Here is a 48,685-nt window from a genome sequence, read left to right as displayed (position 1 = left end):
CCGAAACCCACGCCCCCTCGACCCGCGGCGCGACCAGCCAGTCGCCGCACGCCCCCAGCCCCTCGGCCCAATAGCACCCGACGCCCGCGCCGTCCGACCGCGCATAGCGCCAGCGATGCGCCGCCCCGACCACCGGCGCCGGCAACCCCGCCACCCGCTCGCCCAGCGCCGCAGTCAGCTGCGCCACCACCCAGTCCCGCTCCGCCTCGACATGACGCTCCGACCAGTCGGCATCGGCATGGATCGTCCACGCCTCGCCCCCGCCATGGCCGGGCTTGGCCGGGTTGCGCGCCGCCCGGTCGATGACCCCGTGCCCGTCGAGCAAATCCGGCGCATCGATCGCCGCATCGAACCCCAGCATCACCGTCCAGCACGGCGCCGAACGATGCCCGCGCGCCAGCTCCGCCAGCGCATCGTCCACGCCCTCGGCCAACGGCACGACCTGTTCGGCCGGCAGCGCCAGCACCACCGCATCGAACGGCCCGACCGCTTCGCCCTCCAGCTCGACCCGCCAACGCCCGCCGTCACGCCGCACCCCATGGACATGGCTCGACCAGCGCACGTCGAGCGCATCGGCCATCGCTTTCAGCGGCGCATCCATGACCGGCGTGCCGACCCACGCATCCTCGCCCGCCGCCGGCCAGCGCGCGGCGATCCCCGCCGCTTCCCATGCCTGCAACTGCGCGACGAAGCCCGCGTCCCGCCCGGTCATGTACAGCGCCCCGAAATCGAACGCAAAATCCTGGCCGTCGGCCGACACCGCCCGGCTCGCCATCCGCCCGCTCGGCCGCCGCCCCTTGTCGAACAGCGTGACCGTCCGTCCCGCTTCGTGGAGCGCAGTGGCACAGGACAGCCCGGCCATCCCCGCGCCGATGATCGCAATCTCGCCCACCATGCCATCTCCCGTTTTCGCTGCGACGCAACGCACGGGCCGGACACGATGTTGCCGCGCTGCGTTTCCCGGTGCAAAGGCAACCATCTGGAGCGGCCAATCGGGGCCGCCGGTCGGTTCGGTCAGCAGCCCATGTCCCCGCGCGAAATGATTACCGGAAGCGCCATCGCCGCCGTCATCAGCGACCCCAATCTGCCCGACACGCCGATCATCGCCTGCAACCAGGCGTTCATCGACCTGACCGGCTATGCCGAGGACGAGATTCTCGGCCGCAACTGCCGCTTCCTGCGCGGCGCGGATACCGAGGAGACCGCGACCGAGGAACTGCGCGCCGCCGTCCGCGAACGTCGCGCGACGCTGGTCGAGATCCTCAATTACAAGAAGGACGGCACCCCGTTCCGCAACGCCGTCATGCTCGCGCCGATCTTCGGCGACGACGGGCGCCTGCGCTACATGCTCGGCTCGCAGATCGAGGTCGGCACGCCCCCCGACCATGACGCCGCCGCCCGCTTCGCCAACCTGACCCCGCGCCAGCGCGACGTGCTGAACGGGGTGATGCGCGGGCTGCTCAACAAACAGATCGCCTATGAACTGGGCATCAGCGAACGCACGGTAAAGCTGCACCGCGCGGAAATGCTGCAGGCGCTCGGCTGCCGCACGGTCGCCGAAGCGATCCGCCTCGCCGTCGAACAGGGGCTGTAGCGCCCGCCGCCCCGTTCGGTTCTCGGCAGGCTCGAAGCAAACGGGGGGCAGGGGGGACCTCGCCCAACCCCCACGTCACCCCGGACTGGATCCGGGGTCCCGCTTCTTCGCCGAAGTTGCCCCCCCCCGCGTCCCCGACCGCAACCCGTACCCCCGCGCAGGCGGGGGTCCAGGGTCACGGGCGCAACCGTTGCTCTGCTGAACGCCGCCCCCCTCCTGCGCGGGCGCACAACCGCAGCCGGCGCCTTTCCCGGTCGGTCCGCCCGCCGCCGACCCGCAAGTGTCAACTTCCGCCGCCATCGTACCGGCCTTGCCCCTTGGTACAGCTGTCACGCGCGCGCCGCTCCCCATCTTGGCCCCGACACATGAAAGGGTGGCGCTGCCGCCCGGAAAGGTTGCGTCCCATGCCTCGCCCCGCCAAGATATTGATGACCTATCTGGGCGTCGTGCTGATGATGGCGATCCTCGCGCTGGTGTTGTTCTATCAGATGACCCATGGCTGACCGGCCGTCCGCGCCGGCGCGGCTGACCGTGTGGTATGACGGCGGCTGTCCGCTGTGCCGGCGGGAAATCGCGCTGATGCAGCGGCTCGACCGGGGGCGGCGGATCGACTTCATCGATGCCGGCACCCCCGACACCTTCACCCCGATCGATCGCGGCCTGTTGCTGCAACGCTTTCACGCGCGCGAAAACGGGCGGATGGTGTCGGGCGCCGCCGCCTTCGCCGCGATGTGGCGCGCGATCCCGCTGTTGCGCCCGTTCGGCCTCGCCGCGCGCAACCGCATCGTGCTGCGCATGCTCGAACGCCTCTACCTCCGCTTCCTGCGCGTCCGCCCCGCGCTGCGACGGTGGGTGCGGTGACGCCGCGCCGCGAGTCCGTAGCGCCGGGGCAGGTCAGCGTGTGGGACTTTCCCCGCCCGGCCATCGCCGAGCCGTGCGACCGCCGCATCCGCATCGAACATCTGGGCAGGGTGATCGCCGACACGACCCGCGCCGTGCGCACGCTGGAGACCAGCCACCCGCCCGGCTATTACCTGCCCCAGGACGATATTGCGATGGAGCTGCTGCGCCCCGCGCCCGGCCGGTCGCTGTGCGAATGGAAGGGGCAGGCGCGCTATTGGGACGTGGTCGTCGGCGATACCGTGCTGCCGCGGGTTGGGTGGAGCTATGCCGACCCGACGCCCGCCTTCCGCATCCTCGCCGGCCACATCGCCTTCTATGCCGGCCCGTTCGACCGCTGCACCGTCGACGGCGTAACCGTCACCCCGCAGCCGGGCGGCTTCTATGGCGGATGGATCACCCCCGACCTTGCCGGCCCGTTCAAGGGGCCACCGGGCACGATGGGCTGGTGACGTGACACCGCCCCCGCTTCATGACGAAGCAGGGGCGGCGCAGGCGTGGGGGCGGGGAAGGATCAGCGCCCGGCGAGCGCGCGGTCCAGGTCGACGCCGCGGGCTTCCCACTCGCCGCGGGTCTTGCACACCTTGGTCAGGATGCGGCTGCCGGTGGTTTCGGTGCGGAAGCAGTAGCGGGCGTTGGGCGATGCCTTGAACGCGACCGCGGCGGGACCGGCGGCCAGCGTGACGCTGGTGGCGACCGAACCACCGGCAGCGACCGCGACCGGCGACGGGGCAGGGGCGGGGGCGGCTTCCGGCTCGGCGGCAAAGGCAGAGGTGGTCGCGGCCAGGCCGAGGACGATCGAAGCGATGGTGCGGATGACGGTCATGCTATGGCTCCCTTGAATTTCCGGTTGGTTCCGGTGATGCCGACAACATTGCACCCGCCGTGCCAGTTTTACGAAGGCAGCAATATCAATAGCTTACGCTACGACTACAATTGTAGCTGTGGGATTCGCCGCCATTGTCAGGCGCCATTTCCCAACTCTTGGGATGCGCCCGCCGCAACCCCGCCCGCCGCCCGGCGTTGAAACCGCCAATCGCGTAACCTTCGCCACCTTTTCGCCCCCGGAGGCCCATGTTCCACAGCACCAACCCCGCCACCGGGGAACGCTTCGCCACCCACCCCGAACTGACCGCCGACGAACTGGAGCAGAAGCTTGCCAAGGCCGCGACGGCGTTCGACCAATGGCGCCGGACCCCGATCGCCCACCGCGTCACGCTGCTGCGCGCCGTCGCCGATCGCTATGACGCGAACCGCGAGTCGCTAGCCCGCATGGCGACCGACGAGATGGGCAAGACGCTGAAATCGGCGCTGGCCGAGGTCGACAAATGCGCCGCCGCCTTCCGCCATTATGCCGATCACGGCCCGGCGATGCTGGAGCCCCAGCGCACCGAACTGACCGGCGGCGGCACGGCGGAGGTCACCTGGCTCCCGCAGGGTCCGGTGCTGGCGATCATGCCGTGGAACTTCCCCTATTGGCAGGCGGTCCGCTTCCTCGCCCCAACCATCCTCGCCGGCAATGTCGCGCTCCTCAAGCACGCCAGCATCGTGCAGGGCGTGGCGGCCCTGATGGAGGAAATGGCGCTGGAGGCCGGCGCACCGGAGGGGCTGTTCCAGAACCTCGCCATCAAATCCTCCGCCATCGCCGACCTGATCGCCGACGACCGTATCGTCGCGGTGACGCTGACCGGCAGCGAGGGGGCAGGGGTCGCCGTCGCGGAACAAGCCGGGCGGAACCTCAAGAAGGTCGTGCTGGAACTGGGCGGCTCGGACCCGTTCATCGTCATGCCCTCGGCCGACCTCGACGCGGCGGTCAAGGCGGCGGTGACCGGTCGCATCCAGAATAGCGGCCAGTCATGCATCTGCGCCAAGCGGATGATCGTCCACGCCGATATCTACGACGCGTTCCTCGACCGCTATGCGGCGGCGATGCGCGCGGTAAAGGCCGGCGACCCGACCGATCCGGCCAGCGACATGGGGCCGCTCAGCAGCTTCGAACAGCGTGACACCGTCCTCGAACAGCTGGCCGAGGCCAAGCGGCAGGGCGCGACACTGTTGTTCGGCGGGGAGAAGCCCGACCTGCCCGGCGCGTATCTCACCGCCGGCATCCTGACCGACGTGCCGCTCGACAGCCCGCTGATGGCGGAGGAGATTTTCGGCCCCATCGCCATGGTCTTCCGCGCGGCCGATATCGACGACGCGATCCGCATCGCCAACGCGATCCCGTTCGGCCTCGGCTCGGCGGTGTGGACGCAGGACGAAGCCGAACAGGACCGCTTCGTCCGCGACATCGCCGCGGGCATGACCGCGATCAACCAGATGCTCGCCTCCTCGCCCGAAGCCCCGTTCGGCGGCATCAAGCGCTCCGGCCATGGCCGCGAGCTGGGCCCGTTCGGCCTGCACGAGTTCATGAACCTGAAGACGGTCTTCCGGCCGTAGGAGGCGGCCTATTCTCTGGCCGTACCCCCGCGCAGGCGGGGGTCCAGGGTCACACCCACAGGCCGCAGTTTTCCTGGCTCTGGACCCCCGCCTGCGCGGGGGCACGGGTAGGGGAAGTATCGCCGAGGTCCTGCCTTCGCGGAAACAGCGACCGTTTAGCCCCCCCCAAACAGCAAACGGCGCGGGATCCCTCCCGCGCCGCTCACCTTCAACCGAAACGCCCGAAAATCAGGCCGGTTCGGCAACCCCGATCGGCTGCACGCTGTCGTGGTTCTGTTCCACGTCGAACCGGTCGGCGTTCATCACCTTGGTCCATGCCGTGACGAAATCGCGCACGAACTTTTCCTCATGCCCGTTCTCGGCATAGACCTCGGCCACCGCGCGCAGCTGGCTGTTCGACCCGAAGATCAGGTCGGTGCGCGTCGCGCGCCAGCGCTCGTGCTGCCCGGCGCGGTCATAGCCGATGAACTCCTCGTCGGCGCTGGTGTCGACCACCTTCCAGAAGGTGTCGTTGTTCAGCAGGTTGACGAAGAAGTCGTTGGTCAGCTGCCCCTTGCGGTCGGTGAACACGCCTTCCGGTGCGTCCTTGTAGTTGGCGCCGAGCACGCGCAGGCCACCGACCAGCACGGTCATTTCCGGCACCGACAGGCCCAGCAGCGACGCCCGGTCGAGCAGCAGCTCCTCGGTCTTCACGCTATGCTTGGTCTTGAGGTAATTGCGGAAGCCATCGGCGACCGGTTCCATCACCGCGAAGCTGTCGGCATCGGTCCATTCCTGCGTCGCGTCGCCGCGACCGCCGGTGAAGGGCACGTCGATCGCAAAGCCGGCATCCTTCGCCGCCTTCTCGATCGCCGCATTGCCGGCCAGCACGATCGCATCGGCCAGCGACAGGCTGCCCTTCAGCTCGCCGATCTTGGCGAGGACGGCCGACAGTTCCTCCGGCTCGTTCACCTTCCACCCGCGCTGCGGTTCCAGCGCGATGCGCGCGCCATTGGCGCCGCCGCGATGGTCCGACCGGCGATAGGTCGAGGCCGAGGCCCAGGCGGTCTTGACCAGCTGTCCGACCGAGAAGCCGGCGTCGAGGATCTTCGCCTTGAACGCCGCGACATCGGCGTCCGACGGCATGGTGCCGGCGGGCACCGGGTCCTGCCAGATCAGCGTCTCTTCCGGCACTTCCGGCCCGAGGTAGCGGACCTTCGGCCCCATGTCGCGGTGGGTCAGCTTGAACCAGGCGCGGGCAAAGGCGTCCTTGAACGCTTCATGGTCGTGGCGGAACTTCTCCGAAATGGCGCGCATCTCGGGATCGACCTTCAGCGCCATGTCGGCAGTGGTCATCATCGTCGGCACCCGCAGGTTCGGATCATGCGCCGCGGGGGCCATGTCCTCTTCCTTCTGATTGATCGGCTGCCACTGCTTGGCACCCGCCGGGCTGCGCACGAGTTCATACTCGTAATCGAGCAGCAGGCGGAAATAATTGCCCGACCATTCGGTGGGGGTGTTCACCCACGCGCCCTCGATGCCGCTGGTGGTGGTGTGCTCGCCAAAGCCGCTTTCGAAGCTGTTGGTCCAGCCCAGCCCCATCAGCGAGATATCGGCACCCTCGGGCGATTCCCCGACCAAGGTCGGATCGCCGGCACCATGCGCCTTGCCAAAGGTATGCCCGCCGGCAGTCAGCGCGACGGTTTCCTCGACGTTCATCGCCATCCGGGCAAAGGTTTCCTTGATGTCGCGCGCCGACTGCATCGCGTCGGGCACGCCACCGGGACCTTCCGGATTGACGTAGATCAGGCCCATCTGGATCGCGGCCAGCGGCTGTTCCAGCTCCAGCTCTTCCTCGGGCAGGATGCGGGTCTTGTTGTCGGGATGGCCGACGAACTGCTCTTCCGACCCCCAGTAAATGTCCTTTTCCGGCTCGAACACATCGGCACGACCGCCGCCGAAGCCGAACACCGGCCCGCCCATATTCTCGATCGCGACATTGCCGGCCAGGATGAACAGGTCGGCCCAGCTGATATGCTTGCCGTATTTCTGCTTGATCGGCCACAACAGGCGGCGCGCCTTGTCGAGATTGCCGTTGTCCGGCCAGCTGTTGAGCGGGGCGAAGCGCTGCTGCCCGCTGTTCGCGCCACCGCGTCCGTCTGCGGTGCGGTAGGTGCCGGCGGCGTGCCACGCCATGCGGATGAACAGACCGCCATAATTGCCGTAATCGGCCGGCCACCAGGGCTGGCTGTCGGTCATCAGCGCCTTCAGATCGGCCTTCAGCGCATGATAGTCGAGCTGCTTGAAGGCTTCGGCATAATCGAATTCATGCCCCATCGGGTCGGGCGAGGTGCCGCCCTGGTTGAGCACTTCCAGCGGCAGCGCATCAGGCCACCAGTCGCGGTTGGTGCGACCCACCAGCGATCGAACCGTGTTCGGTTGGTGGATCGGGCAGCCGCTCATCTCTCCGGTCTTTGCGTCCATAGCTCAGGCTCTCCATCAGAATGGCGGTGAGACTAACCGCTAACGCCGCATCAGGGTAAGCAATTGTCTCGTTCACACTTGGCGGAAAACTCGATTGGAGACGGTGGGGTCCGGCGGCGATGACGGCGATGCGCCGAAGCGCTATGGCCGGGCGATGGCCCGCAAGAAGCGCATCCTGAGAGCGACCATGGCCGATGGCTGGGTCAAGACCATCGGCCCGACCAACGCGCCCTTCACCCATTTCTGGCGGATCGTCGCCACGCTCGAAAATGGCAAGACCGAGGTCTTCTGGGGCCATGCCGCGTCGCTGAAGGAAGCGACCGGCAAGCGCGCCGCGACGCAGGACGCCGCCCGGCAACGGGGCTGGCGCGACTATGCGTTCGAGGTGGTGGAGCTCGAGGAAGGGTGAACTTACCCCAAACCGTCGCCCCAGCGAAGGCTAGGGGCCTCCAGCGGCTCCTGTGACGTGCTACCAACGAGAGATCCCAGCCTTCGCTGGGATGACGTCTGGTCAAGCTCGGACGATCCGGACCCCTTTGTCACGCCCGGCTGCACGGAAATGACGAACGAAGCCTTACCCACAGCGTCACCCCGGGCTTGACCCGGGGTCCCGCTTCTTCTTCCCTCCGACCGTCGAGAGAAAGCGGGACCCCGGATCAAGTCCGGGGTGACGAAGGGGCAAACGATCACCCAAACCCATCCCGTCTTTACATAATCATTCTTATCGGAACCGGGTAATGTAGGTGCTAAGTAGAAATGACACTCCTCCGCTAGATAGAAAAGGCACAACGAGTGCCAGCGGGTCGCCGGTGTCATGGCCATCCTCGGCAGCGAGGATGTGCAAGCGATGACGGTGCTGACAATGAGTGCTGCCGAGGTGAGCCGGTACGACACGCTGATGCGGCTCGACCGCGGTGAGATCAGGGTGGCGGACGCGATGGCGCTGCTGAGGCTTGAGCGTCGACAGATCTACCGGTTGCTGGAGCGACTTCGGCAGGACGGCGCAGCCGGGCTCATATCCCGCAAGCGTGGGCGTCCGAGCAACCGGCGTTACGGCGATGCCGTTCGTGATCAGGTCGTCAGCCTCGTGCGCGAGCAGTATAGCGGCTTCGGGCCGACGCTCGCGCGCGAGTATCTGGCCGAGCGGCACGGCATCCGAATCTCGTGCGAGACGCTGCGGCAGATGATGATGGCAGCGGGGCTGTGGAAGGACCGCGCAGCGCGCCGCCCTCGCCCGTACCAGCCGCGTTATCGGCGGGACTGCCGCGGCGAGCTGATCCAGGTCGACGGGTCCAAACACTGGTGGTTCGAGGACCGGGGCCCGCAATGCACGCTGCTGGTCTATATCGACGATGCGACCAGCGAGCTGATGCACCTGGAGATGGTGGAGAGCGAGAGCACCTTCTCGTATATGCGGGCGACGCGCAGCTATATCGAGCGCCATGGCAAACCCGTGGCCCTTTACTCCGACAAGCACAGCGCGTTTCGCAACAACACGGCCTCGGCGAACGGCGACGGCATGACCCATCTCGGGCGGGCGTTGCACGCGCTCAACATCGAGATCATCTGCGCCAACTCGCCGCAAGCCAAGGGGCGCGTCGAGCGCGCGAACGGCACGTTGCAGGACCGGCTGGTCAAGGCGATGAGACTGGAGGGCATCTCCACCATCGACGAAGCCAATGCCTTCCTCCCCTCCTACATGGCCCGGCACAACCGGCAGTTCGCCAGGACCCCGTTCGACCCGCGCGATCTGCACCGCCCGCTGGCGCCGCACGAGAACATCGAGGCAGAGATGGTGTGGCGCGAGCAGCGCACGGTGACCGCGGCGCTGACGCTGCACTACAACAAGGCGCTGTTCATCCTGGAGCCGAACCGGACCAGCCAGGCGCTGGCGCGCAAGCGGGTGGAGGTTTGCGAGTATCCTGACGGACGGATCGAGATCCGGCACGACGGGCAGGCCTTGCCCTATCGCGTGTTCGACAAGATGCGGCGGGTGAACCAGGCAGCAGTGGTCGACAACAAGCATCTCGACGCGGCGCTGGCGATGGCGCGGCTCCTGCAGGAAACGGCGCCACACCACCGCAAGCGGAACAACAACGAGCCGGCGCGGACGGCGCAGACTGGCGGCATGTTCGCCGCGTCGGCTGTTGCGACCGCATCGAAGGTGGATCGCCGCACGCTCTGCACGCCGAAACTGAAGCGCGGGCCGCGCCTTTCCGAGACGGAACTCGTCGCGCGCGGACTGGCCGAATACGCTGGCTGAGTCCGGGTCACGCCACCCCACCCCAGGAACCTGCCTGACTGTCTGCATTCTGGTGTGACCGAGCCCGCTGCTGGCGCAGCGGGTCCGTCGCCCTTCCCTCGAAACTCACCGCATCAGCGGGGTCAGCGCTGCGCTTGTGGATGGCTCCACGCTGCCCCCGCTGCTACCAGCCGTGTGTCATTTCTATTTGGGGCAGAATGTGTCTTTTCTAATCAGCGGGAACAGGTAACGCTTGCCGTTCGCTGCCCGAACCGCCACAAAACCGGCGGGCCGCGCCGCTGCCCGTGTCGTCAGGAGTCCCTCATGTCCCCCCTTCTCGACCGCCGCCAGCTGCTGCGCGGTGCCACGCTCGGCGGCGCGCTGACGATGGCCTGTCCGGCATGGGCACAGAGCGGATCGCCGGGGACCGCCACGCCGTTGCCGAGCGTGTCGGGCGACGACATCACGCTGACCATCGGCCATGCGATGCGCCGGATCGACGGCCGCGCCGCCCATGCGATCGGCATCAACGGCACCAGCCCCGCCCCGCTGGTCCGCCTGCGCGAGGGGCAGAAGGCGCGCATCAACGTCGTCAACACGCTCGACGAGCCAAGCTCGATCCACTGGCACGGACTGCTGCTGCCGTTCCAGATGGACGGGGTGCCCGGCATCTCCTTCCCCGGCATCGCGCCGCGTTCGTCCTTCACCTATGAATTCCCGGTGATCCAGAGCGGCACCTATTGGTATCACAGCCATTCGGGACTGCAGGAGCAGGAGGGGCTGTACGGCCCGATCGTGATCGACCCGCGCGAGGCGGACCCGGCGGCGTTCGACCGCGAGCATGTCATCGTTCTGTCCGACCACAGCTTCCGCCACCCGCACGTCCTGTTCGACCGGCTGAAGAAGGAGCCGGGCTATTTCAACCGCCAGCGTCAGACGCTCGCCGGTCTCCTCGCCGGCCGCGACCAGTCGGAGAAGGAGCGCGCGATGTGGGGCGCGATGCGGATGGACCCGGCCGATATCGCCGACGTGACGGGGTCGACCTACACCTATCTCGTCAACGGCCATGGCCCTGAGGACAATTGGACCGCGCTGTTCACGCCGGGCGAGCGGGTGCGGCTGCGCTTCATCAATGCCTCGGCCATGACCACCTTCAACGTGCGGATACCCGGCCTGCGCATGCGGATCGTCGCCGCCGACGGGCTGAACGTGCAGCCGGTCGAGATCGACGAATTCCAGTTCGGCCCGGCCGAGACCTATGACGCGATCGTCGTGCCGGGCGACGGCAACGCCTATACGCTGGTGGGCGAGAGCATCGACCGCTCGGGAATGGCCCGCGCCACCCTCGCGCCTCGTATCGGCATGACCGCCGCCGTCCCGCCGCTGCGTCTCCGTCCGCTCGCCACGATGCAGGACATGGGGATGGACCATGGGAGCATGGCGGGCATGGATCACGGCGCGATGGACCATGCGGCGATGGGCCACGCCGCCCCCACCCCTGCTGCCGGCCACGACATGGCCGACATGAAGATGCGCGATTTTTCGGGTGCACCGCAGGTGCGCAAGGGACCGGGGGTGCAGACCATCTCCCCCATGCCGGTCGACCGCACCGGCGATCCGGGACAGGGCCTCGAAGACGTCGACCACCGCGTGCTGACCTATCGCGATCTCGTCGCGCTGGAGCGCAACCCCGACACCCGCGCGCCCGACCGCGAGGTCCGGCTGCACCTGACCGGCAATATGGAGCGCTATATGTGGGGCTTCGACGGCGAAAAGCTGTCGGAAAACCCCGATCCGATCGCGCTGCGCCATGGCGAGCGGGTGCGCGTGACGCTTATCAACGACACGATGATGGGCCATCCGATCCATCTCCACGGCCATTTCTTCGAACTGGTCACCGGCAAGGGCGACCATGCCCCGCGCAAGCATACCGTGCTGGTCCAGCCCGGCGGCACGGTCAGTTGGGACGTTACGGCTGAGGAAGGCGACTGGGCGTTCCACTGTCACATGCTCTACCACATGCATGCCGGCATGATGCGCGTGGTGCAGGTTCGTCGCGATGCGGAGGCGTCGGCATGATCCGCGCGCTGTTGCTGGCCGGCGCCGTGCTCGCCCCCGCCCCGGCGATCGCGCAGGCGATGGATCATTCGATGCACATGCCCGGCGTGGTGATGCCTGCGCGTCCCGCCGCCAAACCGGCGCGCAAGCCCGCCGCGAAGCGCAAGCCCACGCGCCCCGCCCCGGCCAGACGGAAGCCCCCCGCGACCCCGACGGCACCCGATCCCCATGCGGGCCACGACATGTCCGCGATGCAGCCGGGCACGGCGGCGGACCCGCATGCCGGTCACGCCATGCCGGGCATGACGATGCGGCCGCCCGCCACCGATCCGCACGCCGGACACGACATGTCGGGCATGACCATGCCGGACCCGCAAGCCGATGACATGGCAACGGGCGCGACCGGCACCGACCTGCCGCCGGGAAACAGGCCCGCTCCCGCACCGGCGCGCGATCATCTTGCCGACCGCTTCTGGGGCGCGCAAGCGATGGCCGCCGCCCGCGACAATGCCCTGCGCCGCGAACATGGCGGCATGACCTTCGCCATGGGCCTTGCCGACCTCGCCGAGGTGCAGTTGCGCAAGGGCCGCGACGGCTATCGCTGGGAAGGTCAGGGCTGGATCGGCGGCGACATCCACCGGCTGTGGCTCAAGTCTGAGGGCGAAGGCGAATTCGGCAGCGCGGTCGGCCACGCCGAAGTGCAGGCGCTCTACTCACGCGCGCTCGATCCCTACTGGAATCTGCAGGCCGGCATCCGCCACGACATTCGCCCGCACCCGTCGCGCACCTATGCGACCGTCGGTATCGAGGGGCTGGCCCCAGGCTGGTTCGAGGTCGGCGGCGCGCTGTTCCTGTCGACCAAGGGCGAACTGCTTGGCCGGATCGAGGGCTATTACGACCAGCGCATCACCAATTACGTCACGCTGCAACCCCGGATCGAGGCGAACCTGTCGGCCCAGGACGTCGCGGCGACCGGCACCGGCGCCGGGCTGTCGACGATGGAGGCGGCCGTGCGCCTGCGCTACGAAGGGGTACGCGAGTTCGCGCCCTACATCGGCGTCGCGTGGGAACGCCGGTTCGGCCGGACCGCGCGGTTCGGTCGCGCAAGGGGTGACGATACCGGGGGCGTTAGTTTTGTCTTCGGCGTGAGAGCGTGGTTCTAACCTTCGGCCCGTCCGCCTGAAACGTCACCCCAGCGAAGGCTGGGGTCTCCAGCGGCTCCTGCGACGTGCTGTCAACGAGAGATCCCAGCCTTCGCTGGGATGACGTCTGGTTCAGCTCGGCCGTCCGGACCCGCCCGTCGTCACTCCCGCGCAGGCGGGAGTCCATAGACGCCAGCGTCGCGGATCAAGCTGGACCGGCAGCGACAATGGATTCCCGCCTGCGCGGGAATGACGAAGGCAGCCCCACCCACAACGTCACCCCGGACTTGATCCGGGGTCCCGCTTCTTCTTCTACGGCAGGAATAAGCGGGACCCCGGGTCAAGCTCGGGGTGACGACAAGGAAAAACGGCGCGATGGTCACCCACCGCGCCGTCCTGCCGTCACTTCTTGTCCTGGCCCGATGCGCCGGACACGGCCGATCCGGCCGAACGCAGGTCCTTGCCCGCGCCGTTGACGGTATTGCACGCGCCCAGCGTTACCGACGCGGCGAGGACGAGGCCGAGGGCGATCTTCTTGGTCATGTCGTTTCTCCCATGCAGGAAAGGATGCGGCGGACCGAGATACGCCGGCCCGCCGCGCACACTCAGTGCAGCCGGCGGCGGGTCGCCGCGGTTGCACCGAAACCGGCCGCCGCCGCGCCGATCAGCAGCGCGAGGACGAGGACGAACGAGGTGCCGGCGGCGGCGCCCGCGGCCTTGTCGGTCGCCGACTTGGCGGTGGCGACGGCCTCGTTCTTGGTCTGGACGAACTGCTGCTTGGCGCGGGTCACCTGCGCCTGCGCCTCTTCGCGGCTGATCTTGCGCTGCGCGGCGACCACGTCGACGATGCGGCTCTCGGCCTGCTGGCCCTCGGCACCGCCGCGGGCGAGCGCGGGCAGCTGGCGGGCGATTTCGGCCTGCGCCTGTTCCTGGGTCATCTGCGCCGGATCGTTGGGCGCATCCGACAGGTACGCGGCGGCTTCGCTGCGCACGTCGCGCGCGGCTTCCTGCACGTCCTGCCCGTCGACGCCGGCGGCCGATGCGGCGACCGGAGCGGCCGACGCCACGGCACCCACCGCATTGCCCGCCGTGCCCGCGACCGCGCCGACCGTGCGGAACGCGCCGCCGATGATGCCGCCGACCGCCGAGGTCAGCAGGTACAGCGTCAGGATCAGCGTGACGCCCCACACGACCAGGCCATGGACCAGCGCGTCGAAGCGTTCATGCACGCCCGCTACCCGCGCCGCGGCATAGCCGCCCGCGCCCAGTGCGACGACGGTCGTGATCAGCCAGTAGATGCCGGCGCCGATGCCGAATCCGGCCGCCCCCGGCGTGGTGCCTTCGACCGGATCGACCATGCTCAGGCCGATCCCGGCGCCGAGAATGCCGAGCACCAGCTGCACCGCCACCGCGATGACGACGCCGGCGAACACCGCACCCCAGGACAGCCGCGTCGCGGTCTTGCCCAGGCGCGTCTCGTCGACCGGCGCGAAGCCGTTGGAAATATTGGTAGCCATGTTGTCTCCTGTTGAAACTCTTGCGGGCGCGTCAGCGCGCGTCCGGCAAATCCTTCCCGGCGTCCGGGTCGGCGTCGGGGTCCTGCTTGCGCTTCGCCCCGTCGCGCCGGGCGCCGTCATCGCCCATCAGCGTGCCCATCGCCTCCAGCACCGAAGCCCGGGTTCGGTCGGCCGCCTTCTTGTCGGGCGACCGGTCGTCATGGTCGGTCATGATGTCGCCTCCTGTTCGATGTTCCGGTCGAGCGCGTCGCCGTCGAAGCCGCGCGCGCGGGCCCAGGCGACGGCGGCGATGCGGCGGTTGACGCCGATCTTGGCATAGATGCGCGCGACATGGTTGCGCACGGTATTGCCCGACACATCCAGCGTCCGCGCGATCGTCTTGTCGTCGCACCCGCGACAGATCAGCGCCAGCACCTCGCGTTCGCGCGGCGTCAGGTCGTCGAGGCCGGGGCCGTCATTGGCCGCCTGCGGCGTGCGCAGCCGGGCCAGCTTCTCCATGATCGATCGGCTGAACCAGCTGGTGTCCTTCATCACCGCCTCGATCGCCTCGACCAGTTCCAGCTCGGTCGCCTTGCGCTGGGTGATGTCCTGGAACGCCCACAGCACGCACGCATCGTCGCCCAGGCGGATCGCCTCGGTCGAAATCAGGCAGTCGATGATCGCGTTGTCCTTGGCATGGATGCGCGCCTCATGCCCGCGCAGGTCGCGGCCGGCGTCGATCGCCTGCTCGATGCCCTTGCGCACCTCGCCGCTTTCCCACAATTCGACCTCGCCCAGCGGCCGGCCGATGATCTCGTCCGCGTCATAGCCGGTCATCGCGGTGAAGCTGGCATTGACCCCGCACAGCAGATGCCCGTCGCGCGCACCGATCGCCATCGGCACCGGCGCCAGCTGGAACATCCGGGTGAAGCGCTCCTCGCTATGGCGCAGCGCCGCTTCCGCCGTGCGCCGCGGTTCGAGGTCGGCGAAGGTGAACAACATGCACGGCTGATCGCCCATATCGATCGGCTGTCCCGCGACGATGACCAGCTTGGTCCCGCCGCCGGGCAGTTCCAGCTCGGCCTCCATCTGCGGGATGGTGCGCCCTTCGCTCAGCCGTTCCTTGGCAAGGTCGCGCCGCTCGGCCGCGCGCAGCACGTCGATATCGTACACCGTCTTCGCCAGCACCTGTTCGCGTTCGAACCCGGTCATGTCGAGGAACCCCTGATTGACCTTCACGAAGCGCAGGTCGCGCAGGCGACAGATGACGGCGGGGGCGGGATTGGCGTTGAACGACTGTTCGAACCGGTCCTCCGCTTCATATTGCGCCGACACGTCCTGCAGGATCAGCACCAGGCACGCCGGTTCACCGTCGTCGCTGTCGTTCAGCACGAGGCTGCGCACCTGATGGACCCAGCGCGGCTCCTCCTCGCCCGCGACGGTCACCTCGACCACCACTTCGGAGAATCGGTCGCCCGCCACCACCCGCTCGAGCGGATAATCGTCCGCTTCGAGCCGGTGGTTGTTGCGATAGCGCAGCTGGAAGCGCGAGCGATATTCCTCGACCGTCGCGCCGAGGTCGGCAATGTCGCCGACCCCGTGCATCGCCAGCGCGGCATCGTTCGCCCACAGCAGGCTCTGGTCGGGATCGATCAGGATCACCCCCTCGTCGAGGCCCGCGACGATCTGGCGCAGATGGCGCAGATCGGCGGTCTCGCGCAGGGACTTGAACGCAGCCTCGCTCATGGGTCCGCTCAGCCGCGACGCCCGTGCAGCAGCCACGCCAGGCCATAGCCGAGCAGCGCGGCACCCGCCGCCCACAACAGCGGCTGATCCTCTACGGTGCGCTGCGCGACCTTGCCGCCCTGCTGCGCACGATCGGCGACCTGACGGCCGGCGGTCTTGAGCTTCGCCTGTGCCTCTTCGGCCAGCGCCGGGGCGCTTTCGATCGCATCCTCGATGATCGCGCGGACGCGGCCATAGCTGTGCTGCGCGCCGCCCGCGACCTGGTCGACCACGCCGTCGACCTGCAATCCGCGATGGTCGACCACGTCGCCGACCGCCTTCTCGACCTTGCCGGTCGCGTAGCGCACGCCGCCTTGGAACTCGTCCTTGTTCATGATGCTTGTCCTTTGTCGGATGGTTCGCGGGAAATCAGGGCAGGACGTTGCAGCCCGCCGCCGCCTTGCCGACCGCCAGCGCGATCGCCGGGTCCTTGATCTCGCCCGCCACGCGCACGAGGTCGCCGACCGTCAGCGCGGCCGGATTGGGATCGTCCTTCTTGTACGCGGCGGCGGCGCGGCCGAGCTGTTGCAGCTGGCCGAGCGACAGGTCGCCCTGCAGCCGCGTACCGACGCAATCGGCGCGCGCCTCGTCCAGCCCGTAACGCTGGAGCCCGGTCGAGATACGGGTCGCGGGCGCGGCACAGGCGCCCAGTGCCAAGGTGCCGAGCAGGGTAATCGCAACTGCCTTCATCGCCGGTCTCCCACGACACGGTCGCAGGGGTGCGACCGGTCAGGGCGCATCAACCTATCGGCAGGAACAGTGTTCCTGGTATCTTTGCGGGGTCGGCTAGTCCGAAACTACCATGACGATCAGCGCCGCCTGCTCCGCGTATAGCCGCGCCATCCGCAAATGGATCGCGCGTATTTCTATTTCGGCGGTATTCTCAGCAAGTTGCCGATGTACTTCCGCCCTGCCGAGCAGATAGGCGCGTTCCTCCAACGGGGACAGCGGAGCGAGCGGAGGACTGTCGGGGATGGCCATGCACCGATCCTATCGGTACGCTAGCGTTCCGGCTATCCTGCAGAAATACCCGTGGGGATGGTTGTTCGATACCCCCTGCCCGCTGGTGCCGGTAGAGCGTGCCCGTACCCCCGCGCAGGCGGGGGTCCAGAGCCACGCAACGCAACCGCTGCGTTCGGAACCCTGGACCCCCGCCTGCGCGGGGGTACTCTGGATGGATCAAGCCCGGGGTGGCGGTCGGACCAGGGGGCGAACCCCTGCCCATCAATTCCGGAGCGGCTTCCCCGTCTGCAGCACATGGGTCACCCGGTCCTGCGTCCGCGTGTCGCGCATCGCGTCGAGGAACACACGGCGCTCCAGCGTCAGCAGCGCCTCTTCGGTCACGACATCGATGATGTCGGTATCGCCGCCGGTCAGCACCTCGGCGACGCGGCCCGACACGACCTCGTCATAGGGCGTCGCCAGCCCCTTCGCCCGGAACCCGCGCACGACATCGGCAATCGCGATCCGGCCGCTTTCGCCGGGCAGGCGATACACCGGCGGCTCGGGCGGCGTGTACCCATCGACCAGCGCCAGCGCCCTGGCCTTCGCATCGGCCAGCAACCGGTCGCGGTTCATCGTAATGCCGTCCGACGCCCGCAGGAAGTGCAGCTCGCGCGCCTCGGCCGCCGACTTGGACACCTTGGCGGTCGAGATCGTCTCGAACGCGACGCCCACCGCCGGCATCGGCCCGCGCGGGGTGCCCTTGGCCTTCGCGATCCGGTCGAGCAACTCGCCATGTCCGCCCCATCCGGGGACGAGGCCGGCGCCCGCCTCGACCAGGCCCATATAGGTTTCGGCATGCGCCTGGATCGCATCGGCATGCAGCGAAATCTCGCACCCGCCGCCCAGCGCCATGCCGGCCGGCGCCGCGACCACCGGGAAGGGCGCGTATTTCAGCGCCTTGAACGTGGCCTGCCCGCCGCCGATCATCTGTTCGATCTGCTCCCACGCGCCGGACTTCACCGCCCACAGCGCAAGGAACAGATTGGCCCCGACCGAGAAATTCGCCGCATCGGTGTAGAGTACCAGCGCCTTGAACCGCTCGCGCACGACCGCGATCGTCTCGTTCAGCAGCGCGACCACCTTGTCGTCGAGCGCGTTGCTCTTGCCCGTGAACTCGAAGCAGACGACCCCGTCGCCGACGTCCCACAAGGCCGCCGATTCGTTGCGCAGCACCGGCTCCGACCGCAGCTTGACGTCTTCGAGCAGCAGCACGCCCTCGCCGCGCACCACATCGGCGTAAGCGCCGTCGCGCGTCAGATATTGCCGCTGGCCGCCCTCGACCCGGTAGAATGTCCGGTCGCCCACGGTGTCGAGGATCGCCGGCACCGCACGCCCTTCGGCCCGTAGCCGCGCCGCCAGCTTGCCCGCGCCGATCCGGTCGATCAGCTCGAACGGGCCATATTTCCAGTTATAGCCGAGCTTCATCGCATCATCGATCGCGACGATATCGTCGGCCGCCTCGCCCACCAGCATCGCGGCATAGGGCAGCACGCGCCCAAGGATCGCCCAGGCATAGTCGCCCGACGGCCCCTCCAGTTCGATCAGCTTGCCCAGATCCTTCGCGGCATCGGCGGGCAGGTCGGCGGGGGTCTGCAGTTCGCGATATTCGCCGGTGGCGAGGTCGATGGCATATTTGGTCCGCGTCGCCTTGTCGAAGCGGTAGAAACCGCCCTTGCCCTTGCGGCCGGTGAACCCCTCCGCGATCATCTTGTCGACCAGCGGCATCGGCCGCACCGTGTCGAAATAGGGATCGCCCTGCGGCAAGGTCGCGGTCAGGCTCTTGGACAAGAGCGGCATCAGGTCGATGCCGACCAGATCGACCAGCCCGAAGATGCCGGTCTTGGGCACGCCCATCGGCCGGCCCCCGATCTGGTCGGCCTGTTCGACGGTCAGCCCCAGATCCATCGCCGCGTTGATCGCGACCGCCAGCCAATAGGTGCCGATGCGGTTGGCGATGAAGCCCGGCGTATCCTTCGCCCGCACGATCCGCTTGCCGAGGTTGCGGTCGACGAAATCCTCGACCCTGCCCGCGACCGCCGGGTCGGTATCCTTGCCCCGCACGATCTCGATCAGCCGCATATAGCGCGGCGGATTGAAGAAATGGGTGATGAGGAAATCGGCGCGGAACCCCTCGCTGCGTCCCGCGACCAGATGGTCGAGCGGGATGGTCGAGGTGTTGGACGACACCGCCGTGCCGGGGCGCTTCAGCGCCTCGATCCGGGCATAGAGCGACTGCTTGATATCCAGTCGCTCGACGATCGCCTCGACGATCCAGTCGCATTCGGCGATGCGGTCGAGATGGTCGTCGATATTGCCGGTTTCGACCAGCTTCGCCGCCGATTTCGACATGAACGGCGCGGGATCGGTCTTGAGCATGCGCGCGACGGCACCCTTCGCCACCGCATCCCGGTCGGGACCGTCCTTGGCGATATCGAGCAGCAGCACCGGCACCCCGGCATTGGCGACATGCGCAGCGATGCCCGCCCCCATCACCCCTGCGCCGATGACGCAGACCTTGCGGATCGCCGTGTCCATCATGCGCGCTCCAGCACGGTGGCGATGCCCTGCCCGCCGCCGATGCACTGGGTCGCCAGCGCATAGCGCTTGCCCTCGCGCGCCAGCAGCGCCGCCGCCTTGCCGACGATCCGCGCGCCGGTCGCGCCCAGCGGATGCCCGATCGCGATCGCCCCGCCGTCGAGGTTGATCGCCTCGTCCTTGATGCCGAGATCGCGGATGCAGGCGATCGCCTGCGCCGCGAACGCCTCGTTGATCTCGACCACATCGATATCGCTGACGCTCAGCCCCGCGCGCTCCAGCGCCTTTTTCGACGCGCCGATCGGGCCGAGGCCCATCGTCTCGGGCGCGCAGCCCGAAATGCCGATCGACTTGATCCGGGCGAGGATGGTCAGCCCATGCTTCGTCGCGAACTCCTCCGACGTCACCAGCACCGCACTCGCCCCATCGGTCAGCGGCGACGAGGTGCCGGCGGTGACCGACCCGTCCTGCCGGAAGGCGGGCTTCAGGCCCGACAATGCCTCGGTGGTGGTGTCGGGGCGGATGGTGCCGTCCTCGCTGACCACCCCGCCCTTGGTCTGGATCGGGATGATTTCTTGCGCGAGCCGGCCTTCGCTGCGCGCGGCGGCGGCCTTGCGCTGGCTGGCGACGGCGAAGACGTCCTGTTCGTCACGGGTGATCTGATACTGGGTCGCGACATTCTCGGCGGTGTCGCCCATGCCCATATAGGCGCCGGCGCTCTTGGCGGCGAGCGCCGGATTGGGCAGCGGGTTGTAGCCGCCCATCGGCACCCGGCTCATCGATTCGAGGCCGGCGCAGATGAACGCCTCGCCTGCCCCCACCTCGATCTGCCCGGCGGCAATATGGATCGCGCTCATCGACGATCCGCAGAAGCGGTTCACCGTCATGCCGCCGACCGACAGCGGCAGGTCGCCCAGCAGCGCCACCATCCGCGCGACGTTGAAGCCCTGTTCCCCTTCGGGAAAGGCGCAACCCATTACCACGTCCTCGATTTCCGCCGCATCGACGCCGGTGCGCTCGATCAGCCCGCGCACGACCTGCGCCGCCAGATCCTCGGGCCGCACCCGCGCCAGCGCGCCCTTGCCCGCCAGATGAAAGGGAGAACGAACATAGCCTGCGATTACGGCCTTCATCGACGCGATCCTTCCCGAATGTCGGTCCATGTCTGCCATGGACATATGCCCCATAGGATAGCTATGTTACCTATAGGGTAGATGGACGCGATGCAATGGCCGACGGGGACGCAGCGATGGATGGTGAACTGAGCGGCATCCACGCCGTCGCCGACACGCTGGGCATCACCCCGCGCACGCTTCGCCTGTATGAAGACAAGGGGCTGATCCACCCGGTCCGCGTCGGCAACAACCGCGCCTACAGCCACCGCGACATCGTGCGGATGCGCCTGATCCTGCGCGGCAAACGGTTGGGCTTCACCCTGCGCGAAATCCAGGAGTTTCTCGATCTCTACAGCAGCGACGCGGGCAACGACGAACAGATGCACGCGCTTGCCGACCGCTGCCGCACCCGCATCGACGCGCTGAACCTGCAACGCCAGGCGCTCGAACAGACGGTGGCGGAACTGGAGGAACTCGAACAGACCGCCCGCGCCAATCTGTGCCGGTCGGCGCGGTAGGGCGGAACCCCACCACCAACCGTATCCCCGCGCAGGCGGGGATCCAGGGCAACGCACGATACCGCCGGTGGCTCTGGACCCCCGCCTGCGCGGGGGTACGGTCGGGGCAGCGGACGACATACGCCAAACCTACCGACGTCACCCCGGGCCTGACCCGGGGTCCCGCTTCTTCGACAGCGCCCCCTTCGGCCAACCCCTCAAAAATTCAACCGAACCCCCAGCGCGTAGCGCGGGCCATAGGTTTCGAACGAGATCACCCGCTCCTTGTACACCGAATACAGAAACGTCTTTTCGTTGAACAGGTTGAGCCCCTGCGCGAACAGCGTCAGCTTGTCGTTGACCGCATAGTTGATGCTCGCGTCCCAGATGCCGTACGCATCGACATTCACCGGCTGCCCGCGATTGCCCTGTTCGGTCTGCTGATACGCGTTGCGCCAGTTATACGCGATCCGCGCCTGCAGCGGCCCCTTCTCATAAAAGGCCACCGCATTGTACGTCGTCGCGTCAGGATCGACGAGGCTGATATTCGCCTGCACGCCCAGCCCGTCGAGCGGTTCGGGCAGCCCGGTAAAGGTGTACTGGCCTGAAAACTCGATGCCCTTGTAGCTGCGGCTGCCGACATTTTCCGGCCGCGTCCGCCGGAAATCGAGGCCCTGCACCTGGATCGTCGTCGTCACCGATTCGGAGATGTTGCTCAGGTCCTTGGCGAACAGCGCGACGCTCAGGAAGCTGGAGCGGTCGAGATACCAGGTCAGCGCCGCATCGTAATTCCACCCGATCATCGGTTCGAGGCCGGGATTGCCGTCGGTGATCGCCCGTTCGCGCGGCCGCGGGTTGATGTTGCGGATTAGCAGCAGGTCGCTGAGCGTCGCGCGGGTCAGCGTCTTGGCGACCGCCGCCTGGAACACGACATCCTCGAACACGTCCAGCTTGAAGTTCGCGCTCGGCAGCAGCTGGCTGTACGACCCCTGCTCGCTGATCGGCTGCGGGTTGGACAGGTTGACGATCGGATCGCCCCCGCCCGCCGGCGTGGTGAAGCCCAATATCTCCTGCCCGAACCCGCGCGACGTCACCTCGGTGCGGGTATAGCGCAGCCCGATATTGCCGCTCCACGGCCGCGAGCCGAAATCGCCGCCGAACGATGCCTCGACATAGCCGCCGATGGTCCGCTCCTGCGCCGATCCGCTGTTACCCGGCACCGGGATCACGCCGAAGCCGCCGCCATTGGCCGCCAGCGCCGCGCGCGCCGCCGCCGGGTTCGCCAGCTGGTTGATCGCCGCATCGCTCAGCAGATATTTCGCGAGGTCGGCGGCGGCATAGGTCGGGTACGCGCTCTCGAACATGCCGGTGCCGAGGAAGTTGGTCGCATCCGCCGTGCCGGTGAACACACTCGACGGGATCGACACCCCGGCCCCGCAATACAGGCATTGCAGCGCATCGGGGGTCTTGAACGAAAAGCGCGATTTCTTGCGGTCCGAAAAGTTGAAGCCCCCCGAAATCCGCCGGAGGATGCCGCTGTCGACATTCCATTTCAGGTTCGTATTGCCCTGATAAATCTCGTCCTCGACGCTGACGCCCTCATAGGTCAGGAACCCGGCGCGCGCGTTCGACGTGTCGAGAATGTTGCCGAGGCCCGTATAGACCGGCATCCCCGTCGGCCCGATCGCGAACTTGACGCCGGCGGGCGAATAGCTGGGCGTCGCCAGGTTGCTTTCGAACCACGCCTGGTTGCCGCCGGTATCGTCGGTCGCCTTCGACCACGAAAAGTCGACCGTGCCGGTCAACCGGTCGGACGGAGTCCACGCCAGGTTCGCGCCCGCCTGATACGTCGTCGCAAGGCGCGGGCGAATCTGGTTGGTGAACATCGGCCCCGACGCGATGCCGGTATAGCTGGTGACGGTATTGTTCTGGTCGACCGTCGCCGCGGTCACGTCGCCGGGGCCGCCATAGACGAAGAACACCTTGTTATCGTCGTTCACGTCCAGCTTCGAATAGAGGCCGTCCAGCGTAAACAGCAGCGCGTCGCTCGCCCGCCACTGCGCGGTGAGCAGGCCCGACATCCGCTTGCGACTGGTGCGGTTGGTGCCCCATTCGACATAGGTCGGGATCGACACCCCGCGAAATTCGGGCGTGCCGTCCCTGTTCAGGTCGAGCGACTGGTTCGCCTCCCACCCGTCGGTGAAGATGCGCTTCCCCTCGATCTTGCGGTCGATGTACGAAAAGGCGCCGAGGATGCCGAAATCGCCGTCGCCGAACGTCTTGCTGAGCAGGCCTGAAAATTGCGGCGAGAACTGCCCGCGCAATTTGTCGTAATTGGCCTGCGCCGACAGCGCGATCTTGCCCTCTTTGAAATCGAACGGGCGCGCGGTGTACATGTCGACCGTCGCGGCGATTCCGCCCTCGATCTGCGACGCGGTCGGCGTCTTCGACACATCGACCCGGTTGATCAGCTCGGCGGGCAATATGTCGAAACTGAACTCGCGCCCCTGATTCTCAGTCGCGAGGATGCGGCCATTGTACAGCGCGCTGCTGAACGCCGGACCCAGGCCCCGCACGGTGATGAACTGGCCTTCGCCGTTGTCGCGTGAAATGGTGACGCCGGGAATACGCTGGATCGCCTCGGCGATATTCTGGTCGGGCAGCTTGCCGATATCGTCGGCGACGATCGAATCGACGATATTGTCGGCGTTACGTTTGATATCCGTCGCCCGCCGCAAGCTCTCGCGCAGGCCGGTGACGACGATGTCACCCTCCTCGCTCGCCACCGACGCATCCTGCACCGCGCCATCGGGCGCGGTCGGCGGTGGCGGCGCGGTCTGGGCGGGTACCTGCGCCAGCGCGGGCGTGGTGGCGAGCAAAATGGCCGACCCGGCCAGGCTGAGCAAGCGGAACCGCTTCACGGATGACATGCCGTATCCTCTCCCTATCGCTTCCGCGTCGCAGCCGTTCGTGCGGCCATCATCCGGAAGATTGAGGAGGTTTAACGATCAACCAACCGCGCGGCAAGCGGTCTTGTGCGGTGGCGTACCGTGGGGGTCGGGGCACCGGATGGATGCCTTCGCCGGCGTCCCTGTCCCGGGTCATGTCGTGGAGACTGCGGCATCGCCGTCATCCCGGACGCGACCCGGGTCGCGCTGCATGCCGGAGCGTCGCGAACGGGCGCGTGTCGCTCGCCTTCAAACGGTCGGGCGTGGGAAGGGATGCGCGGGCGGCCCCAACGATGCGAGCCGTGCGGCGGTCGCCGGCGCGATCCGTTCCTTCAATCCCGAACCCCCGGCGCCCGTCGGACCGAATCGGGCAAAATACGGCCGGATGAGATCATAGCCGCGCGAATCGCCCGATTGAAAATGGCGGAATATCCAATAGGCGATCAGATCGGCCATCTGGATCAGGCGCGACGCCTTGGAGTCGAGGAAGAGCGGCACCTCGGCGAAGTTCCGCAACTGGCCGCTGGCATGACCGACATGCTTGAAGACATGCGACAGCGACTGGATCTTCTCTTCGTAATTGCTCTTGTCGAGGATCACGATCCCCCGTTGCGGATTTCCCTGCTGGTACAGCGATCGCAGATAGCCGTCGAAACAGGTCGCGACGTCCTCGAACGCCGTCGCCAGAATGTCCTCCGGGTTCATCAGCGCCTTTTCGATGACGCAGGCGTAAACGCGCAGCTTGAGTTGCCGGTCGGATAGCAGGTTCAGAATGTCGACGACTGCCTGCACCCGGTCCTGCGGCGGAACGCCTTTCCAGTCGCCCTGCCCGCCGCGCATCGGGCTTCCGTGAAATTCGATGCTGCGCGGATCGGTCGCACTGAAGCGCGCCGCGACCGGATCGATCTGCCCTTCCAGCCAATGGGTCTGGCGCTCGAAGACGCTGAACCCGGCGAGTACGAAAAACTGCGTGCTCGGGTCATGGGCGTGCCCGGATTCATCGAGGTAGAGCAGGTGCACGGCCACATCCCGAAAAAAAAGCGGGCCCCGAAAGACCCGCCCTGCAACTGCCGAAATCGGTAAGCCAGGTGAAACAATCGTTCAGCGCACCAACGAATCAGCACTCCCAGCTTGCGGTGCAATATAGGCACCATTGCCAGAATGGCAAGATTCGCCCCAAATCGAACGACGTCGACCGCTACAGCCTCAGATCAGCTCCCACAGCGCATAACCGGTCAGCAGCACCGCCGCCGCCACCGACATGCCGAACAGGACATAGCCGATATAGTTCATGATCGCCGGGTTCGGGCGCTGGGCGCGCTTGTTGTGCGAGGCGGCCGACAGCACGAAGCTGGCCAGCAACCCGTAAGTGAACACCGCCGTCTCGACCATCGCGCGCCAGATCCTTGTGCCTGCATCGTGCGGCTGCCCCCCGGCCCGCCGCCTGCGTGGCTAAATCATAGCCTGGCCCGACTATCAATTGGTTAAGATGGAACCGATCGTCCGACAAAGGCGTTTCAGCCTGTTTTTCCATGTGCCAGGCCTTCCGCCGCGGTTCTTGGCGGTCGATGTCTCGCCTTATCATGCCGCGCGCTTGGCCGAAGCTGCCGGGTGCGTTCACGTGCTGGCGGGTGTAACCAGCGGGTCGAATAGCGGCTTCGGTTGCAGGGTTCACGCGGAGGCGCGGAGGCGCGGAGGCGCGAAGAAGAAGCAGAAGGTTAGATTTCGCGCAGAGGCGCAGAGGCGCGGAGAGGGTGCGTCCGGGGCCACCTTACCCGCGCCAGCGGCCTCGCCCTTGCCGACAGCGGGTGCAGTCGTCTGCCGATCGTGCGCGGTGGCAACAAACGCAACCCCTCCGCGCCTCTGCGCCTCTGCCCGAAATCTAACCTTCTTCTACCCCGACGCCGACGAAGACGCGAAAGGCCGCGCCCTCCGCGCCTCCGCGTGAATCAAACCCGGCCCGACACCGCCTCAATCGACCGCGTTGCCGTCCCCATCGAACACCAGCATCCGCGCCGGATCGGCATGGAGCGTGATCGCGTCCGCTACCGCATGATGCCCGTCCAGCTTCGCGCGGAACGCATCGCCCGACGGCAGCGCGCCATAGAGATAGGTCGAATGGCCCAGTGCCTCGACCGCCTCGATCGCCATCGGCAGCGCCAGGGCGTCGCCACCGCCCGTCAGCGTCACATGTTCGGGCCGCAGCCCCAGCGTCGCCCGCGCGCCCACCGCCAGCGCCGCCCCCCGGGCCGATCCGACGCGCAAACCCCCGGCCATGTCGAACAGGGTCACGCCCCCCTCGCGCCCGACCACCACCGCGTCGAACAGGTTGATCCGCGGGCTGCCGATGAAGCCGGCGGTGAAGACATTGGCCGGCCGGTCATACACTTCCAGCGGGGTGCCGACCTGCGCGATCCGCCCTTTGTCGAGGATCACGAGGCGGTCGGCCAGCGTCATCGCCTCGACCTGATCGTGCGTCACATAGATCATCGTCGCGCCCAGACGCCGGTGGAGCGCGGCCAGTTCGTGCCGCATCCGTACCCTGAGATCGGCGTCGAGGTTCGACAGCGGCTCGTCGAACAGGAAGAGGTCGGGATTGCGCACGATCGCGCGGCCGATCGCCACCCGTTGCCGCTGCCCGCCCGACAGCTGGTTGGGCATCCGGTCGAGCAGCGCGTCCAGTTCGAGCACCTGCGCGGCATGGGCGACCTGTTCGGCGATGGTCGCCTTGGCCACCCGCATATTCTTGAGACCGAAGCTCAAATTCTCACCGACTGTCATGTGCGGGTACAGCGCATAGGACTGGAACACCATCGCCACGCCGCGGTCCGACGCCGGCACCCGCGTCACGTCGCGCCCGCCGATGCGAATCTGCCCGCCGCTGACCGTCTCAAGCCCCGCGATCATCCTGAGCACGGTCGACTTGCCGCAGCCCGACGACCCGACCAGCACGACGAACTCGCCCGCCGCGACGTCCAGGTCGATGCCACGGATCGTGTCGACCCCGTCATAGGATTTGGTCAGCCCCTGAAGCTGCAATGCGCTCATTCGGTTTCCAGCTCCCATGCGGCGGCGCTGCTGTCGCCGCCCACGAATTCGGCGGCGATGCGGATCGGCGATCCGGCCTTGCCCGGTTCGCGCAGCAGGGCTTCGGCGGCGCGGCGGCCTTTCTCGAAGGCGTTCTGCCGGACGGTGGTCAACCGCAACCCCTCGCGCGGGCGGCCGGGCGGGTCGATCCCGTCATAGCCGGTCACCGACATGCGCCGCGGCACCGACAGCCCCAGCGCATCGCACCGCGCCATGACGCCATAGGCCAATCGGTCGGAGAAGCAGACCATCGCGGTCAGGTCGTGCTGCCGCCGGAGCAGCCGGTCGACTGCCCGCGCGCCGCCCTCCTCGTCGTTCGGCGTCTCGCACACGAGGATGCCCTTGGCCGGCACGCCCGCCGCATCGAACGCGTCGCGGCAGCCGAGCACGCGTTCGTGTACCACATGATTCTCGTCCGACACGTCGCGGTCGAGCGCGAACAGCTCGCCATGGTCCTGCGACCACGGAAAGGTGACGATGGCGATGTTGCGATGGCCAAGGTCGATCAGGTGCGAAACGACGCTGCGCATCATCTCGCGGTCGTTGGTCAGCACGCTCGGCAATTGCGGCGCGTCGAAGTCCACGACCACCGTCGGCAGCCCGCGCGCCAGCGCCTTGCGGATCGTCGGATGGCTCTTGTACGGCGCGTTCAGTATGTATCCGTCGACGATCGCGGTCAGATTGTCCAACCGTTCGGGATGCTTGTCCTTGAGCGGAATCAGGACGATGTTGGCGCCCTCCTCCTCGCACACCGACGATATGCCGCGCAGGAACGCGATGTCGTGCGCGTCGGTGAAAGCATAGCTCAGCTGGTCGTTGAACAGCACCCCGATCGCGCCGCACCGCCCGGTCCTGAGCGAGCGCGCCGCCGGGTTCGGCCCCTCATAGTGAACTTCCGCCGCATGGGCGAGGATCCGGTCGCGCAGCGCCGCCGACACCTTGGCCGGGTTGTTGTACGCATTCGACACCGACGTATGGGTGACGCCCAGATCGGACGCGATCGATTTCAACGTGGCACGTTTCGCGCGGGCCATGGTTCCTCTCCGGGTGGTGGTTCCACCGTCTTTCCCGACCACTAACCCGCCACCTTGACAGCCGCAACCACCAATGTTTAACGATAAACACGCCACCCGGCAAACGGGGACGATGGAGAGGAGCGACCGGCACATGGCCGCCAAGCCGAACACCCCCCGCGCCGCGTTCCTATTGGCGCTGGCCCTGCTCGCCCCATCGCCGGCCCTCGCCCGCCCGCAAACGATTGCAGCGGCCGAACAATCGTCGTTACGCGTAACCTTCGCACACTTCGACCATCTCTACGCCGAACGCGATCTGGACGGCGAACGGGTCGGCATCCTGCATATCTACAGCGAGGCGCCCGACTATCGCTTCGCCATCGAACCGCGCGAGGGCTATACCTGCGTCGACGATGTGGCGCGCGGGATCGTCCTGCTCGCCGCCGGCGCTCCCGACGCGAAGCGCCGCCACCAGATCGAGATGCTGACCCGCTTCGTCCTGAAGATGCAGGCGGAGAACGGCTATTTCCACAATTTCCTGTGGGGCGACGGCCGGATCAACCGCGAATACCGCACCTCGCTGGCCGAGCTGAACTGGTGGTCGCTCCGCGCGCTCTGGGGGCTGGAGGCCGCCCTGCCCCACCTCTCCCCCGACACCGCGAAGCGCGCCCGCGCGGCCGCCGACCGACTGGTCGCGAACCTCGAGCGCGACCTGCCCGTTGCCGCCAACGGGACCGTCCGCGTCGCCAACCTGATCGTGCCCATCTGGCTGCCGCTGGAGTCCGGCGCCGATGCCGGATCGACCGCGCTGCTCGGCCTGCTCCCCCACTACACTCGTACCAAGGACCCGGCGACCCGCGCGCTGATCGGCCGGATCGGTGACGGTCTGGTCCAGATGCAGGCGGGCGACGCCAAGCGCTTCCCCCATGGCGTGCATCTCAGCTGGCGCAATCAGTGGCATGCCTGGGGCAATGTGCAGGCCTATGCGCTGCTGCGCGCCGGCAAGGCGCTGAACCGACCCGACTTCACCGAAAGCGCGCTTCGGGAGGTCGATCATTTCTACCCGTACCTGCTGCGTACCGGCATGCGGTCGTCCTTCACCGTGGCGCGGACGGACAAGGGATATGTAGCGCGCGACCAACAGCGTTTCCCGCAGATCGCCTATGGCCTCGCCCCGATGATCCTCGCCGCGACCGAAGCCCATCGCCAGACCGGCAAGGCGCGCTATCGCACCACCGCGACCGCGCTCGGCCGCTGGTTCACCGGCGTCAACGATGCCAACCGCCCGGTCTACGACCCCGCGACCGGGCGGACCTATGACGGCATCGTCGCCGCGGGGCAGATCAACCCCAATTCCGGCGCGGAATCGACCATCGAGGGGCTGTTTGCGCTCACCGTCCTGTCGGGCACGCCGCTGCCATGACCACCCGGCGCGATGCCCTGCTGATGACGCTCGGCGGTGCGGCGCTGCTCACCGGCTGCGGAGGACGCAAGGCGGAGAAGCGCACCGACCGCATCCTGTTATGGATCGCGCCCAATGCGGCGGAGGAGAGCTTCTGGAAGATCGCCGTCGCGCGCTGGAATGCTGAGCGCCTCGGCCTGCCGGTCGACTTCACCACCATTCCCACCGCCGGCAATTCGGAGGATACCGTGCTGTCGGCACTGGTCGCCGGCACCGAACCCGATCTGTGCACCAACGTCTTTTCGGGCTTTGCGGTGCAGCTCGCCGCGCTCGGGCAGGTCGTCGATCTCGCGACGATGCCGGGCTATGATGCGCTGGTCGAGCGGCGGCACATGGCCACGATCATGGCCGGGTGGACGCAGGGGCGACAGGTGCCCGCGCTGCCGATCTATTCCAGCCCGACGCTGTTGTGGTGGCGCGCCGACCTGCTCGACCAGCATGGGCTGGGCGAACCGCCGAAAACCTATGCCGACGTCTATCGCTTCTGCGAAGCCTATGCCGTGCGCCAGTCGCGCTACGGGATGCAGGTGATCGCCGGGCGCGCGTGGCAGGATCGCTGGTTCGATTATATCTCCTATTATTACGCCGCCAGCGGGGGGCAGCCCTATCTGGCGGGCAACCATGCGCTCTATGACAATGCGTCCGGTCTTCAGGCGGCGGGCTTCATTGACCGCATGTACCGGCAGGGCTGGACCGCGCTCGACTTCGATGCCGAGGAGCCGCTGGTGTCCGGCCTCGCCGCCGGCGCGGTGCGGGGCCCGTGGGATGTCGAGCGGTTCGCCAACATCTATCCCGAGACGCTGGAGCGGATCGCGGTCGGGCCGATGATCGCCCCGGCGGTCGGCCCCCTGCCAGCCTCGACCTTTTCCGACAGCAAGGGTGCGGTGATCTTTCGCAGCAGCCGGGTGCAGCGCGAGGCCTTCGCCTTCCTGTCCTGGGCGCTGGGCGAGGAGGCGCTGAACCTGTTGTGGTTGCAGCGCACCGGCCTGTCCCCGGCACGCGACGACCTGCTGACCAACCCCGCCTTTGCCGGTTATTATCGCGGCAACGCCATCGCCCGCGCCTATGCCGCCAATGTCGCGACCGCGCGGCCGCCGGCGCTGTCCGAACATACCATCGATATCCAGAAGATCATGAGCGCGCGCCTGGTCGAACCGCTGATGCTGGGCAGCGCCCGCCCCGCCGCTGCCCTTGCCGATGCCGTCGCGCGGACCGACCGAATGCTGGAGGTGCAGGCATGAGGACAGGCGAACCCGTGTCGCGCGCGGCGGGAGCTTTGCGGAAGTCCCGACCACAGCCGCGTACCGTACCCCCGCGCAGGCGGGGGTCCAGGGCACCGGTCGTAAGCCTTTATTTTGCTTGGCTCTGGACCCCCGCCTGCGCGGGGGTACGGCAAGTGCGCGGCGAAGCGGCCGACCTTCATCAAGGTTTCCCAACGGTCGGGACAGGAGGTGCCTCTTGTTGAGAAAGCTCCCGTCAACGAAGCAACGCGCGCCATGGTCGCGCGAGGCCGTCATCGGGCTGTCGCTGGCCGGTGCCTATCTGCTCTTCACCGCTGTCTTCTGGGCCTATCCGTTCTTCTGGCTGGCCAAGCTGTCGGTGACGCAGTGGCGCTTCTTCGACGAACCCGTGTTCACGGGGGCACGCAACCTGCTGATGACGCTGCAGGACCCGCAATTCCTGCAATCGCTGTGGAATGTGGTGCGGTTCCTCGGCTTCTATCTGCCAATCGCGTTCGGCGGCGCGCTGGTCGTCGCGTTCGGGTTGCGGCATGTCGGGCGCGGCAAGGGGTTCGTGGCGCTCTGCTTCCTGCTGTCGAACGTGTCGTCGGGCGTCGCGCTGTCTTTGGTGTTCGCCAAGGTGTTCAGCTCGACCGGACCGTTCAACACGATGCTGTTCGACAATTTCGGCGTGCGGGTGCCGTGGACCAACGATCCGACGCTGGCGATGCTGGCGATCGCGCTGGTCGTCGCGTGGAAGTTCGTCGGCTATTATGGGCTGATCCTCTATTCGGGGCTGCTGGCGATCCCGAAGGAAATCTACGACGCCGCCCGGCTCGACCATGCCGGGCCGTGGACGCGGCTGACGCGGATCACGCTGCCGATGATGAATCCGCAGCTGATGATGGTGCTGACCTTTGCGATCCTCGTATCGTTTGGCCTGTTCACCGAACCGTTCATCATCACCGGCGGCGGCCCCAGCGACAGCACGTCGACGCCGCAGATGATGATCTACGAAACCGCGTTCCGGCGGTTGCAGCCGAGCCATGCGGCGATGATGAGCATCGTCGTCGCCCTCGTTACCTATGGTCTGGTCCAGCTCGCCCGGCGGCTGTTCGAACGAAAGGTCGTGCTGGCATGAAGGCGTTCCTTGCCAAACGCAGCGTGGGCGGATGGATCGCGACCATCGCCATCTATGCGCTGGCGCTGACCTGGCTCTATCCCTTCGCCTGGATGGTCGCCGCGTCGCTCAAACCCGACGCGCAGATCTATAACACCGCCCTGTTCGAAGGGGACTTCACCCTCGACAATTTCGCCTTCCTGCTGGCGACCGCCGACAAGCTCGACCGGCCGTTCCTGGGGGCGCTCGGCATCTCGGCGCTGGTGACGCTGACCGTGACCGCATCGGTGCTGCTGACCTCGGGCTTCATCGCGTTTGCGCTCGCGCGGATGCGGTTTCCGGGGCGTAAGATGTTCGGCGATTTCCTGCTGCTGCAGATGGTCATCCCGACCAGCATGTTCATCCTGCCGCTGTTCGTGCTCGTCAAGGAAATGGGCCTGCTCAACAGCCTGTGGGCGCTGATCCTGCCGTCGATGATGTCGGGATGGGGCATCTGGATGATGGCGCAGTCGTTCAGGACGATGCCCGAGGAATATTTCGACGCCGCCCGGCTCGACCGCGCGAGCCTGTGGCAGACGGTGACGAAGATCGTCGTGCCGCTCAACAAATCGATCATCGCGATCGTCGCGCTGTTCACCTTTACCGGCACGTGGGACAATTTCCTGTGGCCGCTGATCGCGATTTCGGACACCGACCGCATGCCGCTGTCGGTGCTGCTGGCGACGTTCAGCAAGCAATATGGCGGCTATGCCGGGCCGGTGATGGCCGGCGCGGTGTTGCAGACGCTGCCGCTGGTCCTGCTCTTCCTCCTTTTCCGGCGGCATTTCCTGCAAGGCATGTCGCTCTCGCTCAAATAGGACGCCCCCATGCTACAGCGTAGTCCGCGCAACCCCATCGTCGCGCCCGAAACCGTGCGCCCGAGCCGTCCGGGCTGGCGGATCGACGGCACGTTCAACGCCGGCGTCACCCGCTATGGCGAGGAGACGATCCTGCTCGTCCGCGTCGCCGAAAGCGTGATCGCCGACGATCCCGACACGGTGATCGTGCCGCTGCTGGAGGAGGCAGGCGGCGCATGGGGCTGCACCACCCGCAGCTTCCGCCGCGACGATCCGGCCTATGATTTCAGCGATCCGCGCATGGTGCGCTCCCGCGCCGACCCGCGCGAGGTGTTCCTGACCTCGCTGTCGCACCTTCGCCTCGCGCGCAGCAGCGACGGCGCGACCTTCGTAGTCGACGACGCGCCCTTCCTGTTTCCCGCCAACCGCAGCGAGCGTTTCGGGTGCGAGGATGCGCGGATCACGGTGATCGAGGGGCGGTGGTACATCAACTATACCGCGGTGTCCGACCTCGGCATCGCGACCGCGCTGGCGGTCACCGACGATTTCGTGTCGGTCGAGCGTCTGGGCATCATCCATGCCCCCGACAATCGCGACGTGTGCCTGTTCCCCCGGCGGATCGGCGGCCATTACTGGTGCCTGCACCGCCCCGCGCCGCTGCACCTCGGCACGCCCGAAATCTGGATCGCCAAGTCGCCCGACCTGCTCCACTGGGGTGACCATCGCCACCTGTGCGGACGCAGCGGCGATGGGTGGGAGGCGATGAAGATCGGCGGTGGTGCGCAGATGATCGAGACCGACAAGGGCTGGCTGCAAATCTATCACGGCGTCGATGCGAAGCAGCGCTACAGCCTCGGGGCGCTGCTACTCAACCGCGACGACCCGCGCGTGATCGTCGCGCGGCTTGCACAGCCGCTGGCCGAGCCGGTCGAACCCTATGAAGTCTCCGGCTTTTTCGACCAGGTCGTGTTCAGTTGCGGCGCGCTGGTCGAGGGCGACGAACTGCGCGTCTATTATGGGGGGGCCGACCGGGTGATGGCGCTCGGCACGGTTTCCCTGGGGAAACTCTGGCAGGCGATGGGGCTGTGATGCACGGAGGATCGATGCACGAAACCGACATTCCGCGCGTCCGCACCCGCTACGAAGCCTTTGCGCAGGGGGCGACGCCGGCACGGACCGAGCGGCTGATCTTCGCCGAGTTCGACGGGCTGGACGTCTACAACATCTCCGCGCCGTTCGTATCGGCCGGACGGCGGGTGATCGCCGGGCGGGTCGAACCGCGCGACAGCGAACATTCGCTGGCCGTCTTCTTCGAGGAAGTGGACGGCGTGTGGCATCCCATCCCCGACGCGCCGCGCTTTCCGCTACAGGACCCGTTCGTCACCTTCATCGGCGGCGAGCTGGTGTTCGGCGGCGTCGCGGTCCGCTTCGGCGAAGGGCTGCCCGAATGGTGGACGGAATTTTATCGCGGGGCCGACATCTTCTCGCTGACGCCGTTCTTCGCCGGGCCGCTGGGTATGAAGGACATCCGGTTGTGCGAACTCGCCGGCGGGCGCGTCGCGGTATTCACCCGCCCGCGTGGGGCCAAGGGCGGGCGCGGCACGATCGGATATACCGAGGTCCCCTCGCTCGATGCGCTGTCGGTCGAGGCGATCGACGCCGCACCGATGCTTGGGGGCATGTTTCACCCGCTCGACTGGGGCGGGGTCAACGAAGTGCATCTGCTGGCGAACGGCGAAATCGGCCTGATCGCGCACGCGGCCTATTTCGAGGACGATACGATCCATAGCGCGCGGCATTATTATGCCGTCGCCTTCGTGTTCGATCCGGCGACCCGGCGCTGGCGCGACCTGAGCCTGATCGCCGGGCGCGGGCAGTTCGGGCCGGGTGCGGCGAAGCGGCCCGATCTGATCGATGTGGTGTTTTCGTCGGGGATCGAGCAGATCGGGGGCGTCACCCGGCTCTATGCCGGGACGTCGGATGCCGAGGCGCATTGGGTCGAGATTGCGTATCCGTTCGATGTGCCGTTGGCGGCGGCCACCCCCTGATCGTCACCCCCGCGTAGGCGGGGGTCCATATCCGCTGACGTCACGGATCGAGCTGCAACGTCGGCGTCTATGGATTCCCGCCTTCGCGGGAATGACGAAATGGAGACTTCACTCCAACCCCAACGCCACCCGGTCCGCCGTCGCCGCCGCCAGTTCGGCGCGCGCCGCCGCGATCCTTGCCTGTGCGTCGATCAGCCGGACGCGGGCGTCGTTCGCGGTTTCCTCGCGCTGGTTGACGAGGAAGAAGTCGCTCGACCCCAGTTCGAACCGCCGCCGCTCGGCATCGGCCAGGCGTTCGGCCAGCGCGCGTTCCTGTTCGGCGACGGCCGCCAGTCGTTCCGCCGCGCCGACGCCGATCAGGATCCCCTCGACCTCCACGGCGATCTGGTCGCGCACGAAGCGCCCGCGTGCGTTGAGCGCATCGATCTCCGCCTCCGCCTCGCTCACCTTGCCGCGCGCGGCGCGGTTCTGCAGCGGGATCGAGAAGCGGAAACCCACTGCCGCCTCCAGCGGGGTGCGCGAACTGCCGCCCAGTCCCGGCGGACCGATATCCTTGCCCACCTCGCCGCGCAGGTCGAGCCGGGGGCGCAAGTCGTTTTCCGCGAGCGCCAGCTTCGCCAGCCCCTGATCGACCCGGGTCAGCAGCACCTGCAGATCGGGGCGGCGCTGCGCCACGTCGCCGACCGGCGCGACCACCCGCGGCCCGACCAGCGCGTTGCTGTCGCCCGGCAACCGCTCCGCGCCGACCAGCAGCGGATTGCCCGCCGCGTCGCGATAATAGAGTGACAGCGCATTGGCCGCCGCCTGAAAATCCCCCTCCGCCTTCACCACCAGGCCACGGCGGCGGACGAGGTTCTGGTCGTTCTCGGTCAACAGGATGTCGGGCCGCGCGCCCAGTTCGATCTGCCGCGCGATGCCGCCGCGGCGCCGTTCGGACAGGTCGAGCAGGTCGCGATAGGCGCGCAGCCGCTGCCCGGCGGCGACCCAGTTCTGGTACGCGTCGACCGCGCGACGCTGCACCCCGATCGCCGTCGCCTCGCGTTCGAACCGGGCGATGTCGATGTCCCCGCCGGCTAGGGTGCGGCGGGTGCGGCGTTCGTCGACCAAACGGTCACGCATCAGGGAATAAAGTGCCCCCACCTTCACCTCGCCCAGGCGGTTGGTGTAGAATTCGTCCTCGTACACCGGAAAGTCGCCGCGGGTGACGCGGTAATTGCCGTAGAGGTAGCCGCCATTGTCGCCCATCGGCCGCGTCGCCCGCCCGCTGACGACGGTGCCGTCATAATAGCCGAGCGCGCGGGATTTGCCCTCCGCCTCGAACACGGTGTCGAACGCGCCCTCGGCGGTGAGCGCGCGGCCCTCCGCCGAGCGGATCTTCGCCAGCGCCTCGATAATCTGCGGCGCGGCGCGGGCGGAGGAGCGCAGCACCTCGTCCAGCGTCAGCGGCGCGGCGGCGGGCTGCGCCAGCGCGGGGACCGGTGCCAGCAGGGCAAGGGCAAGCGCGGCGCGAATCATTTGGGCTTTCCCGCCTTCGCCGCGATCTTGGCGGTATCCTCCTCCTTCGCGCCGTCCTTGGGGGTCGTGACATTGCCGAATTCCAGCGGGAAGTCGTTCAGCTGGCGCCACAGTTCATAGCCGACCGTGACCGTCTCGCCCTGTACCCAGCCCTGTACCTTGCCGCCCAGGCGGACATAGCGGCCATCGGGCCAGGCGGGCTTGCCGGGCGCCGGTTCGACGATGATGCGGAACAGCCCCTGCAGATTGGCATTGGGGTCGATCGTCCGCACCCGCCCGTCGAAATAGCCGTATGCGACCGAGGGCCATCCGCTGAACTGGATCGCGGGCCAGCCTTCGAATTCCAGTCGCACCGGACGGCCGGGCTTGAGCAGCGGCACGTCGCGCCCGTCGATCAGCAGCTCGACCGCGCGTTCGACCCGTTCGGGGGCGATGGTGGCGAGCGCGGTGCCCGCCGTGACCAGCGCGCCGGAGGCGGCGGCGTTCAGATTCTGGATGCGGCCGTCACGCGGTGCGCGGACCAGCTGCGCCGACTGGCGATTGAGCTGCACGTTGATGCGGTTCAGTTTGGCGCGGGAGTCCGCCAGCTTCGCCGCGGCTTCGGCGACCTTGATCTGCGCCAGTTCGAAATCGCGCCGCGATCCCAGCCCCTCGGCCAGCAGCTGCCGGGTGCGCGCGACATCGATGTTGGCGACCGAGCGCGCCTGTTCGATCGCCTGGATTTCGGCCTCGACCTGCGCGCGTTCGGCCGACAGGCGGCTGAGCAGATCGGGGTCGAGGTCGACGACGCGGGCGATCGGGGCGCCCTTGTCGACATGCTGCCCGTCCTGGACATACCATTGCACGACCCGGCCGGGGACCAGTGCGGTCACGTCCTGCGCGCGGTCCTGCGGGTCGAGCGCGACGACGGTGCCGCGCCCGCGCGCGGTCTGCAACCACGGCACGAGGAACATGATCGCGACCGCGACCGCGATGCCGATGGCGATCAGCCACGCGACCACGACGCCGACGCGCGGCGGGCGCAGCCTGGCCAGCGTGCGGAAATGGGCGAGATGTTCAGGCCGACGCATTATCGCCCCCCTCCTGTGCCAGCGTGGCGCGCAGCTCGTCGAGCGACGCGAAGCGCCGCTGTTCGTCGGTCCCCAGATGCAGATAGCCGTCGAGCGCCATATCCTCCGGCCGGCCGGTGAACAGCAGCACGGTGGTGCCATGCCGCTTCAGTTCGGCCAGCGCCGCGCGCAGCCGTTCGGGCGGCAACAGGTCGAACAACTGGCCGAGCAGCAGCAGCTTCGGCCGCACCAGCAGCGCATTGGCGAGCTTCAGCGCCATCGTCTCGCCGATGCTGAGCGGATAGCCCGACGCGCCGAGCGGCGTGTCGAGCCCCTGCGGCAGGCTGGCGAGGCGGCGTTCGAGCCCGACCGTCGCCAGCGCCTCACCCGCCTCCAGCGCGCGTTCGCCCTGCCCGCCGGTCGCAAGCCGCAGATAGTCGCGGATCGTCACGTCGACGATGGTCGCGCGGTCGAGCACGGTCACGTCGGAGCGCAGCTGATACATGTCGAGCGCGCCGAGATCGGCACCGCCGACGCGGATCAGCCCGCGTTCGGGATGGACATGGCGTTTGAGCAGCAGCGCGAGCCGCCGTTCGCTGCCGGGTTCCGCCACCACCACCAGCTGTTCGCCGGCCGACAGGCTCAGGTCATAATGCGCGCCGTCGAGCACCAGCCCGGTCATCCGGACCGCCCCGTCGCGCGGACCGCCCTCGCCGCGCTGGTCGGGTTCCTGGGGAATCGCGAACAGCAGCGACAATTCCTCCGAACTGGCGGTCAGGTCGTAAAAGGTGTCGAGATACCAGCCCAGCTGCGAGATGCCGTAGAACACGCCCGACAGGATCAGCTCGGCGGCGACCAGTTGGCCCAGCGACAATTGCCCGCGCAGGATCAGCGTGCCGCCCAGCAGCAGCAGCGCGGCGCTGGCAAAGGCATAGACCAGCAGGAACGCGATGGTCTGCGTGAACTGATACCGGAAATATTTGCGGTGCGCGCCGACATAGGTCGCGGTCACCGCCTCCGACCGGTCCATCGCGAACGCCAAGTGGCGCGACGATTTGTAGAAGCCGTTCGACCCGCCGACGCTTTCCAGCCAGCGCGCGGTATTGTGCTTGGCATGGCTGAGCGCGACCGCGCCGGTGATCGCCCCGCTTTGCCACAACAGCCAGATCAGCACGACGGTGCCGACCAGCACCGCATTGAAGGCGAGGAAGAAGGGGTGGTAGAAGCTGGTGATGGTCAGGCCGACCGCCGCCTGCAGCACGATGGTGAAGGCGCCGATCACCAGGCTGGGGATCGCCTTCTGCACCACGACCAGGTCGAAGAAGCGGTTGAACAGGTCGCCGCGATTGGCGTCGGCGAAGAACGGGTCCTGCGCATGGACCGCGCGCAGCGTCACTTCCGCCACCACCCGCGCGAACACGCGGCGTTCGAACGCGGCCATGATCCACACGCGCAGCGCGCTGAGTGCCGCGACCAGCAGCAGCAGCACCAGCAGTACGCCAGACAGCGCCCAGAGCGGGGCCGGCATCGCGGTATTGGCGACGCTGTTGATCAGCAGCTGGACCGAGATCGGCGTGGCCAGCGCCAGCAGGCTGATCGCGACGGTATAGACCAGTCCTAACCGGACATAGGCGGCATCGGGGCCGATGATCTGCGCCAGCCACCCCGCCGCATCCCTGAAACCCAGTCGCTTCGCTGCCACCCTGTCGTCCTCTTCGTTCCCCCGCTCCCCGCTTACGGTATACGAACCCTGCGGCCAAGCTCCCCCAAGAGCCTTAACCGCGATCATGGTGAGATAGTGTTACAAATTATGTTGCAGTGCGGCCAATCGGAAACCTTGCCCCGTTGCCATAGTCTGCGACTATAGCCGCGCCATGCCCACGCTGCGTCAGTTCGAATATCTGGTGACCATCGCCGACACCGGATCGTTCGCGCTGGCGGCGCGGGTGGCGCACGTGTCGCAACCGACGATGAGCCAGCAGGTCCGCGCGCTCGAAGCGCGGCTGAACGTCCAACTGGTCGAACGCGGGGCCGGCGGCGCGGTGCTGACCCCGGTCGGGCGCAGCATCGTGACGATCGCGCGGCGGATGCTGGCCGATTCGCGCGACATCGCCGCGCTGGCGGCAGGCGCCGCGCACGGGCTGACCGGGACGATCCGGCTCGGCACCACGCCGACGCTCGGCCCCTATCTGTTGTCGCCGATCATCGCCGACCTGCACCGGCGCGCGCCGAACCTGCGCCTGCAGGTGCGCGAGGGGATACCGGAGGAACAGGCGCTGGAATTGTCGCGCGGCGAGCTGGACCTGCTGCTCGGACCGCTGCCGATGGCGGGCGACGACCTGACCGTCGAGCCGCTGTTCCGCGAACCGCTGTACCTCGTCGCCGCGCTCGACCATCCGCTAGCCGCCGGGGGAGAGGTCGCGGAGCGGGCGCTGGCGGGCCATGCGCTGCTGACGCTCGACCCGCGCCACCACCTTGCCCGGCAGGCGGCCGAGCTTGCCGCGCGCCACGACATGACCGTCGCCCCCGATTATTACGGCACCAGCCTCGAAAGCCTGCATCAGATGGTGGCGAGCGGGCTCGGCCTCGCGCTGCTGCCCGGCCTGTATCTGCGGCGCGACGCCAACCGGGCGACGGGGTTGAAGCGGTTGGCGGTGCAGGGCTGGCGCGTGCATCGCTCGATCGCGATCGCATGGCGCCGCCAGTCGCCGATGGACGCCGCATTCCGGCTGATCGCCGACCAGGTGCAGGCAAGCGCGCGGCAGGTGCTGGGCGATAGCTGACGCGGGCTCCATACCCTGTGCCCGCAGGCGCCGGTCGATCCGCTACGGCATCGGATACGGCCCCTTGCCGCCATCGGCGATGAAGCGGTCGACCCGCGCATCGATCAGCGGCAGCGGCACCGACCCCAGGCTCAGCATCGCGTCGTGGAAGGCGCGGTAGTCGAACTTCTCGCCCAGCGCCCGCTGCGCCTTCGCCCGCGCATCGAGGAACGCCAGCTCGCCCATATAGTAGCTCAGCGCCTGTCCCGGCCACGCGATGTATCGGTCGACCTCGGTCGTGATCTCGTGGTTCGACAGCGCGGTATTGTCGCGCAGGAACGCCTGCGCCCGCTCGCGGCTCCACCCCTGCGAATGGATGCCGGTATCGACGACCAGTCGCGCGGCGCGCCACATCTGGTAGCTGAGCATGCCGAACGTCTCATAGGGCGTTTCGTACATCCCCATATCCTCGCCCAGCGCCTCGCAATACAGCGCCCAGCCCTCGCCATAGGCGGAGATATACTCGTTGCGGCGATATTCGGGCAGGTCGCTCAGCTCCATCGCGAACGGCATCTGGAACGCATGGCCCGGCGCGCTTTCGTGCAGCGTCAGCGCGGGCAGCGAATAGAGCCCGCGCGAGGGCAGGTCATAGGTGTTGACCATATAGATGCCCGGCCCGCCGCGCCCGCTGGTATAGAAAGGCGCGATCTCCGGCGCGACCGGCTTGATCGCGAAACGCATCCGCGGCAGCCGCCCGAAATAGGTCGCGACCTTGCCGTCGAAGGTCTTGGCGATCCATGCCGCGCGGTCGAGCAGCTCCTGCGGCGTCTTCGCATAGAATTGCGGATCGGTGCGCAGGTGGTTCAGGAACGACGGCAGGTCGCCCTGCCATTGCACCTGCGTCATCACCTGCTGCATCCGCGCGCGGATTTTGGCGACTTCGGCAAGGCCGATGGCGTGGATCTCCTCGGGCGCGATGTCGCGGGTCACGAATTCGCGGACCTTGGAGCGGTAATAGGCACGGCCGTCGGGCAGGCCATAGGCTGCCAGCCCCTCGCGCGCATGCGGGATATAGTCGTCGCGCAGGAACGCCATCAGCCGGGCATGCGCCGGGACCACGGCGGTCGCGATGACCCGCTTCGCCTCGGCCCGGAGCGCCGCCTGCCGGTCGGCGGGGATCGTCGCGGGCAGGGTGCGGAACGGTGCGTAGAAGGGCGATGCCTCGCCCGGCCCGGCCTGCACCACCGCCGCCACGCCGGCATCGCGGCCCTGGAGCGTGATGCGCGGCGGAGTGAAGCCGCGCTGCAACCCGGCGCGCATATTGGCGATCTGCTGGTCGTAATAGCGCGGCAGGCTGGCCAGCTGCGACAGGTACAGGCGCAACGCCGCCTCGTCGCGATAGTCGGCGCGCGCCATGTCGGCGACGCTCATCCAGAAACTGGTATCGGCGTTGAGCGGCTTTTCGAAATCGCGAAAGCGTTGCTGGGCGAGCAATGCCGCGACCTGGCCGCGATAGACGGCGTAATCCTCGCGCGCGGCGGGGGTGAGCGTGGCGGGATCGATCCGGTCGAGCGCGGCGAGCGTATCGCTCCAGCGCCGGGTCATCGCCGCCTGCGCCGCCGGGCCGACATCGGGCAGCGTCGCATTGGCGCTGACCGGCGCATCCTCGCCCGGGCCGCGCAGCGTCTTGCGCCACGCATATTCCTGGTCCGACAGGCGGCGGAACACCGCGTCGTTCGTCGCCTGTGCCGGCGCGGGCAGCGCCAGCACCAGCGTCAGTGCCATGGCGATCGTCATGCCGTTCCCCCCGTCGTCCGGTCGATATCGTCGAGCAGCGCGCGCGACACCCACACCCCGTCGCTCTCGCTGACCGGGCGCAGCGCGTGGCGGCGCGCACCGGGCACGCGCGCGCCCTGCCCCTCGATCGCGGCGAACACGCTTTCGGCGCGCGCCATCTGTTCGGCGGCGGCCGCCCCCAGGAACCCGGCGGGATCGAGCGCCAAGATCAGCTCGCCGCCCAACGGCGACCCCTTGCGCCCGGCATCCCACGCGATCGATTCGGCGCTGGTCAGGTCGCCGAGCAGCGGCCCGGCGAGCAGTTCGACCATCAGCGCCAGTGCCGAGCCCTTGTGCCCGCCGAAGGTGCGCATCGCCCCGGCCAGCACCTCGGCCGGATCGGTCGTGTCGCCGCCGTCCGGCGCATGGCCCCAGTCGGCGGGAACGGGCGTGCCCGCGCGGCGGTGCAGTTCGATCTCGCCGCGCGCCACGGCGCTGGTCGCGAAGTCGAACACGAACGGCACCCCGCCCGCGCGCGGCCAGCCAAAGGCGATCGGGTTGGTGCCGAACACCGGCCGCGTGCCGCCGGCCGGGGCGACCCAGGCGTGGTTGGCGGTCACCACCAGCGCGACGAGCCCGCGGTCGACCAGCGCCTCCACCTCCGGCCACAGCGCGGCGAAATGGACGACGTTGGTGATCGCCAGCGCGGCGATGCCGTTGGCGCGTGCCGCATCGACCAGCGCGTCGCGCCCGGTATCGAAGGCCAGCTGCGCCAAGCCGCCCCGGCCATCGACCCGCACCACGCCGCCCGCGCGTGGTTCGAGCAGCACCGGCACCGCATCGGGCACCACCACGCCGCAGGCGACCGAATGTGCCGCGACCAGCAGCCGGTACAACCCGTGCGCGCCGCACCCGTCGCGTTCGCCCGCGACGATCGTCTCCGCCACCGCCGCGACATGCGCCGGGGCAAGGCCGACGCGGGCGAGCGTGGCGCGCGCATAGGCGCGCACCGCGTCGAGTGTCATGTGCACCCGGTCGTCGTTCACGCTGCCGTGCCCCGCTTCGCCGCGAACAGCCGGACGCCGAACACCGTCCCGGCGCTGTTGCGGTCATGCGGCACGAACCGCACCTTCACCCGCGTCTTGCCCTTGGTCAGCGCTTCGGGAATCGGATAGTCGACGTCGAAGAACGACCCCGGCCGGTCGGCGTCCAGCGTCTGCGTCGCAATCCGCTGGTTATCGACCAGGATGTCGAAGCTGCGCTTGCGTTCGTCGCCCCAATAGGTCGCCTGCAGCAGCAGCGGACCGGGTTTGACCGCCATGGTGAATTCGAAGAAGCCGCCGCTGCGCGCGTCGCGCCCGTTGCGCCCGCGATAGACGAGGGCATAGGAGATTTCGGAGGTCAGCTGGTGATCGCGCTCGGGCTGCATCTCGCCCAGGTGCATGACGTCGACCTGCCGCGTCGCCAGTTCGCGCTGCCGCGCCTGTTCGGCAAGGAACGCCGCCTCCTCGGTCTTCCACTCAGCATCGCTGAAGCGTTTGAAATAGACCGCCGAGCGCCGGTCATATTGGCGATAGAAGGGGACGAAGGTCAGGTCGCCGGGACGGACGATGCCCTGCGTCGCATATTGCGCCTCCTGCGGCGCGACAGGCGCGAAGGCGGCGATCAGGTCGTCGCCGACCATCGACGGATCGGGCTTGTCCCACGTCCGGTCGGCCCGGCCGAGATCGCCCGCCAGCACCAGCGGCCCGCGCAGCACCGCCACCGTCTGCGCATCGCCCGGCGTCGGTTCGATCCGCAGGTCGAGCGGCAGGCGGATCGTCAAGCGGTCGCCCGCCTTCCACCGGCGGGTCACGATGGCATAGCCGCCCGCCGACGCGGCATCGACCGGCCGGCCGTTGACCAGCACCTCATGCGTCTTCGCCCATCCCGGCACCCGCAGCGCCACCGGAAAATTGCCGGGCCGATCGAGCGTGGTGAAGGTCAGCGTCGCCTCGCCGGTAAAGGGATAGAAGGTGTCCAGCCCCAGCATCGCGCCGCGCGCGGCCCATTGCGCATCGGCGGGGATATAGAGGTTGACGATGAGCGTGTCGTCGCCGGTCCAGAAGATGCTCTCGCCATGTTTCGCATGGCTTTCCATGCCGGTGCCGACGCAGCACCAGAACTCCTCGCCATCGCGCGCCGAATATTCGCGCTTCGCCCCCGACATCAGCGGCATCATATAGGTGAAGCCGCCGTCGACCGGTTCCTGATGCGCCATGATGTGGTTGAGGTGGGCGCGTTCGTAGAAGTCGAACAGCGCCCCGTCCGGCTCCCAGGCGAACAGGTGCCGGGTGAGCTTGAGCATATTGTAGGTGTTGCACGATTCGCAGGTCTGTTCGGTGATGTGCTGCGCGATCGTGTCGGGCGCGCTGAAATATTCGCGGTCGGCATTGCCGCCGATGACGTAGCTGTGGTGGCGCACCACCTGTTCCCAGAAGAAGCGCGCGGCGGTCGCCTGTTCGGGCTTGCCGGTGATCTCGTGCAGCCGGGAGAGGCCGATCAGCTTGGGCACCTGCGTATTGGCATGGAAATTCGCCAGCTGGTCGCGCTTCTGCGTCAGCGGGTCGAGCATGCGCCTGTCGTAGATCCGTTCGGCCAGGCGCAGCCAGCGCGCGTCGCCGGTGCGGGCGTGCAGTTCGGCGAAACTCTCGTTCAGACCGCCATATTCGCAGGCCAGCATCACCTGTACCTGATCGTCGCCAAGCGCGGCGAACACCCGTTCGATATAGCCGCCCAGCGCCACTGCGATCGCCATCGCCCGCGCGTTCGGGCCGATATGGTCGATGACGTCGAACAGCCCGGTATAGAGCTTGTGCCAGTTGTAATAGGGCACCCAGCAGCCATTGAGGTCGAACCCGCCCGAGCGGATGTCGCCGCGCATGATCTCCGGAAAGATTTCCTTGCCGTTGACGATGCTGCCGTCCTTTCGCTTGCGCGAGAAGCCCGCGACATAGCCGTCGCCATGCGCCGCCTGGCACCGCGCCAGTTCGCCGATGATATAGTCGGCACGCGTCACGCAGTCGCCGCACCCGGTCTGCGCATGCATCAGCGCCAGCGCGGAGAGATAATGGCCAAGCGTATGGCCGGCGATCGTGTCGCTTTCCCACCCGCCATAGACCGGCGCCTTGGCCGGCAGCCCGGCAAAGACGTGGAAATTGTGGAGCAGCCGGTCGGGCGACAGCCGCATCAGATAGGCCTTGTTCACCTCCACCGCGCGGGCATAATCGGACGGGCGCAGCCGCACCGCCGACAGCGGGAACGGCCGCGCCTTCGCCGGCAGGCCGGCCCCGCGCTGTGCCGCTGCCGGGATGGTCAGCATGGGCAGCGTCGCGGACGACAACAGGAACGCACGACGACCAACCAGCATTTCCATCTCCTCAGAATATGGTATACGATAAGCCGATATGGGTCGGAGTCAACCGACCGGACAACAGGGATGATGACGGGATGCGGCGGTTTGTAACAGCGTGCGGTGCGATGACACTGGCAACGGCACTGGCCGGGGGCGCGATCCTCGCCGCGCCGGCGCCCTCCGCCCCGACGCAGCGCACGCCGTCCGCCCATATCGTCGGGCCGCTCCGCCTGACGCTCGACCCGGCCAGCCAGACGCTGCTGCACCTGTCGCCGACCAGCGAGCCGGGGTTCGATTTCGCGCCCGGCGACCGCGCGGCCGAGCGACGGGGCGACGGCTATGCCCAGATCGGCGACCTGCACCTGCGGCTGCGCACGGTCGGCAGCGCGGGGGCGTGGCGCGATTTCTCCTCGGCCAGGCGGCGCGTACCGGTCCGGGCGCTTGCCGCGGGGGGCGAGGTGCTGGCCCGCGCCGACCTGACCCCGACGATGGGCGAGGGCATGCCGCTGTCGATCGAACGGGCATGGCTGCGCCAGCGCGGAGGGCCGGTGCTGCGCTTCACGCTGCACAATCGCGGGACGGCACCGGTCGAGATCGGCGCGCTGGGCATGCCGATGGTGTTCGACAACATCATCACCGACCGCACGCTGGAACAGGCGCATGCCAAGGGCAGCTTCGTCGATCCCTATATCGGCAACGACGCCGGCTATCTGCAGGTCACCCGGCTGAACGGCAGGGGACCGGCGCTGCTGGTCCTGCCCGACGGGCGCACCCCGCTCGAACAATATCGCATCCTGCACGATGCGAAGGAGGCCGGCGCCGGCGACATCTTTACCGACCGCACCCCGCGCCGGCAGACGTTCGAGGGGTTCTACGACTGGATGGTCGCCAGCAGCGCGATGGCGGACAAGGGGCAGCCGTGGAACCCGGCCACCGGCTTCACCCTGGCCCCTGGCGAGCGGCGCAGCATCGGCGTCCGCTTCGTCACCGCGCCGTCGATCCGGGGGATCGAGGGCAGCTTGCAGGCGGCGGGCCGGCCGCTGGCGATCGGGTTGCCGGGCTATGTCGTGCCGACCGACAGCCCCGCCGACCTGTTCGTCCGATCGCCCCAGGCGGTGCGCGGGATCAGCGTCACCCCCGCCGATGCGCTGACGCTGACCGAGGTCGCCGGGCCGGCGGGGTGGCATCGCTGGCGGGTGACGGGCAAGGGATGGGGCCGGGCGCGGGTCGCGATCCGCTATGCCGATGGCAGCGTGCAGAGCGTGCATTATTATGTCACCAAGCCGCTGGCGCAGGTGTCGGCCGATCTGGGGCGGTTCGCGACGACCCGGCAATGGTTCGACGATGCCAGCGACCCGTTCCGCCGCGCGCCGTCGATCCTGACCTATGACCGCGACGCCGACCGCATCGTCACGCAGGACAGCCGGGTGTGGATCGCGGGCATGAGCGACGAGGGCGGCGGCGGATCGTGGGTCGCCGCGATCATGAAGCAGCTCGACCATCCCGAGCCGCACGAGGTCGCCAAGCTGGAGCGGATGGTCGACGAGACGGTGCTGGGCAAGTTGCAGGTCCCCGGCGGCGGGGTGAAGAAGAGCCTGTTCTATTACGATCCCAAGGCGTTCGCCGGCTATTACGACAAGGGCATCGACTGGACGACCTGGGCGTCGTGGGACCGCAAGCAGGCCGACGATCCGGGCCGGTCGTATAATTACCCGCATGTCGCGATCGGCCATTGGGTGCTCTATCGCCTGGCGCGGCACCATGAAGGGCTGGTCACGCGCCACGACTGGCGCTTCTACCTCGACCATGCCGCGCAGACGACCGTCGCGATGATGCGCGACGCGCCGCATTATGCGCAGTTCGGGCAGATGGAGGGCGAGGTGTTCCTCGAAATCCTGACCGACCTGCAGCGCGAGGGGATGACCGCCAGGGCCGCCGAGATCGAGAAGCTGATGAAGGCGCGGGCCGATCACTGGCGCACGCTCGCCTATCCGTTCGGCAGCGAAATGGCGTGGGATTCGACCGGCCAGCCCGAAGTCTATGCGTGGATGCGCCATTTCGGCCATGCGCGCGAGGCGGCGGTCACGCGCGAGGTGATCCTGGGTTATGACCCGACCGTGCCGCACTGGGGCTATAACGGCAATGCGCGGCGCTATTGGGATTTCCTGTACGGGGGCAAGGTCGCGCGGATCGAGCGGCAGATCCACCATTACGGATCGGCGCTGAACGCCGTGCCGCTGTTCGACGCGTTCCGCCGCGACCCCGCCGACCTGCACCTGCTGCGCGTCGCCTATGGCGGGTTCATGGGCGGGATCACCAATATCGACCGCGACGGCTTTGCCTCCGCCGCGTTCCATTCCGAACCCGACATGATGCGGTGGGACGCGTATAGCGGCGATTACGGCATGGGCTATTTCGGCCATGCCTATGCCGCCGCGACCTATCTGGTGCGCGATGCGACCTTCGGGTGGCTGGGGTTCGGCGGCGCGGTGACGGCGGGGCCCCAGGCCGTCGAGATCGTGCCGCACGACGGTGCGCGGACCCGGCTGTTCGTGGCGCCGGCGGGGCAGTGGATCACGCTGGCGGCGGGCCGGATCGCGCGCGCCCGCTGGTATCCGGCCACGCGCCGCATCGAGCTGACCCTCGACCCGGCCAGCGCGACCACGCCCGCCGCGCACCTGTCGGTCGAGGCACCGGCGGGCGGCGCACCCTATCGGATCGATCGCGGCACGGTGGAGCGGGGCTTCACGACCATCGCGCTGGGGGCCACGCCGACGACGGTGGTGCTGGTGCCGCGTTAGGGGTGGTCCCTCGAGGCTTACCCGTCACCCCGGCGATGGCTGGGGTCTGCCGGTCGTCGCGCAGGGCAGGAGCCGAGGGAGACCCCAGCTTTCGCTGGGGTGACGGGTGTTTGGCGGGCCATTGATAAATAAGGCTTTTTCGAAATAAGTTCACAAAGTTCACGCTCGCCACGGTTTCGCGTGGTCTTGCGAGTGCTGCGCAATAGCGGCCTTCGGTTCAAAGAGCGGCAAGGACTGTGGCAGGTCGCATTCGTGTAGGGGTGACTACACGAAAGTGACGTATCTGCACGCTAAGGGCGAACAAATCCGGTACGATGCCAGCAGATGCTATTCGCAGGCTTTCCTGCCCCTTTTATGTGGTGCCGCCCTACGGGCGCCGATAT

The 48,685-nt window shown here is 67.8% G+C and carries 40 protein-coding genes; 17 read left to right on the top strand and 23 right to left on the bottom strand.

The features are described from left to right. The coding region (locus CA237_RS13230; RefSeq protein WP_126014340.1) for an FAD-dependent oxidoreductase at positions 1-895 on the bottom strand (895 nt) is incomplete at its 3' end. Positions 896-1,024: 129 nt separating this feature from the next. Here CA237_RS13230 and CA237_RS13225 point away from each other — a divergent pair. From CA237_RS13225 to CA237_RS13215, 3 genes are all read left to right on the top strand, one after another. Then, a complete protein-coding gene (locus CA237_RS13225) occupies positions 1,025-1,594 on the top strand; it encodes a LuxR C-terminal-related transcriptional regulator (RefSeq protein WP_066694075.1) in 570 nt (189 codons plus the stop codon). A 495-nt stretch (positions 1,595-2,089) separates the two neighbouring features. Then, the gene (locus CA237_RS13220) at positions 2,090-2,455 is read left to right on the top strand and encodes a DUF393 domain-containing protein (protein ID WP_066694066.1); all 366 of its coding nucleotides are present in this window, start codon (positions 2,090-2,092) and stop codon (positions 2,453-2,455) included. Further along, on the top strand, positions 2,452-2,946 hold the full coding sequence (locus CA237_RS13215) for a DUF427 domain-containing protein (RefSeq protein ID WP_066694095.1): 495 nt from the start codon (positions 2,452-2,454) through the stop codon (positions 2,944-2,946). The genes CA237_RS13220 and CA237_RS13215 overlap by 4 nt, the downstream gene beginning before the upstream one ends. 62 nt (positions 2,947-3,008) lie before the next feature. On the opposite strand, the gene CA237_RS13210 is transcribed toward CA237_RS13215, so the two are convergent. Then, a complete protein-coding gene (locus CA237_RS13210; RefSeq protein ID WP_066694063.1) occupies positions 3,009-3,320 on the bottom strand; it encodes a hypothetical protein in 312 nt (103 codons plus the stop codon). A 248-nt stretch (positions 3,321-3,568) separates the two neighbouring features. Here CA237_RS13210 and CA237_RS13205 point away from each other — a divergent pair, with 248 nt between their 5' ends. Continuing rightward, entirely contained in the window at positions 3,569-4,933 is a 1,365-nt protein-coding gene (locus tag CA237_RS13205; RefSeq protein ID WP_066694060.1) for an NAD-dependent succinate-semialdehyde dehydrogenase, read from the top strand. 228 nt (positions 4,934-5,161) lie between these two features. Here CA237_RS13205 and katG read toward each other — a convergent pair whose 3' ends face one another. Continuing rightward, positions 5,162-7,396 carry a catalase/peroxidase HPI gene (gene katG, locus CA237_RS13200; protein ID WP_066694058.1) on the bottom strand — a complete coding sequence of 745 codons (2,235 nt, stop codon included), beginning with the start codon at positions 7,394-7,396 and terminating at the stop codon, positions 5,162-5,164. A gap of 154 nt (positions 7,397-7,550) precedes the next feature. On the opposite strand from katG, the gene CA237_RS13195 reads away from it, so the two are divergent. The 4 genes from CA237_RS13195 to CA237_RS13180 all read left to right on the top strand — a co-directional run bounded on the left by CA237_RS13195 (position 7,551) and on the right by CA237_RS13180 (position 12,859). Continuing rightward, on the top strand, positions 7,551-7,805 hold the full coding sequence (locus CA237_RS13195; protein WP_066694093.1) for a hypothetical protein: 255 nt from the start codon (positions 7,551-7,553) through the stop codon (positions 7,803-7,805). Between the two features lie 405 nt (positions 7,806-8,210). After that, positions 8,211-9,659: an ISNCY family transposase gene (locus CA237_RS13190; protein ID WP_233420140.1), complete on the top strand. Its 1,449-nt coding sequence runs from the start codon at positions 8,211-8,213 to the stop codon at positions 9,657-9,659. Positions 9,660-9,962: 303 nt separating this feature from the next. Next, positions 9,963-11,717, top strand: a complete 1,755-nt coding sequence (locus tag CA237_RS13185) for a copper resistance system multicopper oxidase (RefSeq protein WP_084401826.1) — start codon at positions 9,963-9,965, stop codon at positions 11,715-11,717. After that, positions 11,714-12,859: a copper resistance protein B gene (locus tag CA237_RS13180; protein WP_066694056.1), complete on the top strand. Its 1,146-nt coding sequence runs from the start codon at positions 11,714-11,716 to the stop codon at positions 12,857-12,859. The genes CA237_RS13185 and CA237_RS13180 overlap by 4 nt, the downstream gene beginning before the upstream one ends. Positions 12,860-13,240: 381 nt before the next feature. Here the strand turns inward: CA237_RS13180 and CA237_RS13175 are convergent, their stop codons facing one another. From CA237_RS13175 to CA237_RS13135, 9 genes are all read right to left on the bottom strand, one after another. Further along, positions 13,241-13,381 (bottom strand): entericidin A/B family lipoprotein, encoded by a 141-nt coding sequence (locus tag CA237_RS13175; protein ID WP_084401825.1) that lies wholly within the window; start codon positions 13,379-13,381, stop codon positions 13,241-13,243. A gap of 62 nt (positions 13,382-13,443) precedes the next feature. Beyond that, positions 13,444-14,355, bottom strand: a complete 912-nt coding sequence (locus tag CA237_RS13170) for a hypothetical protein (protein ID WP_066694054.1) — start codon at positions 14,353-14,355, stop codon at positions 13,444-13,446. Between the two features lie 31 nt (positions 14,356-14,386). Next, positions 14,387-14,566 (bottom strand): hypothetical protein, encoded by a 180-nt coding sequence (locus tag CA237_RS13165; RefSeq protein ID WP_066694052.1) that lies wholly within the window; start codon positions 14,564-14,566, stop codon positions 14,387-14,389. Continuing rightward, positions 14,563-16,080 carry a PAS domain S-box protein gene (locus CA237_RS13160; RefSeq protein WP_066694089.1) on the bottom strand — a complete coding sequence of 506 codons (1,518 nt, stop codon included), beginning with the start codon at positions 16,078-16,080 and terminating at the stop codon, positions 14,563-14,565. The genes CA237_RS13165 and CA237_RS13160 overlap by 4 nt, the downstream gene beginning before the upstream one ends. Positions 16,081-16,088: 8 nt before the next feature. Next, positions 16,089-16,454 carry a hypothetical protein gene (locus CA237_RS13155; protein WP_066694050.1) on the bottom strand — a complete coding sequence of 122 codons (366 nt, stop codon included), beginning with the start codon at positions 16,452-16,454 and terminating at the stop codon, positions 16,089-16,091. Between the two features lie 34 nt (positions 16,455-16,488). Further along, positions 16,489-16,809 (bottom strand): hypothetical protein, encoded by a 321-nt coding sequence (locus CA237_RS13150; RefSeq protein WP_066694048.1) that lies wholly within the window; start codon positions 16,807-16,809, stop codon positions 16,489-16,491. A 96-nt stretch (positions 16,810-16,905) separates the two neighbouring features. Further along, a complete protein-coding gene (locus tag CA237_RS13145) occupies positions 16,906-17,100 on the bottom strand; it encodes a hypothetical protein (RefSeq protein ID WP_066694046.1) in 195 nt (64 codons plus the stop codon). 243 nt (positions 17,101-17,343) lie between these two features. Continuing rightward, a complete protein-coding gene (locus CA237_RS13140; protein ID WP_066694044.1) occupies positions 17,344-19,659 on the bottom strand; it encodes a 3-hydroxyacyl-CoA dehydrogenase/enoyl-CoA hydratase family protein in 2,316 nt (771 codons plus the stop codon). Next, positions 19,659-20,792, bottom strand: coding sequence for a thiolase family protein (locus CA237_RS13135; RefSeq protein WP_126014338.1), 1,134 nt, complete (start codon positions 20,790-20,792; stop codon positions 19,659-19,661). Before CA237_RS13135 ends, CA237_RS13140 begins: the two co-directional genes overlap by 1 nt. A gap of 95 nt (positions 20,793-20,887) precedes the next feature. Here CA237_RS13135 and CA237_RS13130 point away from each other — a divergent pair, with 95 nt between their 5' ends. Further along, positions 20,888-21,292, top strand: coding sequence for a MerR family DNA-binding transcriptional regulator (locus CA237_RS13130; RefSeq protein ID WP_066694042.1), 405 nt, complete (start codon positions 20,888-20,890; stop codon positions 21,290-21,292). 197 nt (positions 21,293-21,489) lie between these two features. Here CA237_RS13130 and CA237_RS13125 read toward each other — a convergent pair whose 3' ends face one another. From CA237_RS13125 to CA237_RS13105, 5 genes are all read right to left on the bottom strand, one after another. Beyond that, positions 21,490-24,201, bottom strand: a complete 2,712-nt coding sequence (locus CA237_RS13125; protein WP_066694039.1) for a TonB-dependent receptor — start codon at positions 24,199-24,201, stop codon at positions 21,490-21,492. Between the two features lie 267 nt (positions 24,202-24,468). Then, positions 24,469-25,239, bottom strand: a complete 771-nt coding sequence (locus tag CA237_RS13120; RefSeq protein ID WP_066694084.1) for a DUF3800 domain-containing protein — start codon at positions 25,237-25,239, stop codon at positions 24,469-24,471. Between the two features lie 186 nt (positions 25,240-25,425). Beyond that, entirely contained in the window at positions 25,426-25,611 is a 186-nt protein-coding gene (locus tag CA237_RS13115; protein WP_066694036.1) for a hypothetical protein, read from the bottom strand. 579 nt (positions 25,612-26,190) lie between these two features. After that, entirely contained in the window at positions 26,191-27,267 is a 1,077-nt protein-coding gene (gene ugpC / locus CA237_RS13110) for a sn-glycerol-3-phosphate ABC transporter ATP-binding protein UgpC (protein WP_066694035.1), read from the bottom strand. Further along, positions 27,264-28,340 (bottom strand): LacI family DNA-binding transcriptional regulator, encoded by a 1,077-nt coding sequence (locus CA237_RS13105; RefSeq protein WP_066694033.1) that lies wholly within the window; start codon positions 28,338-28,340, stop codon positions 27,264-27,266. The genes ugpC and CA237_RS13105 overlap by 4 nt, the downstream gene beginning before the upstream one ends. Before the next feature lie 133 nt (positions 28,341-28,473). Here CA237_RS13105 and CA237_RS13100 point away from each other — a divergent pair, with 133 nt between their 5' ends. The 6 genes from CA237_RS13100 (at position 28,474) to CA237_RS13075 (ending at position 35,005) form a co-directional block, all read left to right on the top strand. After that, complete coding sequence (locus CA237_RS13100; RefSeq protein ID WP_066694031.1) at positions 28,474-29,742, top strand: hypothetical protein; 1,269 nt, start codon at positions 28,474-28,476, stop codon at positions 29,740-29,742. Continuing rightward, a complete protein-coding gene (locus tag CA237_RS13095) occupies positions 29,739-31,022 on the top strand; it encodes an ABC transporter substrate-binding protein (RefSeq protein ID WP_066694026.1) in 1,284 nt (427 codons plus the stop codon). Before CA237_RS13100 ends, CA237_RS13095 begins: the two co-directional genes overlap by 4 nt. 220 nt (positions 31,023-31,242) lie before the next feature. Further along, on the top strand, positions 31,243-32,142 hold the full coding sequence (locus tag CA237_RS13090; protein ID WP_066694023.1) for a sugar ABC transporter permease: 900 nt from the start codon (positions 31,243-31,245) through the stop codon (positions 32,140-32,142). After that, on the top strand, positions 32,139-32,978 hold the full coding sequence (locus CA237_RS13085; protein WP_066694018.1) for a carbohydrate ABC transporter permease: 840 nt from the start codon (positions 32,139-32,141) through the stop codon (positions 32,976-32,978). Before CA237_RS13090 ends, CA237_RS13085 begins: the two co-directional genes overlap by 4 nt. 9 nt (positions 32,979-32,987) lie before the next feature. Next, entirely contained in the window at positions 32,988-34,046 is a 1,059-nt protein-coding gene (locus CA237_RS13080) for a glycoside hydrolase family 130 protein (protein ID WP_066694014.1), read from the top strand. 14 nt (positions 34,047-34,060) lie between these two features. After that, the gene (locus CA237_RS13075; RefSeq protein ID WP_126014336.1) at positions 34,061-35,005 is read left to right on the top strand and encodes a DUF1861 family protein; all 945 of its coding nucleotides are present in this window, start codon (positions 34,061-34,063) and stop codon (positions 35,003-35,005) included. A gap of 108 nt (positions 35,006-35,113) precedes the next feature. On the opposite strand, the gene CA237_RS13070 is transcribed toward CA237_RS13075, so the two are convergent. The 3 genes from CA237_RS13070 to CA237_RS13060 are packed head-to-tail and all read right to left on the bottom strand — an operon-like array spanning position 35,114 to position 39,271. Next, positions 35,114-36,520 (bottom strand): TolC family protein, encoded by a 1,407-nt coding sequence (locus tag CA237_RS13070; protein WP_066694004.1) that lies wholly within the window; start codon positions 36,518-36,520, stop codon positions 35,114-35,116. Beyond that, the gene (locus tag CA237_RS13065; RefSeq protein WP_164523876.1) at positions 36,517-37,590 is read right to left on the bottom strand and encodes an HlyD family efflux transporter periplasmic adaptor subunit; all 1,074 of its coding nucleotides are present in this window, start codon (positions 37,588-37,590) and stop codon (positions 36,517-36,519) included. Before CA237_RS13065 ends, CA237_RS13070 begins: the two co-directional genes overlap by 4 nt. Continuing rightward, positions 37,577-39,271 carry an ABC transporter ATP-binding protein gene (locus CA237_RS13060; RefSeq protein ID WP_126014334.1) on the bottom strand — a complete coding sequence of 565 codons (1,695 nt, stop codon included), beginning with the start codon at positions 39,269-39,271 and terminating at the stop codon, positions 37,577-37,579. Before CA237_RS13060 ends, CA237_RS13065 begins: the two co-directional genes overlap by 14 nt. A 172-nt stretch (positions 39,272-39,443) precedes the next feature. On the opposite strand from CA237_RS13060, the gene CA237_RS13055 reads away from it, so the two are divergent. Next, positions 39,444-40,352: a LysR family transcriptional regulator gene (locus tag CA237_RS13055; RefSeq protein WP_066693990.1), complete on the top strand. Its 909-nt coding sequence runs from the start codon at positions 39,444-39,446 to the stop codon at positions 40,350-40,352. A gap of 42 nt (positions 40,353-40,394) precedes the next feature. Here CA237_RS13055 and CA237_RS13050 read toward each other — a convergent pair whose 3' ends face one another. Genes CA237_RS13050 through CA237_RS13040 form a run of 3 tightly spaced genes read right to left on the bottom strand, consistent with a single transcriptional unit; the run spans position 40,395 to position 45,516 of the window. Further along, on the bottom strand, positions 40,395-42,128 hold the full coding sequence (locus CA237_RS13050; protein ID WP_126014332.1) for a DUF885 family protein: 1,734 nt from the start codon (positions 42,126-42,128) through the stop codon (positions 40,395-40,397). Continuing rightward, entirely contained in the window at positions 42,125-43,132 is a 1,008-nt protein-coding gene (locus CA237_RS13045) for an Ldh family oxidoreductase (protein ID WP_126014330.1), read from the bottom strand. Before CA237_RS13045 ends, CA237_RS13050 begins: the two co-directional genes overlap by 4 nt. Positions 43,133-43,149: 17 nt before the next feature. Then, positions 43,150-45,516 carry a glycoside hydrolase family 127 protein gene (locus tag CA237_RS13040; RefSeq protein WP_206432980.1) on the bottom strand — a complete coding sequence of 789 codons (2,367 nt, stop codon included), beginning with the start codon at positions 45,514-45,516 and terminating at the stop codon, positions 43,150-43,152. Positions 45,517-45,626: 110 nt separating this feature from the next. Here CA237_RS13040 and CA237_RS13035 point away from each other — a divergent pair, with 110 nt between their 5' ends. Next, a complete protein-coding gene (locus tag CA237_RS13035) occupies positions 45,627-48,302 on the top strand; it encodes a DUF5695 domain-containing protein (protein ID WP_126014326.1) in 2,676 nt (891 codons plus the stop codon). Positions 48,303-48,685: the final 383 nt, after the last annotated feature.

Source organism: Sphingomonas sp. ABOLH, assembly GCF_003951715.1.
In the GTDB taxonomy this organism is placed as follows: Bacteria; Pseudomonadota; Alphaproteobacteria; order Sphingomonadales; family Sphingomonadaceae; genus Sphingomonas; species Sphingomonas hankookensis_A.
This window is presented reverse-complemented; position numbering and strand designations above follow the sequence as displayed.

Coding starts and splice junctions, on each gene's coding strand:
- CA237_RS13225 (WP_066694075.1), top strand. CDS start 1,025: ATGTCCCCGCGCGAAATGATTACCGGAAGCGCCATCGCCGCCGTCATC.
- CA237_RS13220 (WP_066694066.1), top strand. CDS start 2,090: ATGGCTGACCGGCCGTCCGCGCCGGCGCGGCTGACCGTGTGGTATGAC.
- CA237_RS13210 (WP_066694063.1), bottom strand. CDS start 3,320: ATGACCGTCATCCGCACCATCGCTTCGATCGTCCTCGGCCTGGCCGCG.
- CA237_RS13205 (WP_066694060.1), top strand. CDS start 3,569: ATGTTCCACAGCACCAACCCCGCCACCGGGGAACGCTTCGCCACCCAC.
- katG (WP_066694058.1), bottom strand. CDS start 7,396: ATGGACGCAAAGACCGGAGAGATGAGCGGCTGCCCGATCCACCAACCG.
- CA237_RS13195 (WP_066694093.1), top strand. CDS start 7,551: ATGGCCCGCAAGAAGCGCATCCTGAGAGCGACCATGGCCGATGGCTGG.
- CA237_RS13190 (WP_233420140.1), top strand. CDS start 8,211: ATGGCCATCCTCGGCAGCGAGGATGTGCAAGCGATGACGGTGCTGACA.
- CA237_RS13185 (WP_084401826.1), top strand. CDS start 9,963: ATGTCCCCCCTTCTCGACCGCCGCCAGCTGCTGCGCGGTGCCACGCTC.
- CA237_RS13180 (WP_066694056.1), top strand. CDS start 11,714: ATGATCCGCGCGCTGTTGCTGGCCGGCGCCGTGCTCGCCCCCGCCCCG.
- CA237_RS13175 (WP_084401825.1), bottom strand. CDS start 13,381: ATGACCAAGAAGATCGCCCTCGGCCTCGTCCTCGCCGCGTCGGTAACG.
- CA237_RS13170 (WP_066694054.1), bottom strand. CDS start 14,355: ATGGCTACCAATATTTCCAACGGCTTCGCGCCGGTCGACGAGACGCGC.
- CA237_RS13165 (WP_066694052.1), bottom strand. CDS start 14,566: ATGACCGACCATGACGACCGGTCGCCCGACAAGAAGGCGGCCGACCGA.
- CA237_RS13160 (WP_066694089.1), bottom strand. CDS start 16,080: ATGAGCGAGGCTGCGTTCAAGTCCCTGCGCGAGACCGCCGATCTGCGC.
- CA237_RS13155 (WP_066694050.1), bottom strand. CDS start 16,454: ATGAACAAGGACGAGTTCCAAGGCGGCGTGCGCTACGCGACCGGCAAG.
- CA237_RS13150 (WP_066694048.1), bottom strand. CDS start 16,809: ATGAAGGCAGTTGCGATTACCCTGCTCGGCACCTTGGCACTGGGCGCC.
- CA237_RS13145 (WP_066694046.1), bottom strand. CDS start 17,100: ATGGCCATCCCCGACAGTCCTCCGCTCGCTCCGCTGTCCCCGTTGGAG.
- CA237_RS13140 (WP_066694044.1), bottom strand. CDS start 19,659: ATGGACACGGCGATCCGCAAGGTCTGCGTCATCGGCGCAGGGGTGATG.
- CA237_RS13135 (WP_126014338.1), bottom strand. CDS start 20,792: ATGAAGGCCGTAATCGCAGGCTATGTTCGTTCTCCCTTTCATCTGGCG.
- CA237_RS13130 (WP_066694042.1), top strand. CDS start 20,888: ATGGCCGACGGGGACGCAGCGATGGATGGTGAACTGAGCGGCATCCAC.
- CA237_RS13125 (WP_066694039.1), bottom strand. CDS start 24,201: ATGTCATCCGTGAAGCGGTTCCGCTTGCTCAGCCTGGCCGGGTCGGCC.
- CA237_RS13115 (WP_066694036.1), bottom strand. CDS start 25,611: ATGGTCGAGACGGCGGTGTTCACTTACGGGTTGCTGGCCAGCTTCGTG.
- ugpC (WP_066694035.1), bottom strand. CDS start 27,267: ATGAGCGCATTGCAGCTTCAGGGGCTGACCAAATCCTATGACGGGGTC.
- CA237_RS13105 (WP_066694033.1), bottom strand. CDS start 28,340: ATGGCCCGCGCGAAACGTGCCACGTTGAAATCGATCGCGTCCGATCTG.
- CA237_RS13100 (WP_066694031.1), top strand. CDS start 28,474: ATGGCCGCCAAGCCGAACACCCCCCGCGCCGCGTTCCTATTGGCGCTG.
- CA237_RS13095 (WP_066694026.1), top strand. CDS start 29,739: ATGACCACCCGGCGCGATGCCCTGCTGATGACGCTCGGCGGTGCGGCG.
- CA237_RS13085 (WP_066694018.1), top strand. CDS start 32,139: ATGAAGGCGTTCCTTGCCAAACGCAGCGTGGGCGGATGGATCGCGACC.
- CA237_RS13080 (WP_066694014.1), top strand. CDS start 32,988: ATGCTACAGCGTAGTCCGCGCAACCCCATCGTCGCGCCCGAAACCGTG.
- CA237_RS13075 (WP_126014336.1), top strand. CDS start 34,061: ATGCACGAAACCGACATTCCGCGCGTCCGCACCCGCTACGAAGCCTTT.
- CA237_RS13070 (WP_066694004.1), bottom strand. CDS start 36,520: ATGATTCGCGCCGCGCTTGCCCTTGCCCTGCTGGCACCGGTCCCCGCG.
- CA237_RS13065 (WP_164523876.1), bottom strand. CDS start 37,590: ATGCGTCGGCCTGAACATCTCGCCCATTTCCGCACGCTGGCCAGGCTG.
- CA237_RS13055 (WP_066693990.1), top strand. CDS start 39,444: ATGCCCACGCTGCGTCAGTTCGAATATCTGGTGACCATCGCCGACACC.
- CA237_RS13050 (WP_126014332.1), bottom strand. CDS start 42,128: ATGACGATCGCCATGGCACTGACGCTGGTGCTGGCGCTGCCCGCGCCG.
- CA237_RS13045 (WP_126014330.1), bottom strand. CDS start 43,132: ATGACACTCGACGCGGTGCGCGCCTATGCGCGCGCCACGCTCGCCCGC.
- CA237_RS13040 (WP_206432980.1), bottom strand. CDS start 45,516: ATGCTGGTTGGTCGTCGTGCGTTCCTGTTGTCGTCCGCGACGCTGCCC.
- CA237_RS13035 (WP_126014326.1), top strand. CDS start 45,627: ATGACACTGGCAACGGCACTGGCCGGGGGCGCGATCCTCGCCGCGCCG.